The sequence below is a fragment of the Polaromonas sp. P4_H1 genome (assembly GCF_056400945.1).
On record NZ_JBFUKG010000013.1, the window covers coordinates 57,672 to 112,987 of the forward strand.

General features: G+C 63.0%; 58 protein-coding genes, 1 tRNA gene and 1 pseudogene (2 of these 60 cut by a window edge). 29 read left to right on the top strand and 31 right to left on the bottom strand.

All coding sequences use genetic code 11. The features are described from left to right. The 3 genes from AC1DS5_RS17155 to AC1DS5_RS17165 all read left to right on the top strand — a co-directional run. Window positions 1-337, top strand: partial view of a cytochrome c oxidase assembly protein gene (locus AC1DS5_RS17155; protein ID WP_477719459.1) — the 3' portion only. 275 nt of this gene lie to the left of the window's left edge; only the last 337 of its 612 coding nucleotides appear in the window; its start codon lies beyond the left edge, outside the window; it ends in the stop codon at window positions 335-337. Further along, window positions 334-543 carry a DUF2970 domain-containing protein gene (locus AC1DS5_RS17160; RefSeq protein ID WP_477719460.1) on the top strand — a complete coding sequence of 70 codons (210 nt, stop codon included), beginning with the start codon at window positions 334-336 and terminating at the stop codon, window positions 541-543. The genes AC1DS5_RS17155 and AC1DS5_RS17160 overlap by 4 nt, the downstream gene beginning before the upstream one ends. A gap of 76 nt (window positions 544-619) precedes the next feature. Then, on the top strand, window positions 620-1,501 hold the full coding sequence (locus AC1DS5_RS17165) for a cytochrome c oxidase subunit 3 (protein WP_477719461.1): 882 nt from the start codon (window positions 620-622) through the stop codon (window positions 1,499-1,501). A 164-nt stretch (window positions 1,502-1,665) separates the two neighbouring features. Here AC1DS5_RS17165 and AC1DS5_RS17170 read toward each other — a convergent pair whose 3' ends face one another. Next, a complete protein-coding gene (locus AC1DS5_RS17170) occupies window positions 1,666-1,887 on the bottom strand; it encodes a twin transmembrane helix small protein (RefSeq protein ID WP_477719462.1) in 222 nt (73 codons plus the stop codon). Window positions 1,888-1,905: 18 nt separating this feature from the next. Between AC1DS5_RS17170 and AC1DS5_RS17175 the strand changes: the two genes are divergently transcribed. The 5 genes from AC1DS5_RS17175 (at window position 1,906) to AC1DS5_RS17195 (ending at window position 6,250) form a co-directional block, all read left to right on the top strand. Beyond that, window positions 1,906-2,646, top strand: coding sequence for an SURF1 family protein (locus tag AC1DS5_RS17175; RefSeq protein ID WP_477719463.1), 741 nt, complete (start codon window positions 1,906-1,908; stop codon window positions 2,644-2,646). Between the two features lie 104 nt (window positions 2,647-2,750). After that, window positions 2,751-3,383 (top strand): hypothetical protein, encoded by a 633-nt coding sequence (locus AC1DS5_RS17180; RefSeq protein WP_477719544.1) that lies wholly within the window; start codon window positions 2,751-2,753, stop codon window positions 3,381-3,383. Window positions 3,384-3,561: 178 nt separating this feature from the next. After that, window positions 3,562-4,713 carry a COX15/CtaA family protein gene (locus AC1DS5_RS17185; RefSeq protein WP_477719464.1) on the top strand — a complete coding sequence of 384 codons (1,152 nt, stop codon included), beginning with the start codon at window positions 3,562-3,564 and terminating at the stop codon, window positions 4,711-4,713. Continuing rightward, window positions 4,710-5,624, top strand: coding sequence for a heme o synthase (gene cyoE, locus AC1DS5_RS17190; RefSeq protein ID WP_477719465.1), 915 nt, complete (start codon window positions 4,710-4,712; stop codon window positions 5,622-5,624). Before AC1DS5_RS17185 ends, cyoE begins: the two co-directional genes overlap by 4 nt. Beyond that, the gene (locus AC1DS5_RS17195; protein ID WP_477719466.1) at window positions 5,621-6,250 is read left to right on the top strand and encodes an SCO family protein; all 630 of its coding nucleotides are present in this window, start codon (window positions 5,621-5,623) and stop codon (window positions 6,248-6,250) included. Before cyoE ends, AC1DS5_RS17195 begins: the two co-directional genes overlap by 4 nt. A 128-nt stretch (window positions 6,251-6,378) precedes the next feature. Here the strand turns inward: AC1DS5_RS17195 and rpoH are convergent, their stop codons facing one another. Beyond that, the gene (gene rpoH / locus AC1DS5_RS17200) at window positions 6,379-7,320 is read right to left on the bottom strand and encodes an RNA polymerase sigma factor RpoH (protein WP_477719545.1); all 942 of its coding nucleotides are present in this window, start codon (window positions 7,318-7,320) and stop codon (window positions 6,379-6,381) included. A gap of 497 nt (window positions 7,321-7,817) precedes the next feature. Between rpoH and AC1DS5_RS17205 the strand changes: the two genes are divergently transcribed. From AC1DS5_RS17205 to AC1DS5_RS17240, 8 genes are all read left to right on the top strand, one after another. Further along, window positions 7,818-8,792 carry a type IV toxin-antitoxin system AbiEi family antitoxin gene (locus tag AC1DS5_RS17205; protein ID WP_477719467.1) on the top strand — a complete coding sequence of 325 codons (975 nt, stop codon included), beginning with the start codon at window positions 7,818-7,820 and terminating at the stop codon, window positions 8,790-8,792. After that, window positions 8,755-9,615, top strand: coding sequence for a nucleotidyl transferase AbiEii/AbiGii toxin family protein (locus AC1DS5_RS17210; RefSeq protein ID WP_477719468.1), 861 nt, complete (start codon window positions 8,755-8,757; stop codon window positions 9,613-9,615). The genes AC1DS5_RS17205 and AC1DS5_RS17210 overlap by 38 nt, the downstream gene beginning before the upstream one ends. Before the next feature lie 142 nt (window positions 9,616-9,757). Continuing rightward, window positions 9,758-9,964, top strand: a complete 207-nt coding sequence (locus AC1DS5_RS17215) for a hypothetical protein (protein ID WP_477719469.1) — start codon at window positions 9,758-9,760, stop codon at window positions 9,962-9,964. A 217-nt stretch (window positions 9,965-10,181) separates the two neighbouring features. Then, a complete protein-coding gene (locus AC1DS5_RS17220) occupies window positions 10,182-11,255 on the top strand; it encodes an ABC transporter ATP-binding protein (RefSeq protein ID WP_477719470.1) in 1,074 nt (357 codons plus the stop codon). Window positions 11,256-11,314: 59 nt separating this feature from the next. Next, entirely contained in the window at window positions 11,315-12,643 is a 1,329-nt protein-coding gene (locus AC1DS5_RS17225) for an ABC transporter substrate-binding protein (RefSeq protein WP_477719471.1), read from the top strand. A gap of 132 nt (window positions 12,644-12,775) precedes the next feature. Then, entirely contained in the window at window positions 12,776-13,678 is a 903-nt protein-coding gene (locus AC1DS5_RS17230) for a carbohydrate ABC transporter permease (protein ID WP_477719472.1), read from the top strand. Continuing rightward, window positions 13,675-14,550: a carbohydrate ABC transporter permease gene (locus AC1DS5_RS17235; protein ID WP_477719473.1), complete on the top strand. Its 876-nt coding sequence runs from the start codon at window positions 13,675-13,677 to the stop codon at window positions 14,548-14,550. Before AC1DS5_RS17230 ends, AC1DS5_RS17235 begins: the two co-directional genes overlap by 4 nt. A gap of 272 nt (window positions 14,551-14,822) precedes the next feature. Continuing rightward, window positions 14,823-14,954 (top strand): hypothetical protein, encoded by a 132-nt coding sequence (locus tag AC1DS5_RS17240; RefSeq protein WP_477719474.1) that lies wholly within the window; start codon window positions 14,823-14,825, stop codon window positions 14,952-14,954. A gap of 566 nt (window positions 14,955-15,520) precedes the next feature. Here AC1DS5_RS17240 and AC1DS5_RS17245 read toward each other — a convergent pair. From AC1DS5_RS17245 to AC1DS5_RS17295, 11 genes are all read right to left on the bottom strand, one after another. Continuing rightward, window positions 15,521-16,138 (bottom strand): hypothetical protein, encoded by a 618-nt coding sequence (locus AC1DS5_RS17245; protein ID WP_477719475.1) that lies wholly within the window; start codon window positions 16,136-16,138, stop codon window positions 15,521-15,523. After that, the gene (locus tag AC1DS5_RS17250) at window positions 16,135-16,824 is read right to left on the bottom strand and encodes an SCO family protein (protein ID WP_477719476.1); all 690 of its coding nucleotides are present in this window, start codon (window positions 16,822-16,824) and stop codon (window positions 16,135-16,137) included. The genes AC1DS5_RS17245 and AC1DS5_RS17250 overlap by 4 nt, the downstream gene beginning before the upstream one ends. Continuing rightward, a complete protein-coding gene (locus AC1DS5_RS17255; RefSeq protein ID WP_477719477.1) occupies window positions 16,824-17,438 on the bottom strand; it encodes a c-type cytochrome in 615 nt (204 codons plus the stop codon). Before AC1DS5_RS17255 ends, AC1DS5_RS17250 begins: the two co-directional genes overlap by 1 nt. 19 nt (window positions 17,439-17,457) lie before the next feature. Beyond that, window positions 17,458-18,057 carry a cbb3-type cytochrome c oxidase subunit II gene (locus AC1DS5_RS17260; protein ID WP_477719478.1) on the bottom strand — a complete coding sequence of 200 codons (600 nt, stop codon included), beginning with the start codon at window positions 18,055-18,057 and terminating at the stop codon, window positions 17,458-17,460. Next, window positions 18,047-19,690, bottom strand: coding sequence for a cbb3-type cytochrome c oxidase subunit I (locus tag AC1DS5_RS17265; RefSeq protein ID WP_477719479.1), 1,644 nt, complete (start codon window positions 19,688-19,690; stop codon window positions 18,047-18,049). Before AC1DS5_RS17265 ends, AC1DS5_RS17260 begins: the two co-directional genes overlap by 11 nt. Window positions 19,691-20,010: 320 nt before the next feature. Beyond that, a complete protein-coding gene (locus AC1DS5_RS17270; RefSeq protein WP_477719546.1) occupies window positions 20,011-20,781 on the bottom strand; it encodes an ABC transporter ATP-binding protein in 771 nt (256 codons plus the stop codon). A gap of 2 nt (window positions 20,782-20,783) precedes the next feature. Beyond that, a complete protein-coding gene (locus AC1DS5_RS17275) occupies window positions 20,784-21,659 on the bottom strand; it encodes an ABC transporter ATP-binding protein (RefSeq protein WP_477719480.1) in 876 nt (291 codons plus the stop codon). An 11-nt stretch (window positions 21,660-21,670) separates the two neighbouring features. Beyond that, on the bottom strand, window positions 21,671-22,570 hold the full coding sequence (locus AC1DS5_RS17280; protein WP_477719481.1) for an ABC transporter permease: 900 nt from the start codon (window positions 22,568-22,570) through the stop codon (window positions 21,671-21,673). Beyond that, the gene (locus AC1DS5_RS17285) at window positions 22,567-23,598 is read right to left on the bottom strand and encodes an ABC transporter permease (protein WP_477719482.1); all 1,032 of its coding nucleotides are present in this window, start codon (window positions 23,596-23,598) and stop codon (window positions 22,567-22,569) included. The genes AC1DS5_RS17280 and AC1DS5_RS17285 overlap by 4 nt, the downstream gene beginning before the upstream one ends. 42 nt (window positions 23,599-23,640) lie before the next feature. After that, a complete protein-coding gene (locus AC1DS5_RS17290) occupies window positions 23,641-25,248 on the bottom strand; it encodes an ABC transporter substrate-binding protein (RefSeq protein ID WP_477719483.1) in 1,608 nt (535 codons plus the stop codon). A 57-nt stretch (window positions 25,249-25,305) separates the two neighbouring features. Then, on the bottom strand, window positions 25,306-26,460 hold the full coding sequence (locus AC1DS5_RS17295) for a mandelate racemase family protein (protein ID WP_477719484.1): 1,155 nt from the start codon (window positions 26,458-26,460) through the stop codon (window positions 25,306-25,308). Window positions 26,461-26,645: 185 nt separating this feature from the next. On the opposite strand from AC1DS5_RS17295, the gene AC1DS5_RS17300 reads away from it, so the two are divergent. Both AC1DS5_RS17300 and AC1DS5_RS17305 read left to right on the top strand, forming a co-directional pair. After that, window positions 26,646-27,425, top strand: coding sequence for a FadR/GntR family transcriptional regulator (locus AC1DS5_RS17300; RefSeq protein ID WP_477719485.1), 780 nt, complete (start codon window positions 26,646-26,648; stop codon window positions 27,423-27,425). Window positions 27,426-27,660: 235 nt separating this feature from the next. Next, complete coding sequence (locus tag AC1DS5_RS17305; protein WP_477719486.1) at window positions 27,661-28,716, top strand: porin; 1,056 nt, start codon at window positions 27,661-27,663, stop codon at window positions 28,714-28,716. A 44-nt stretch (window positions 28,717-28,760) separates the two neighbouring features. Here AC1DS5_RS17305 and AC1DS5_RS17310 read toward each other — a convergent pair whose 3' ends face one another. From AC1DS5_RS17310 to AC1DS5_RS17345, 8 genes are all read right to left on the bottom strand, one after another. Further along, a complete protein-coding gene (locus AC1DS5_RS17310) occupies window positions 28,761-29,759 on the bottom strand; it encodes a D-2-hydroxyacid dehydrogenase family protein (RefSeq protein WP_477719487.1) in 999 nt (332 codons plus the stop codon). Beyond that, window positions 29,756-31,147, bottom strand: coding sequence for an MmgE/PrpD family protein (locus tag AC1DS5_RS17315; protein WP_477719488.1), 1,392 nt, complete (start codon window positions 31,145-31,147; stop codon window positions 29,756-29,758). The genes AC1DS5_RS17310 and AC1DS5_RS17315 overlap by 4 nt, the downstream gene beginning before the upstream one ends. A 114-nt stretch (window positions 31,148-31,261) precedes the next feature. Beyond that, on the bottom strand, window positions 31,262-32,233 hold the full coding sequence (locus AC1DS5_RS17320; protein ID WP_477719489.1) for a Bug family tripartite tricarboxylate transporter substrate binding protein: 972 nt from the start codon (window positions 32,231-32,233) through the stop codon (window positions 31,262-31,264). 38 nt (window positions 32,234-32,271) lie between these two features. Next, on the bottom strand, window positions 32,272-33,003 hold the full coding sequence (locus tag AC1DS5_RS17325) for a GntR family transcriptional regulator (RefSeq protein ID WP_477719490.1): 732 nt from the start codon (window positions 33,001-33,003) through the stop codon (window positions 32,272-32,274). Between the two features lie 344 nt (window positions 33,004-33,347). After that, window positions 33,348-33,647 (bottom strand): hypothetical protein, encoded by a 300-nt coding sequence (locus AC1DS5_RS17330; RefSeq protein WP_477719491.1) that lies wholly within the window; start codon window positions 33,645-33,647, stop codon window positions 33,348-33,350. Between the two features lie 113 nt (window positions 33,648-33,760). After that, window positions 33,761-34,228, bottom strand: a complete 468-nt coding sequence (locus AC1DS5_RS17335; protein ID WP_477719492.1) for an Mpo1 family 2-hydroxy fatty acid dioxygenase — start codon at window positions 34,226-34,228, stop codon at window positions 33,761-33,763. A gap of 366 nt (window positions 34,229-34,594) precedes the next feature. After that, on the bottom strand, window positions 34,595-34,894 hold the full coding sequence (locus AC1DS5_RS17340; RefSeq protein ID WP_477719493.1) for a hypothetical protein: 300 nt from the start codon (window positions 34,892-34,894) through the stop codon (window positions 34,595-34,597). A gap of 154 nt (window positions 34,895-35,048) precedes the next feature. Then, window positions 35,049-35,456 (bottom strand): hypothetical protein, encoded by a 408-nt coding sequence (locus AC1DS5_RS17345; RefSeq protein WP_477719494.1) that lies wholly within the window; start codon window positions 35,454-35,456, stop codon window positions 35,049-35,051. 364 nt (window positions 35,457-35,820) lie between these two features. Between AC1DS5_RS17345 and AC1DS5_RS17350 the strand changes: the two genes are divergently transcribed. From AC1DS5_RS17350 to AC1DS5_RS17365, 4 genes are all read left to right on the top strand, one after another. Next, on the top strand, window positions 35,821-36,978 hold the full coding sequence (locus tag AC1DS5_RS17350; RefSeq protein WP_477719495.1) for a helix-turn-helix transcriptional regulator: 1,158 nt from the start codon (window positions 35,821-35,823) through the stop codon (window positions 36,976-36,978). Window positions 36,979-37,304: 326 nt separating this feature from the next. Next, entirely contained in the window at window positions 37,305-38,219 is a 915-nt protein-coding gene (locus AC1DS5_RS17355; RefSeq protein WP_477719547.1) for an RNA polymerase sigma-70 factor, read from the top strand. 36 nt (window positions 38,220-38,255) lie between these two features. Next, the gene (locus AC1DS5_RS17360) at window positions 38,256-38,714 is read left to right on the top strand and encodes a carboxymuconolactone decarboxylase family protein (RefSeq protein WP_477719496.1); all 459 of its coding nucleotides are present in this window, start codon (window positions 38,256-38,258) and stop codon (window positions 38,712-38,714) included. Window positions 38,715-38,943: 229 nt separating this feature from the next. Beyond that, window positions 38,944-39,699 (top strand): SDR family oxidoreductase, encoded by a 756-nt coding sequence (locus AC1DS5_RS17365; protein ID WP_477719497.1) that lies wholly within the window; start codon window positions 38,944-38,946, stop codon window positions 39,697-39,699. Window positions 39,700-39,761: 62 nt separating this feature from the next. Here the strand turns inward: AC1DS5_RS17365 and AC1DS5_RS17370 are convergent. The 3 genes and pseudogenes from AC1DS5_RS17370 to ftsY all read right to left on the bottom strand — a co-directional run. Continuing rightward, window positions 39,762-39,896 (bottom strand): annotated as a pseudogene (locus AC1DS5_RS17370) (pseudouridine-5'-phosphate glycosidase); the annotation flags it as partial. 77 nt (window positions 39,897-39,973) lie between these two features. Beyond that, window positions 39,974-40,612, bottom strand: coding sequence for a LysE family translocator (locus AC1DS5_RS17375; RefSeq protein ID WP_477719498.1), 639 nt, complete (start codon window positions 40,610-40,612; stop codon window positions 39,974-39,976). 213 nt (window positions 40,613-40,825) lie between these two features. Continuing rightward, entirely contained in the window at window positions 40,826-41,959 is a 1,134-nt protein-coding gene (gene ftsY / locus AC1DS5_RS17380; protein ID WP_477719499.1) for a signal recognition particle-docking protein FtsY, read from the bottom strand. A gap of 28 nt (window positions 41,960-41,987) precedes the next feature. On the opposite strand from ftsY, the gene AC1DS5_RS17385 reads away from it, so the two are divergent. The 5 genes from AC1DS5_RS17385 to AC1DS5_RS17405 all read left to right on the top strand — a co-directional run bounded on the left by AC1DS5_RS17385 (window position 41,988) and on the right by AC1DS5_RS17405 (window position 46,519). Beyond that, a complete protein-coding gene (locus AC1DS5_RS17385; RefSeq protein ID WP_477719500.1) occupies window positions 41,988-43,493 on the top strand; it encodes a M16 family metallopeptidase in 1,506 nt (501 codons plus the stop codon). Between the two features lie 35 nt (window positions 43,494-43,528). Beyond that, window positions 43,529-44,989, top strand: a complete 1,461-nt coding sequence (locus tag AC1DS5_RS17390) for a M16 family metallopeptidase (protein ID WP_477719501.1) — start codon at window positions 43,529-43,531, stop codon at window positions 44,987-44,989. Then, window positions 44,986-45,639 carry a 16S rRNA (guanine(966)-N(2))-methyltransferase RsmD gene (gene rsmD / locus AC1DS5_RS17395; protein ID WP_477719502.1) on the top strand — a complete coding sequence of 218 codons (654 nt, stop codon included), beginning with the start codon at window positions 44,986-44,988 and terminating at the stop codon, window positions 45,637-45,639. The genes AC1DS5_RS17390 and rsmD overlap by 4 nt, the downstream gene beginning before the upstream one ends. A gap of 89 nt (window positions 45,640-45,728) precedes the next feature. Then, complete coding sequence (gene coaD / locus AC1DS5_RS17400; protein ID WP_477719503.1) at window positions 45,729-46,247, top strand: pantetheine-phosphate adenylyltransferase; 519 nt, start codon at window positions 45,729-45,731, stop codon at window positions 46,245-46,247. 2 nt (window positions 46,248-46,249) lie between these two features. Continuing rightward, window positions 46,250-46,519, top strand: a complete 270-nt coding sequence (locus AC1DS5_RS17405; RefSeq protein ID WP_477719504.1) for a YfhL family 4Fe-4S dicluster ferredoxin — start codon at window positions 46,250-46,252, stop codon at window positions 46,517-46,519. 151 nt (window positions 46,520-46,670) lie between these two features. Here the strand turns inward: AC1DS5_RS17405 and pth are convergent, their stop codons facing one another. The 7 genes from pth to AC1DS5_RS17440 all read right to left on the bottom strand — a co-directional run bounded on the left by pth (window position 46,671) and on the right by AC1DS5_RS17440 (window position 52,999). Beyond that, entirely contained in the window at window positions 46,671-47,285 is a 615-nt protein-coding gene (gene pth / locus AC1DS5_RS17410; protein WP_477719505.1) for an aminoacyl-tRNA hydrolase, read from the bottom strand. A 143-nt stretch (window positions 47,286-47,428) separates the two neighbouring features. Beyond that, window positions 47,429-48,112 carry a 50S ribosomal protein L25/general stress protein Ctc gene (locus AC1DS5_RS17415; protein ID WP_477719506.1) on the bottom strand — a complete coding sequence of 228 codons (684 nt, stop codon included), beginning with the start codon at window positions 48,110-48,112 and terminating at the stop codon, window positions 47,429-47,431. Window positions 48,113-48,208: 96 nt separating this feature from the next. Continuing rightward, a complete protein-coding gene (locus AC1DS5_RS17420; protein ID WP_477719507.1) occupies window positions 48,209-49,183 on the bottom strand; it encodes a ribose-phosphate pyrophosphokinase in 975 nt (324 codons plus the stop codon). 263 nt (window positions 49,184-49,446) lie between these two features. After that, a tRNA-Gln gene (locus AC1DS5_RS17425) sits at window positions 49,447-49,523 on the bottom strand. A 124-nt stretch (window positions 49,524-49,647) separates the two neighbouring features. Then, entirely contained in the window at window positions 49,648-50,574 is a 927-nt protein-coding gene (ispE, locus tag AC1DS5_RS17430) for a 4-(cytidine 5'-diphospho)-2-C-methyl-D-erythritol kinase (protein WP_477719548.1), read from the bottom strand. Window positions 50,575-50,682: 108 nt separating this feature from the next. Beyond that, a complete protein-coding gene (locus AC1DS5_RS17435) occupies window positions 50,683-51,207 on the bottom strand; it encodes a lipoprotein insertase outer membrane protein LolB (RefSeq protein WP_477719508.1) in 525 nt (174 codons plus the stop codon). 16 nt (window positions 51,208-51,223) lie between these two features. Further along, window positions 51,224-52,999, bottom strand: a complete 1,776-nt coding sequence (locus AC1DS5_RS17440; protein ID WP_477719509.1) for a tetratricopeptide repeat protein — start codon at window positions 52,997-52,999, stop codon at window positions 51,224-51,226. A gap of 96 nt (window positions 53,000-53,095) precedes the next feature. On the opposite strand from AC1DS5_RS17440, the gene mutM reads away from it, so the two are divergent. Together mutM and AC1DS5_RS17450 are read left to right on the top strand one after the other, a co-directional pair. Further along, window positions 53,096-53,911: a bifunctional DNA-formamidopyrimidine glycosylase/DNA-(apurinic or apyrimidinic site) lyase gene (gene mutM / locus AC1DS5_RS17445; protein ID WP_477719510.1), complete on the top strand. Its 816-nt coding sequence runs from the start codon at window positions 53,096-53,098 to the stop codon at window positions 53,909-53,911. A gap of 76 nt (window positions 53,912-53,987) precedes the next feature. Beyond that, window positions 53,988-55,316, top strand: the 5' portion of a protein-coding gene (locus tag AC1DS5_RS17450) for a dynamin family protein (protein WP_477719511.1). Its footprint extends 651 nt past the window's final position; only the first 1,329 of its 1,980 coding nucleotides appear in the window; it begins with the start codon at window positions 53,988-53,990; its stop codon lies beyond the right edge, outside the window.

Sequence of the window (55,316 nt, forward strand, 5' to 3'; positions counted from 1 at the left end):
GGTGCACCCTGGTGAATTGACCACGGTGATGTACGAGTTTCAGAATGTGCAGGACCGCACCATGTCGGCCCAGGCCATTCCCAGCTATGCCCCGGCCCAGGCGGCCGCTCATTTCAACAAGCTGGAGTGTTTCTGCTTTAGCCAGTACACGCTGGCGCCCGGCGAGAAGAAGCAGTGGCCTGTGGCTTTCGTGATCGATCCCAAGTTGTCCAGGGACGTCAGCACCATCACGCTGTCGTACACCTTTTTCGAAGTAGGCGGCAAGACGCCCGCTGCGCCCGCTACCTCCGGCGCAGCCACGGCTGCGGCGGTACCCGGCGTGCGGGCTGGTGCATGAGCATGGCCGCCGGTTCTTCGAAAAAATCCATCTGGCGCACGGCCAAAGCGGTCGCGTGGTCTTTTGTGGGCTTGCGGGCGCGCGGTGACTATGAAGAGGACATCAAGAATTTGAGCCCTGTCCACATCATTGTGGTGGGCCTGGTGGGTGTTTTTGTATTTGTGGCGGCCTTGGTGCTGCTGGTGAACTGGGTGGTTGCGCGCTAGGGCCTTGGCGCGCAGCAAGCCTTCACGGTTTTGAATCAGAAAATTATTGGAAATTCGAGAGAACAGGAGTCGAGCGATGTCATCAGCAACCCATGCGGGAACCCCCCACTACTTTGTGCCCAGCCCTTCCCGGCATCCGGTAATGGCGTCCATTGGCCTGTTTTTTGTGATCCTTGGCGCCAGCCAGTGGGTCAATGGCGCAGGTTGGGGCGCCTGGTCGGTAGCCTTCGGCCTGGTGTGGTGGCTTGGCACCCTTTTCCAGTGGTTCCGTGACGCCATTGCCGAAAGTGAAAGCGGTCTGTACGGCCGCAAGATCGACCTGTCATTCCGCTGGAGCATGAGCTGGTTCATTTTTTCCGAAGTGATGTTCTTCGGTGCCTTCTTCACGGCGCTCTGGTGGGCCCGCGCGCATTCCGTGCCGGCCCTCGGCAGCCTGGACAACGCGCTGCTGTGGCCTGACTTCAAGGCTGTCTGGCCCAGCATTGCAGCCGGCGCCACCGCTTCGCCTGCCGACATCATCGAGCCGTTCACCACCATGACGCCGTTCTGGTTGCCCACCATCAACACCGCGCTGCTGCTGAGCTCGGGTGTGACGCTGACCATTGCCCACCACGCCCTGCGTGACAACCTTCGCGGCCGGACCATTGCCTTCATGTGGATGACCGTACTGCTGGGTATCGTGTTCCTGTGTGTCCAGGGCTACGAGTACGCGCACGCCTATTCCGAGTTGAACCTCAAACTCACATCGGGCGTGTATGGCTCCACCTTTTACATGCTGACCGGTTTTCACGGCTTTCACGTGTTTGTCGGCATGCTGATGCTGCTGTTCATCACCCTGCGCCTGCAAAAAGGCCATTTCACCCCCGAGAAGCATTTCGGCTTCGAAGGCGCCGCCTGGTACTGGCACTTTGTGGACGTGGTCTGGCTGGGCCTCTACATCCTCGTTTACTGGCTGTAAGGCGCCACTTTCAGAGGGTGGTGTGCGGGCCCTTCGGGGGCCGCACGGAACGTGAAGTACGTGACGTCCTCTGGCCGGCTGCGGAAGGTGCGGTAGATGCGACAATCACAACCAAGTAAAAACAAAGGCCGCTGAATGCGGCCTTTGTTTTTGAGCGCCAAGTTTTATTTGCCGACCGGTATGCCGGTAGGTTGTATGTAGCCCAGTTTCCACGCGATCAGAATGCACACAAACAGCAAGACCGAAAACCCGACACGGAACGCCAGGGCGCGCGCCATGTTGCTGGTTTTGCGCTTGCCGTCGGTGCCGTCCTTGAGCATGAAAAAGAGCGCGGAGCCAAGGCTGGCGATGATGGCGATAAATGCCAGTGCAACAAGATAAGTCATGACCCGGATTATCTGCCCATGACTTCCGCTTTGCACTCGCCCCGCTTCTGGCTGCTCACGCTGGCGGCGCTGCTGGCGGCGGGGGTGACCTTTTCCCTGGGCCAGTGGCAGTTGCGCCGCGCTGCCCAGAAAGAAGCGCTCCACGCGTCCATTGAAGCAAAAAACAGCCTGCCCCCCCTGGATAACCGGGCATTTGGTGCTGCTAAAGAGATAGCCAATGAAATGCACCGGCGGGTATCGATTCAAGGGACGTGGCTGCCTGCGCATACGATTTACCTGGACAACCGTCCCATGGGTGGCAAAACCGGCTTCTGGGTGCTGACGCCGCTGGCATTGCAAGGCAGCAGCCAGGTGGTGCTGGTGCAGCGTGGCTGGGTGCCGCGCGATTTCACCCGCCGCACGCGGCTGCCGGAAGTCTCGACGCCGGCGGGACTGGTGACCGTGGAGGGCCGCATTGCCCCGCCACCGTCCAAGCTTTACGAGTTCAAGGGCGAGGATGTGGGCCGCATCCGGCAAAATCTGGATCTGGATGCTTTTCGCGCTGAAACCGGTCTGCCGCTGCCCGGTGTCGCGTTGCTGCAGACCGGTGTACCCAGTGAGGGTTTGCTGCGCGAATGGGCGGCACCCAACCTGGGGGTGGAAAAACACTACGGCTACGCTTTCCAGTGGTTTGCGCTGTGCGGGCTGGTGGTCATCCTTTATGTCTGGTTTCAAGTGATTCATCCCTTACGCGCCCAACGCCGCGCCCAACTGCCGTGACAAACGCCGTGACAAACGACAAATCCGAATATTCCTCACCACACGCCGCCACCCCTGCGGCGTCCGCAGCGCAAGACCAGCCGCTGGGCCTGACGGTGCACGCGATGCCGATGCTGGACGCATCGCACGCGCGGGCCCCCGGTACCGTTGCCGGCCGCTGGAAAATGCTGGCGGTGCTGCTGGTGTGCGCCGCTCCGGTGATCGCGTCCTATCTCACCTACTATGTGATCCGGCCTGAGGGTCGCCGCAATTTTGGCGAACTGATCGATCCGCAGCGGCCGCTGCCGCCCATCGCCACGCAGGCCCTGGACGGACAGAAGGGCGAGTTGCCGGCCCTGAAGGACCAGTGGCTGCTGATCACGGTCGCGGGTGGAGCCTGCGACACGCGCTGCGAGAGCAACCTGTATTTCCAGCGGCAGCTGCGCGAATCGCTGGGCAAGGAAAAAGAGCGGCTGGACCGTGTCTGGCTGGTCAACGACGAGGCGGCCGTGCGCGAGGCCCTGCGGCCTGCGCTGGCCGCGTCCACCGTGCTGCGTGTGGCGCCGCAGGAATTGGCGAAGTGGCTGGAACCCGCCGCGGGCCAGCGCCTGCAGGATCATCTTTACCTCGTCGATCCGCTGGGCAACTGGATGATGCGCTTTCCGGCGGACATGGACGTGGCGGCTGCGGCCAAAGCCAAGCGTGACCTGGAACGTTTGCTGCGCGCCTCCGGCAGCTGGGACAAGGAAGGCAGGTGAGTATGGCCCCCACGTTCGCCCACTGCGTGTGGCTCTCTGCCCCCCGAGGGGGCGCTGCGCCTGCGGCCCGGCGGAGCCGGTTCCGCGGCCCCTGCTGGTTTAGAACCTCTGCGATTACTCACGGCGTTTGCTGGCTTAGAACTCTATCGCGCATGGCGATGGCTGGCTCTCTTTAAACATGGCTGCACAAAACCTCTACGACCTGAGTCCGGCCCTGCGCCTGATGATCATGGGGCTGGCCGTGGCGCTCGGCCCGTTGGCCTGGGTCTGGTTGCACCACAAGCATGCACCGGTTACCCGGCGCCTGCGCGTGCTGACACTGGTCACCCTGTTTCTGACCTTCGACCTGGTGATTTTTGGCGCCTTCACCCGGCTGACAGATTCCGGCCTGGGTTGCCCTGATTGGCCGGGCTGCTACGGCAGTGCCAGCCCGGTCGGTGCGCAGGTGCATATCGAGGCCGCGCAGAGCGCCATGCCCACGGGCCCGGTCACGCATTCCAAGGCGTGGATAGAAATGGTTCACCGTTACCTGGCCACGGGCGTGGGCGTGCTGATCCTCACGCTCACCGTCGTCAGCTGGCTGGAACGCGAGCGGGCACACATCTCGCCAGGCTGGCCCACGGTGACATTGCTGTGGGTCTGTCTGCAAGGCGCGTTCGGTGCGCTCACCGTCACGATGAAACTGTTTCCAGCCATCGTCACACTGCACCTGCTCGGCGGCCTGATTTTGCTGGGGCTGCTGCGCGCGCAGTCGGTGCGTTATGCGCAGGCGCAGGGGTCCTCCCTGATCGCCGAGCTGAGCGCGGGCACCCGGCTTTTTGTCTTTGCCGCGTTCGCCTTGCTGTGGCTGCAGATTGCCCTGGGGGGCTGGGTCAGCACCAACTACGCGGTGCTTGCCTGCACCGACTTTCCGAGTTGCCAGAGCTCGCTGTGGCCGGCGATGGATTTCAGCCAGGGCTTTACGCTGTGGCGCGAACTGGGCGCCGGCCATGATGGCGGCAATATCAGCTTTCAGGCACTCACCGCCATCCATTACGTGCACCGTCTGGCCGCCTATGCGGTGTTTGCCGCGCTGATGCTGCTGGCCGCCAGGCTTTACCGCGTGCCCACCCTGCGTCCCGACGCGCGCTGGCTGGGCGGCCTCACCCTGCTGCAGGTGGCCACAGGCCTGAGCAACGTCGTGCTGGGCTGGCCGCTGGTGGCTGCGGTGGCGCACACCGGCGGCGCCGCGGCGCTGGTGGTGGTGCTGACCGGCATCGTTTTTTCCAGCCGCAGCATCCCCAGCCCCGTCCATGCGTCAAAATGGAAAGCTTCGAGATTGTCCGCATGAACCCCAGCAACCCTGCCGCTTCGGCCCCCCATTCCCGCACACCATCCAGGTTCGCCCAGTTCTACGCGCTGACCAAGCCACGCGTGGTGCAGCTCATTGTGTTTTGCGCGCTAATCGGCATGGTGCTGGCCGTCCCCCATGTCCCGACCTGGCCCGAGCTGAGGCTGGCACTGATCGCCTGTGCCGGCATATGGCTGGTGGCGGGGGCGGCTGCGGCCTTCAACTGCCTGGTCGAGCAGCGGATTGACGCCAAAATGCGGCGCACGGCCTGGCGCCCCACGGCCAAGGGCGAACTCAGCAACCCCCTGACCCTGGCCTTCTCCGCAGCCCTGTGCGCTGCGGGCTCGGTGATTCTGTATGTGTGGGTCAATCCGCTCACCATGTGGCTGACTTTTGCCACCTTTGTCGGCTATGCGGTGGTCTACACCGTGATCCTCAAGCCGCTCACACCGCAAAACATCGTGATCGGGGGCGCCTCGGGTGCCATGCCGCCGGTGCTGGGCTGGGCGGCCATGACGGGCACCGTGGGCCCGGAAGCGCTCATCCTCTTCCTGATCATTTTCCTCTGGACCCCCCCGCACTTCTGGGCGCTGGCGCTGTACCGCGTCGAGGACTACCGCAAGTCCGGCCTGCCCATGCTGCCCGTCACGCATGGCAACGAGTTCACGCGGCTGCAGGTGTTTTTGTACACGTTGGTGCTGTTTGCCGCCTGCCTCATGCCCTTTGTTTTCAAGATGAGCGGCTGGCTCTATCTCGTGGTGGCGGTCGTGCTCAGCGTGGGCTTCAGCTGGCATGGCTGGCGCCTGTGGCGCAGCTACTCCGACGCACTGGCGCGCAAGACCTTCCGCTTTTCATTGATCCATCTCTCGGTGTTATTCGCAGCCCTGCTGCTGGACCATTACCTCGTATGAAACCTGTCACCCTGCCACCCAGCCGCCGGCTCGCCCTTCAAACCATCGCCGGTACCGGCTTGCTGGCAATCACGGCAGGCCTCTTGACGGCCTGCGCGCCCGACAAGCCCCAGTTCAAGAGCATTGACCTGACCGGCGCCGACTACGCGCAGGGCTTTGCGCTCGCCGACCATAACGGCCAGGTACGCACGCTGAAAGACTTTGCCGGCAAGGTGGTGGTGGTATTTTTTGGCTACACCCAATGCCCCGATGTGTGCCCGACCTCCATGGCCGAACTGGCCCAGATCAAGCAGCTGCTGGGCCCCGATGGCGACAAGCTGCAGGCCATCTTCATCACGGTGGACCCCGAGCGGGACACGGCCGAATTGCTCAAGGCCTACATGACCAATTTCGACCCGACCTTCCTGGCGCTGCGGCCCACCATGGCCCAGCTGCCCGAAGTCGCCAGGGACTTCAAGGTTTATTACAAAAAGGTCGATGGCAAGACGCCTGCCAGCTACACCATGGACCATTCCGCGGGCAGCTACGTTTTTGACGGCAAGGGCCGCATCCGGCTGTACAACCGCTATGGTGGCGGCCCCGAGGCACTGGCGTCCGATATCCGCCTGCTGCTCAAAAACACCTGATCAGCGCCGCGCAGCGGCCATAAAAAGGCCCGCACCTGATTACGGGGAGCGGGCCTGGTTGCACGTTAGCGTGCCGAGGTGGAACTCAGGGGAGGGCGCACCATGCTTTTGGTGCGCGACTCCCTGGCTCAGGCGTAAGCCGCCAGCACCTTTTTCATTTTCTTCATCGCCGAGACTTCAATCTGGCGAATCCGTTCGGCACTGACCTGGTACTCGTCCGCCAGATCGTGCAGGGTCATGCCGCCTGAGCCATCATCGTTGACCTTGAGCCAGCGCTCTTCCACAATGCGGCGCGAACGCGGATCCAGCTCTTCCAGCGCGGCGCTGATGCCGTCACTGGCCAGGTTGTCACGCTGGCGTGATTCGATCAGGGCGGTCGGTTCCTGCGTGGCATCGGCCAGGTAGGCAATCGGTCCAAAAGCGTCTTCGCCGTCGTCGCTGGGGCTCGGGTCCAACAGTACGTCGCCGCCCGACATGCGCTGCTCCATCTCGATGACTTCCTCGCGCTTGACGTTCAGCGTCTTGGCCATCGAGTCAATCTGGCCTTCGGTCAGCGTGTCGCGGTGCGTCGCCACATCGGCGTCGCCCTTGAAACCCTGTTTCATCGAGCGCAGGTTGAAGAACAGCTTGCGCTGGGCCTTGGTGGTGGCCACCTTGACCATGCGCCAGTTTTTCAGGATGTACTCGTGAATCTCGGCCTTGATCCAGTGCATGGCATAGCTCACCAGCCGCACGTTCTGTTCCGGGTCAAAGCGCTTGACTGCCTTCATCAGGCCGATATTGCCCTCCTGGATCAGGTCGCCATGCGGCAGCCCGTAACCCAGGTACTTGCGGGAAATCGACACCACCAGGCGCAAGTGAGAGAGCACTAACTTACCAGCGGCCTCAAGATCGTTGTGTTCTTTGAGTTTTTTGGCAAATTCCTGCTCCTGCTCCAGGGTGAGCATGGGCAGACGGTTGACCGCCGAAATGTAGGCGTCCAGATTGCCCAGCGGGGGAACCAGCGACCAGGGATTGACGGCAGCCACGGCACCGGCGCGGGGCGCGGAAACCGCAAGGGCGCCCGTCAGGGCCTGGGGGGACAGAGCATGTGACACAGTCGAACTCCTTTTCTAGGACGAAATATTAGCACTCCATTAGAGAGAGTGCTAAGCAATAGGTTCAATGCCGCCGATAGCATAAGGCTAACCCGTGCTAACCCTTGGTTTTCACTCAGTTGTAGGTATGACCCCCCAGCGTCGACTTGGTTCTGGGGGTTTGGTTACCCGTTTGTAAAGGCGGGTCGGCGTTCATTGCCAGGGCCTCGGGTGATGGATTGCGCTGCCTCAGTCAAGCAGGCCGCCGCGCTTCGGGAAGCGGCCCAGTTAGTGGTATTGGGGGTCAACCTGGAGTCGCCCGTTCACTTTTTGTGAACATTTAATTAAATTGAACAAAAGCGGAATTTTGTTTAAAATTCGCTCTCGTTCATAAAATGTGAACGTCTTTAAATTATGAACAAATGGGCGATCCCAAACTTCTAATCGAGCGTGCAACGGCTGAGTTAAGGCGGTTGGGCCTTGACGTGGTCATGGTGGATCCGCCCCAGGATACAACGCGGTTTCTGGCGGATGCATGGCTGCGTATTGGCAAGGGCGGAGAACATATGGACTATGTGGTCGAAGCCAAAAGCAGGCTGACGCCCGCGACCCATGGGGCGGCAACCATGCAACTCCAGCACGCCGCAGCTGCGACCGGGCTCGCCCCTTTGCTGGTGACGGAATACCTCACGCCGCCCATGGCTGAAAAGCTACGTGGGCAAAAGCAGCAGTTTGCGGATACGGCAGGCAATGCCTACCTGGAAGGCCCCGGCCTGCTGGTCTATGTGACAGGATGCAAGTTGCAGGACAGCAATTTGGCCCCCAACGCTGGCAAGGCGTACACCCTGACGGGCTTGAAGGTGATGTTTGCGCTGCTTGGCAACCCTGAGCTTGCCAACGCGCCACACCGTGCCATCGCAGCAGCAGCGGGCGTAGCGCTGGGTGCGATTCCGGCCGTGCTGGCCGACTTGCAGCAGACTGGCCATTTGCTGGTGCTGCCAAAGCACCGGCGCCTCAACGCCACCAAACGGTTGCTTGACGAATGGGCGCTGAACTATGCGCGCAGGCTGCGGGCCAAGACCTTGCAGGCGACCTATCTTGCGAAAGACTTTGACGCCTGGCAACAGTGGCCGCTGGATGCCCAGGCCTTGTGGGGTGGTGAGCCAGCGGCGAATCTGCTGGTTGACTATCTGGTGCCGGGTGTGCTCACGATTTATGCCGACAGGCTTCCGCCAAAACTGCTGGTGGAGCAACGCATGACAATTGTTCGCGGCGCGCAGGCGGGCGACCGTGTGCTTGAGTGGCGAAAACCGTTCTGGGGAAATATGCCAGCCACAACGCGGCCAGACACGGTGCATCCCGTGCTTGTGTATGCCGATTTACTCGCAACAGGCGATGCCCGCTGCATCGAAACCGCACAGCTGGTTTATGACGAACACCTTGCTCGACTTCTCCCTGCGGCCTGAGCTGGCCCTGCACGCCCGGGTGGTGGCTGACGTGGAGCCAGCCGCAGCGGCCATGAGCATTGCGCCGCTCATTGCTGGCGCCTTTGCGCGCGACCTGCATCTGCAATACGGGCACGGCATCAACATACAGCGTCAAACAGAAGATATCGACTTCGCATTGGCCGTGCCGGACTGGGCAGCTTTTGCAGTTTTGCATGAGCGTCTGATCGCAAGCGGCGCATTTGCGGGTTCAACTACGGCGGCGCATCGGCTGCGGCATCACAGCGGCTGGCCGGTCGATCTGGTACCGTTCGGCGGGGTTGAATCCCCTGAACGAAAGATTGCCTGGCCACCACGTCACGAGTTCGCCATGGACGTGTTTGGTTTTCGTGAGGCACTGGCAACTGCGCACGTCGTCTTGTTGCCAGGCAATGTGCGGACGCGAGTGGTGTCGCTTCCCGCGCTCGCCTTGCTCAAAATTGTTTGCTGGCAAGACCGGCACTACGCCTCCCCGCGCAAGGATGCACACGATCTGCAGATGATCCTGCGCCACTACCTGATTGCCGGCAATGAGTCACGACTCTGGGATGAATTTGTTGGCTGGACACAGGACGATGATTTTGACTACGAGCTTGCCGGTCCACCCATGCTGGGCCACGATATTCGCCGCATGCTCGATAAACATGGTCTTGATCAAGTGACCCATGTGCTGCTGCCGCAAACGGACACTGGCAAGCCGGGCCTCTTGCCCAACGAGATGAATTCCACCGACCCGGACCGCGCACTTGCCTGGCTAAATGCGTTGCTGCGCGGCCTGATGGACACAGAGATACCCAAGCCATGAACTCCGCCATCATTGTCCAGAAACCCTGGAACTACTGCAACGTGCTGCGCGACGACGGCATGAGCTATGACGACTAGGTCGAGCAGCTCACTTACCTGCTGTTCCTCACAAGTTTCAGGACCCGGCCAAGCTGCGCCGCCTGGTGGTGGACCTGATCGGTTGTGAAAACTGGTCGGCCAGCCTGGACATTTTCTGGCTCAAGGACGACAGTCTGGTCGACAGCGACAACCTGCCGCCGCCCGACGTGATTGCCCAGAAAATCGTCGATGATCTGGAAGCGGCTCGGGAGGAGTTCAGGTTGATTGCCGGTGGCTTGGGGAGCGATCTTGCGGTGGAGGTCGGTGGTTAGTTTGCTATTATTTTAATAGCTTATTAAGCAGGTTCTGTATGGGGTAGAGTCCTATTTTGCTCTCAGTTCCAGCCCGGCGCGCGTCCTAGTGGTTAGCCCCAATGGTGGGCGCGGCGGGCGATGCTGATACTGACACGGCATTGTGAGTTCGCCGTGTGCGGCGCGGGCACAACACGACAGGGGCGGCTCTTGCCCGGAACCTTCAGGAACGCTGTGTATGGCCGGTGTCACGATCAGGGCAGTCAAGAAGAACTTCGGCGAAGTCCCCATCCTTCATGGCGTGGACATCGAGATCCAGGACGGTTCGTTTACTGTGCTGGTCGGCCCCTCGGGCTGCGGCAAGTCGACGCTGCTGCGCATGATTGCCGGGCTGGAACAAATCAGCGGCGGCGAGATCCGCATTGGCGACAAGCGCGTCAACGACTTACCGCCGAAGGCGCGCGATATCGCGATGGTGTTCCAGAACTACGCGCTGTACCCGCACATGACGGTGCGCGAGAACATGGCGTTCTCGCTCGAACTGGCCAAGCAGGACAAGGCCACGGTCGCCAGCAAGGTCGCACGCGCCGCCGAGATCCTGGCGCTCGGTGCGCTGCTGGATCGCTACCCGCGCCAGCTGTCGGGCGGCCAACGGCAACGCGTCGCGATGGGGCGCGCGATCGTGCGCGATCCGCAGGTGTTCCTGTTCGATGAACCGCTCTCGAATCTCGACGCCAAGCTGCGTGTCGCAATGCGCAGCGAGATCAAGGAACTGCACCTGCGCCTGAAGACCACCTCGATCTACGTCACTCACGACCAGATCGAGGCGATGACGATGGGCGACAAGATTGTCGTGATGCGCGACGGTCGCATCGAGCAGACCGGCAGCCCGTTGGATCTGTATGACCATCCGGCCAACCAGTTCGTCGCCGGCTTCATCGGCTCACCGGCGATGAACTTCCTGCCCGGCACGCTGAAGCGCGCCGGCGGCAGCGCGCGCATCGAGCTGGGTGACGGCACCCAGCTCGACGCACCGCCGCGCTCGGGCGGCGCGGACGGCCAGCCGGTGATCTTCGGCACCCGGCCCGAGCATTTGACGCTCGCTGACGCCGGCGGCATTCCGGCCCATGTGGTCGTGATGGAGCCCACCGGGATGGACACCTTCATCGCCTGCCGACACGGGGGCGTGGACCTCTCGGCGGTGTTCCGCGAGCGACACGACTTCGCACCTGGCAGCACCATCCATCTGCTGCCCGACCCGCAACGCGCGCACCTGTTCGATGCGAGCACCGGCCAGCGCCTCGCAGCCTGACTGCGCTCGATGCCTTTTCCCCGCCTCAACACTCGACTTATCACGGAAGGAGACTCACGATGAACCCGTTCAATCGCAGAAAATTCCTCGAAGGCTCGGCCGGCGTCGCCGCCGCGGCCACGATCGGCACCGGTGCCGCCGTCTGGGCGCCCGCAGTGCATGCGCAGGCGCTCACCTACAAACCCGAGAAGGGTGCCAAGCTGCGCGTGCTGCGCTGGAGTCGCTTCGTGCAGGGCGACATCGACGCCTACATGGTCAACGTCAAGAAGTTCACCGAGAAGACCGGTATCGAGGTGCGGGTCGACAACGAAGGCTGGGAAGATGTGCGGCCCAAGGCCGCCGTGGCCGCAAACACCGGCGCCGGGCCCGACATCATCCTGTCGACCAACGACGACGCGAACCTGTACCCCGAGAAGCTGCTCGACGTGACCGACCTGTGCACCTACCTCGGAAAGAAGTACGGCGGCTGGTATCCGGCCTGCGAGGCCTACCTGCGGCCCGACGGCAAGAAGTGGATCGGCGTGGCACTCGGTGCCGCCGGCGCGATGCTGGTCTACCGCCAGAGCCATGTGAAGGCGGCCGGCTTCGACAGCTTCCCGAAAGACACGACCGCTTTCCTGAGCCTGCTCAAGGCGCTGCACGCCAAGGGCACGCCGGCCGGCATGGCACTCGGCAACGCCACCGGCGACGGCCTGTGGACCAACTGGCTGATCTGGTCGCATGGCGGCAAGCTGGTCGACAAGGACAACAAGGTCGTGATCGACAGCCCCGAAACCATCAAGGCGCTCGAGTACGGGAAGGAGATGTACGCGAACTTCGTTCCCGGCACGCTGTCGTGGCTTGACCCGAACAACAACAAGGCCTTCCTCGACAGCCAGATCAGCCTGACCAACAACGGCATCTCGATCTACTACGCGACCAAGAACGCGACCGACCAGAAGGTCAAGGATCTCAAGGAAGACGTCTACCACGCCCAGTACCCGATCGGCCCGGTGGGGGTGCCGACCGAGTCGCACCTGTTCTTCAACCAGATGATCATGAAGTACACCAAGTACCCGCAGGCCGCAAAGGAGTTCCTGCGCTTCATGATGGAGCAGGAACAGTTCGACCCATGGCTCACGGCGGCCGGCGGCTACATCGCCCCGCCGCTGGCGGCGTACACGAAGTCGGCGATCTGGACCTCGGACCCGAAGCACACTCCGTACCGCGATTGCGTGAAGAACCTGCGCCCGGCAGGCTACGCCGGCAAGCTCGGTTACGCGTCGGCGGGTGCCGCCGCCGACTTCATCGTCGTCAACATGGTGGCCGAAGCAGCGAGCGGATCGAAGACGCCGAAGGAAGCGGCGGAACGGGCGCAGAAGCGCGCCGAACGTTATTACAAAGTCTGATAGTGCCGACACCTTTGGTGCGGCACTATCTCGCTGCGTTTGATCGTCACGCCGCCTGGACGGCGGGCGTGACGTTCAACCTGGCGCCGCGATGCTTGCGCATCGCCGGTCGCGCACGCTGGACTACCACCGATGCTTGAGAAACTTCAGAACAGTCGCAACGCGCTCGGGCTCATCTTCATGTTGCCCGCTGCGGTGCTGCTGCTGCTGTTCCTGACGTATCCGCTCGGGCTGGGCGTGTGGCTCGGATTCACCGACGCCAAGGTCGGCCGGCCTGGCGAGTGGATCGGCATCGAGAACTACGTCTTCCTGGCCACCGACAGCGTCACGCAACTGGCGCTGTTCAATACGCTGTTCTACACAACCATTGCGAGCGTGGCGAAGTTCTTTCTCGGCTTGTGGCTGGCGCTGCTGCTGAACAAGAACATCCGTTTCAAGTCCTTCTTCCGGGCCGTGATCCTGCTGCCCTACATCGTGCCGACGGCTTTGTCGGCGATCGCCTTCTGGTGGTTGTTCGACGCGCAGTTTTCCATCATCAGCTGGGTGCTGGTGAAGATGGGCGTGATCGACAAGTACATCGACTTCCTCGGCAGCCCGTGGAACGCGCGCTTCTCGGTGATCGCGGCCAACGTGTGGCGCGGCGTTCCCTTCGTCGCGATCACGCTGCTGGCGGGCCTGCAGACGATCTCGCCGTCGTACTACGAGGCGTCGGCGATCGACGGCGCCACGCCGTGGCAGCAGTTCCGCCACGTCACGCTGCCGCTGCTGACGCCCATCATCGCGGTGGTGATGACCTTCTCGGTGCTGTTCACCTTCACCGACTTCCAGCTGATCTACGTGATCACGCGCGGCGGCCCGCTCAACGCTACCCACCTGATGGCCACGCTGTCGTTCCAGCGCGCGATCTCGGGCGGCGCGCTCGGCGAGGGCGCGGCGATCTCGATCGCGATGGTGCCGTTCTTGCTGGCCGCCATCATGTTCAGCTACTTCGGCCTGCAGCGCCGCGCGTGGCAACAGGGCGGGGCCGACAAATGAGCCAGGACACGAGCACCGACACGGTCGGGATGAGCTTTCTCGACTCCACGCCGCGCAAGCTGGTCAGGGTCTACCTGCCGCTGTGCATTTTTCTGTTCGTGCTGCTGTTCCCGTTTTACTGGATGGGCATCACCGCGTTCAAGCCCAACAACGAGCTGCTCTCGCGCGACGGCAACCCGTTCTGGATCGTGGCGCCCACGCTCGCACACGTGAAGAAGCTGCTGTTCGACACCGCCTACCCGCAGTGGATGTGGAACACGGTGCTCGTCTCGGTCGTCTCCACCTTTTTCTCGCTCGCCGCGTCGGTGCTGGCCGCCTACGCGATCGAGCGGCTGCGTTTTTCGGGCGCCAGGCATGTGGGGCTGGCCATCTTCCTGGCGTACCTGGTTCCACCGTCGATCCTGTTCATTCCGCTGGCTTCGGTGGTGTTTCAGCTCGGCCTGTTCGATACGCGGCTGGCGCTGATCCTGACCTACCCGACCTTCCTGATCCCGTTCTGCACCTGGCTGCTGATGGGCTACTTCAGGACCATCCCGTTCGAGCTGGAGGAGTGCGCGCTGATCGACGGTGCGACACGCTGGCAGATCCTCGTCAAGATCGTGTTGCCGCTCGCGGTGCCGGGCTTGATCTCGGCCGGCATCTTCGCGTTCACGCTGTCATGGAACGAGTTCATTTACGCGCTGACCTTCGTCTCGTCGAGCGAGATCAAGACGTTGCCGGTAGGCGTGGTCACCGAGCTGGTCGAAGGCGATGTGTACCACTGGGGCTCGCTGATGGCGGGCGCGCTGTTCGGGTCGCTGCCGGTCGCATTCATCTACTCATTCTTCGTCGAGTATTACGTCTCGGGGATGACGGGCTCCGTGAAGGAGTGATCGGTGGGGTCAATGCTTCACCGCAGAGAAACGGAGTTTTCGCCAAGACATGGGAGGTAGCGTACAAGATCTCATTCGAGTTGCAGGCCGCACCAACGGCGTGAGGAATTGCCAAGGCGAGTCCGGCGTGTGGCTCCAGGTGCGGGTGTGTCAGCCCAGGACACATCGTCCGCCGCGACAGACAATCCTACCGGCCACACCCGCAAAACCTGGCTGAGTTTGCACTGCAAGGTGCCAAATACGCGTTTTTGGCGGAAAGGCTGGAGCCCAGCGTGCCCACCCGCCACAGCGCACCGGCTTTTGCGGCGGTGTTTGCACCGGGGTCGGACGACTACGTCTGGCCCCCTAAGGGCGCCGTGCGCGGCACAGGTTTGCCGCCCCTGTACCCCGCGGTGAGGGTGTAAAGAACAAAAATTCCACTGAACTGTGGAAAACGCCGCGTCTCTAACGCCTATGAACCAATCCATCAAAGGCGCGGCGAAACGCCTTACCTTTTCGCTGGTTGTCGTGTCCGCCCTGGGTGGATGCGCGGTTTATGGGCCTGCCGACCCTGGACCCTATGCGTACGGAACGTATGCCACCGGCCAACCCGTTTATGTGGCGCCTCCCGTTTACGCCAATCCCTACCCTTATCCTTACCTCTACCCCTATCCCTACTACTATGACCCTTTGTACATAGGCCCGGCTGTATCCTTCAACTTCGGTTTTAGCTCATGGAGCGGTCATCGCAGTCATGATCGGGGATTTCGGGGTGGGCATGGCGGCTTTCGGGGGAGTCACGGCGGTGGTTCCAGGCGCGGTGACCGGTAATTTCCTGATGCCTCGTGGCTGAAAACGTGGAAGCAATACGGGCCCGGCTGGGCTGGCGGTAGTGGCGTTGGCTGCCGGGATGGTCATCCCCCTGGTTCAGATTTTGGCGCACGAGATAGCGTCCTGTGCTCGCCCCGTAGAACCGGTAGAACCGTAGAAGCTAGTGCACAGCCTTTGGAGAGGCAGGCGTGTGCGGCCGCGTCAGGCGCCAGCTAACCTGCGCCAGCCAGAGCGCCGCCAGGGCACTGGCTACCCAGATCAGGGCTGCGCCGACAAACTGTTGTTCATCCAGCCGATAGGCATTGCACACGCGCGCAGGCGCCTCCTCGTAGAGCGTGCCTGCAATGGCCATCATCGGCAGCGTGTTGCCCAGAAAGAAGCCCTGCACCACGGTGCCCGCAGCCCGCCAGGACAAACGCAGCGCGGCGCCACACAGCAGCAAGGCGGCCAACTTGAGGGCGTCAATACGCGCATCCACCAGCACCAGATCGAGCAGACGCGGCACCATGGCCAGCGCCAGCACCAGCGCGGCAAAAACCAGCCCGGCCATACCGTGCGCGTTGCAGGCATCCAGGCGTTGGCGCCACGTGGGTGAAAGGCCCGCGGCCAGCAGGCCGCCCACCACGATCAGGGCGGGAAACTGCAGCAGCATGTGCGTGGCCATGCCTGACTCCAGCGCGCGCCGGAGCGGTGGCAGCAGCAGGGCAGCCAGCAGCAGCCCGCCAAGGAGGACCTGGTGGCGCGCCAGCCATCGGCCAACGGTGTGCGGCGCGCTCATCCGGTGCTTCCTTCGGCCTTTGCTGTGTGGGCTTGTGTGGCCGCAAGGTGCTGCGCCCAGGCCAGCGCGGTGTCCATGTCGGTGTAGTCAAAGATGCGCACGAGGCGGCCCCTGCCATCGACCACCAGCAGTGCCGCGTTGTGCTCAAAGCCGCCCATGCCATCCGGAATCACCACCACCTGAAAGCGCTCCAGCAAAAGACGCAGCCCCGTTTCATCACGCGCCGTGGCAAAACGCCAGATATGCGGGTCGGCCTGGAGGCGGCCGGCATACGCTGCCAGCGCGGCGGACTGGTCGTGCGCCGGGTCAAAACTGAGGGACAGCAGCTTGACGCCAGCTGGTCCCTTTACGCTCTTTGCGCTCGCCGGGGGGGTGCGTTGGCCTTCCTGGATGTTGGCCTGCAGCTGCTGAAAAGTGCTGCCCAATGCCAGGCAAACCGTCTGGCAGCGGGTGTAGACAAAATCGACGATGGTGACGCCGCCGCCCTCCGAGAGCAGCAACGGCAATGACGTGTCAGCCATGTCGGGCCCGTGCAGCGGGGTGGCGGGCGCGGGCACCGGCGCGAGCGCCACTTCGAGCCGGCGCGCGCCTTCGGCCGTCCAGATTTGAAAATCATGCGTGAGCCAGGCGCCTGCCGCATAAGCGAGCAGTGCGAAAAGCGCGCTCAATACGGTCGTGCGTCCCATCATTGCGCCGGAGGCAAGGCCTTGAGTTCAGCGCCGCTGGCAAAGGGCGCACTGCGGCGCGTGTCCTTGCGTTCGGCGGCGAACTGCTCTGGCGTGATGGCTGCAGCCTTGTTTGACCATTCCGATCGAATGGTGCTGGCAATGGCGGCCAGCTCGGCATCGCTCAGCTGCTTGAACGAAGGCATCATGCCCTTGTAGGTGGTGCCGGCCACCTCGATCTCGCCAGTGATGCCGTGCAGCAGGATGTTGACCACCACGCGCGGCTCTCCCTGCACCCATTCAGAGCCATCCAGCGGCGGAAACACGCCGGGCAGGCCCTTGCCGGTGGCCTGGTGGCAGGACGCGCAGTTGCCCGTGTAAAGCGCCTTGCCGTCTACCGCCTGGCCTGCACCCGGTGCGCCCGGTGCCTTGGCCGTGAGGTCGGCCACGGTGCGCCGGTCACCCAGCTCGGCGTTGCCAAACGGGTCGGAGAAAAATATATACCCGGCACCCAGGAGCACCATCACCAGCGTCACAGCCGCTGCCAGCAGGGGCATGGGTTGCACCTGCTCGGAGGGGTCTCCCGTTTCGCGTTGTTGCGCCGCCGGGTGTTGCCGTGGGTCAGGGGTCACCATGAAAATCTCCTCGGGTGCATCATGGAGCTGCCGGTACTGCCGGTGCCGGCAGGATGGGGTAGGTGTGGTTCAGCGCCTGCAGGTACTTGACCAGGTCCAGGGCCTCCGGCCGGGCCACCACGACCTTGCCAAAGGGCGCGTAGACGGGCGGCAGCGTCACTACCTGGTCGCCTTCCTCGGCCGCATCCTTGACCAGAAACATGTAGGGATACGACGGCATGATGGAGTCGGGCACATAGGCGCGCGGCTGGTACAGGTGGCCCAGATGCCAGTCCTTGCTGGGCTGGCGCGCGCCGATGTTGAAGAGGTCCGGCCCGGTGCGCATGCTGCCCAGCAGGTGCGGCTTGTCATACACATAATCGGCCGGCACCGAGGGGCGGCCCCAGCCGCGCGTGTGGTCGGGCGCCAGATTGCGGTCGCGCGGCTGCTGGCTGTGGCAATACACGCAGCCGTTGGCGATGTACACCTCTCGGCCGCGCAGCTGCTGGTCGGTATAGGGCTTGAGGCCCGCCGGTGGCTTGACGTCGCGTACCTGGATATACGGCATCACGACCAGCGCCGCGGTGGCAACGGCCAGTGCGACCATTGCGCCAGCGGCCAGTTTGACTTCATTTTCCATGCGCGGCCTCCCGGGGTTGCATGAACAGTGCCGCACCGGTCCGGTCAGGGCCGAAACGCAGCGCCATCGCCAGGAAGTGGCCCACAAACACCAGATGTCCCAGGCTCATCACCAGCCCGCCGACGCTTCTGGACTTGAGCCAGGGCAGGGTCACGGCGACCGATTCCCCGAAAGGCCGGGCCGCGTCAAGCATGGCCGTGCCCTGAAGCCAGCCGCCGATCGTCAGGCCAACGAAGTAGATGCTGATGCCCAAGGCGGCCAGCCAGAAGTGCAGCGTGATCAGCCAGGGGTAGGGCCACTCCCACTCCAGCACGCGCGGCATCATGAAGTAAATTGCCCCAAAAAACACCATCGTCACGAAGGCGTACATGCCCAGGTGCGCGTGTGCCACCGTGAAGTGGGTAAAGTGCGTCACCGCGTTGATGCTGCGCAGCGCCTCGAACGAGCCCTGCACGGAAGAGGCCAGGTACATCAGCCCGCCAAACATCATGAAGCGCAGCGTCGGCGAGTAACGCGCCAGGTGCATTTGCCCTTTGAGCGTGCCTTTCATGTTGATGGTGAAAGCCAGTACCGGGATGATCATCATCACGCTTTGCACAATCGACAGCGTGGTCAGCCAGCCGGGCACCGGCCCGCCGATCAAATGGTGGCCGCCCACTTGTCCGTAAAAGAAGGCCAGTGTCCAGAAGCCCAGCAGCGACAGGTTGTAGGACACCACGGGCCGGCCAATGATTTTGGGCAGGAAGTAATAAATGGCCCCCACGGCCACCGGCGTAAACCACAAGCCCAATGCGTTGTGGCCATACCACCAGTTGGTGGTCGCCTGCTGCACGCCGGTGTGCACGCCGGGGAGGTTGGCAACGCCAAACAGCACGGCAATCCACAGCAGGGCCGCCGTGAAGTACCAGACGCTCACATACAGATGCTCGATCCGGCGGTTGACGAGCGTGTAGAGCGCAGGCAGGATCACCAAGGCAAAGCCGACGAAGATGAAGATGTCGATCTGCCACGGAATTTCAAGAAACTCCATGCCGTCAGACCAGCCCACCGCAATCGCGCCAATGCCGGCGGCAATGCCGGTGTTGATCAAAGAGCCGCCCATCATGGCCCAGATGCCGCCATGCAGTCGCGTGCGCAGCATGCGTGGCAGCAGCCACAGAATCACCGCCAGTGCGGCATTGGACGACCAGCCATAGATCACCGCGTTGAGGTGAACCGTGCGAATGCGTCCGAAGGTCAGCCAGGCCTGCTGCACCAGCCAGTCGGGCTCATGCAGCTTGTAGGAGGCGATCAATCCGGCGACCGAGCCCACCAGCAACCACAGGCAGGCAAACGCGATGAACATGAACACGGGGAATGCGCTGGAGCGATCGGCCTCGACGCGGTCGCTGACTTCGCCCTCGGCGGCCGTCGCGAATTCCGCAGCCGGCGGCGCGGCGGCCTGCATGGCGCCGTGCGCCCTGTCGTCGAGGGAGGGGTCGTCGATGCGGCCGATCTCGCCGCGCGCAAAAATCACCGAGGCCGCGCCCGGGTTTTCCACCAGCAGGCCTTTGCGCAGCGACCAGATGAAGGCAAACAAGCCAATGACGGACAACAGGAAAGCGCCCAGCAGGCTCAAAATTGCACTGTCCATCATGGCCTCCGTGTGGTCAGAGGAGGGCGGTTCATCAGGGTTTTGTTAGGCATCGTTTCCTCCTGATCTTTGTGAGGGCGGGCCGTAAAAAGTCTGGCATGCCCGGGGCCTGTCGACCATCGTGCGCCACGCGTCCTCAGTGCCCGTAAAACATGCCCCTGGCCAGCGGCACGATAGCTACCATATGACCGAACACGCTGAAATGCAAGCGCTGCGAACGCGCACCGCACAGCAAGCCGCGCGGCGCGACCGCATGGCGGTGATGAAATGCCCAGGCAGGCTGGGCGCCCGCACTATCCTGATCGTCGCGCCAGGCCGTATCAAGCCGTATCAGCCATGTCCCGGCTGTAGGCCCGGCTCGCATCCACCAGCATCCGGGTGTAAGGGTGTTGCGCCGCGTTGTTGCACAGTGCCTCGGTTGTCAGCGTTTCCACGATGCGGCCCTGCTGCATCACGGCCACCTCGTCGCACAGGTGGGCCACCACACCCAGGTCGTGCGTCACCAGCAGGTAGGTCAGTCCTTCGCGTTCGCGCAGGTCGGCCAGCAGGTTGAGAATTTCAGCCTGCACCGATACATCCAGCGCCGAGGTGGGCTCGTCGAGCAGCAGTACGCGTGGCTCCAGAATCAGGGCGCGCGCAATGGCGACGCGCTGGCGCTGCCCGCCCGACAGCTGGTGGGGATAGCGAAAACGAAAACTGCTGTTGAGCCCCACCTTCCCCAGTATCGCCTCGACGCGTTCGCGTTCCTCCGCCATGCCGCGTGTCAGGCCGTGAATCCGCAAAGGCTCGGCCAGCACGGTGTGAATGGTGTGCCGTGGGTGCAGTGAGCCGTAGGGGTCCTGAAACACCATCTGCACTTCGCGGCAGCGTGCGCGGTCAAGCTTGTGATCCAGCCTGCGGCCCGCAATCTGCAGGCTGCCGCTCCAATGCCTGTACTGGCCGGCCAGGCAGCGCAAAACCGTGGTTTTCCCGGAGCCGGATTCACCCACCAGTCCAAATGCCTGGCCCGCCTTCACCTGCAGGTGCACGTCGCTCAGGACCTTCACCGCGCCCGCTGCGAAAGCAAGGGTGAGTGCGTTGATGTTGATCATGGTCATGCGTTTGCTCCGGAAGTGAGCCAGGCCGGGTCACGCTGCAGCACGGGCAGGCGCGGGCGGCGCTGCTCCAGTCTGGGCAGGGCGCTGAGCAGGCCGCGGGTATAGGGGTGTTCGGCGTGGTCCAGGTCGGCGGCGGCAATGGACTCCACCACGCGTCCGGCATACATCACCAGCACCCGGTCGCAAAAATGGCGCACCAGGTTCAGGTCATGGCTGATGAACACCAGCCCTAACCCGCGCTGGCCGACCAGGTCGTCCAGCACGGCCAGCACCTGCAGCCGTACCGACACGTCCAGTGCCGAGGTGGGTTCGTCGGCAATCAGGATCTCGGGCTCGGTGATCAGCATCATCGCAATCATGATGCGCTGGCCCATGCCGCCCGACACTTCATGCGGGTAAAGATTGAACACGCGTTGCGGTTCGCGGATGCGCACGGCCTCCAGCATGGCCAGGGTGCGTTCACAGGCTTCGGCGCGCGGCACCTTGTTGTGCGCCAGGTAGGCTTCGGCGATCTGCTGGCCGACGCGCACCACCGGGTTCAGCGAGTACTTCGGGTCTTGCATGATCATGGACATGCGCTTGCCGCGGATGGACTGCATGGTCTTGGGGCTGGCGCCCAGCAGGTCGATGCCGTCGAAGGCCAGCTTGCGCGCTTCGATCTGTGCGCTGCGCGGGTGCAGCTTGAGCAGGGCCCGGCCGACCGTGGACTTGCCCGAGCCCGATTCACCCACGATGGCCAGCTTTTCGCGCGACATGGTGAAGGACACGCCACGCACCGCGTGCATGGGGCCGTCGGGCGTGGCGAAGCGGATGTGCAGATCTTCGACCTGCAGCTGGTGCATCAGGGATGCGGAGGGAGAGGCGTTGTGCATGGCGGGTGTCCTCATTCGTTGCGGGGGTCGAGCACATCGCGCAAGCCATCGCCCAACAGGTTGAAGGCCAGGCTCACCAGCATGATGGCGGCACCCGGCATGGCGACGAGCCACCAGCACTCCATCATGTAGCGCCTGCCGGATGAAATCATCGCGCCCCATTCGGGAAGCGGCGGCTGCGCGCCCAGGCCCAGAAAGCCCAGGCCGGCGGCGGTCAGGATCACGCTGGCCATGTTCATGGTCAGGCGCACCACCACGGACGACAGCAGCATAGGCGCGATGTAGCGCACCAGAATGCGGGTGGAAGATGCGCCCTGCAACTGGGCCGCCACTACAAAATCGGCATGGCGCAGGGACAGGGTTTCGGCCCGTGCCAGCCGTGCAATCGGTGGCCATGCAGTCAGCGCAATCGCAATGACCGCGTGGTCCAGCCCCGGCCCCAGGGCCGCCACAAAGGCCAGCGCCAGGACCAGGCTGGGGAAGGAGATGAAGATGTCGGTGATGCGCATGAAGAGGTTGTCGACCCAGCCGCCAAAGTAGCCCGACATGCTGCCCACCGCCAGACCCACCGGACCGACGATCACCGTCACCAGGGCAATGATGTAGAGCGAGATGCGCGAGCCATGCACCAGGCGGCTGAACACGTCGCGGCCGTATTCATCGGTGCCAAACCAGTGGGCGGCGGAAGGGGCTTTGAGCGACTGGGCCAGATTCTGGTCGAGCGGACTGTGCGGGGCGATCCAGGGCGCGAGCAAGGCCACGAGCAGCAGCATCAGCACCACCAGCAGGCCGGCTACCGTCATGGGGTTGTGCAGCAGCCGCAGCAGGCCCTGGCGCAGGCTGTGGTGCAGCGCCTGGGCGGTGGATTGCGGGGTGTCGCTGAACATGGGGGTCAGGGTATGGGAAGTCATCCGCGTGTTCTCGGGTCAAAGACGTGGTACAGGGCATCAGAGAGCAGGTTCAGCGTGACGAAGATGATTCCCACCACCAGCACGCAGCCCATGACGGCGTTCATGTCACCCAGCAGCAGGCTGCTGGTCAGGTATTGGCCAAAGCCTGGCCAGGCAAAGACGGTTTCGATCAATACCGCGCCTTCCAGCAGGCCGCCGTAAGCCAGGGCCACAATCGTCAGCAGCTGGACCAGGATGTTGCGGAAGGCGTGGTGCCAGACCACGCTGCGCTCAGGCAGGCCCTTGACGCGGGCCGTAGTGATGTATTCCTGCGACAGCTGGGCCAGCATGAAGCTGCGTGTCATGCGGCTGATGTAGGCCATCGAGTGCAGGCCCAGAATGCAGGCCGGCAGCGTGACGTGCTTGATGGCGCTGCGAAACACTTCCCATTCGCCGGCCAGCGCCGCGTCGATCAGCAGCAGGCCGCTGCGCGGGGCCACCAGCCCGTCAAACGCCAGGTCGACCCGGCCTGCACCACCGGCCCAGCCCAGCCAGGCGTAAAACACCAGCAAGCCCATCATGCCGAACCAGAACACCGGGGTGGAATAGCCAAACAGGCTGATGACCCGCACCACATGGTCGGCCAGGCGGCCCCGCTGGGTGGCGGCATACACGCCCAGCGGAATACCCAGGCCGGTCCCCAGCAGGATGGCGGCGGTGGCCAGTTCCACCGTGGCGGGCAGCACGCGGGCCAGGTCTTCGGTGACCGTGTGCCCGGTCAGCAAGGCGTTGCCCAGGTTGCCTTGCAGCAGGTCGCGCAGGTAGTAGGCAAACTGCACCGGCAGCGGCCGGTCCAGACCCAGTTGCAAAAACACCTGGTCGTAGGTGGAGCGGTCGGCGTCGGGCCCGACGATGGACAGCACCGGGTCCAGCGGCATCACGCGGCCGATCACAAAGGTCAGCAGCAGCAGGCCCAGCAGGGTCAGCAGCACGCTCAGCAGGCGCTGGCCCAGGGCCCACAGAGCGGGGGTGGTCAAGGGTGAGGACAAGGGAAGTTCTCCATGCAGAGGTAAAACGGTGGCGCTTCGGAATCAGCGTTGCTTGAAGACATCGCGCAGCCGGGTGGTGGCTGATGGATGGCCCTGGTAGTTGCGCACGTCCTTGCGCAGCACCACGGTGTCCACCATTTGCGACACCGGCTGGATGGCGCCTACCTGGGTGTCGTACAGTTTTTGGGCCTCCTGGTAGGTCGCCGTCTGTTTGGTCTCGTCAAGCTGCACCTCGGCTTTTTCGATCAACTGGTTCAATTCCGGGTTGAAGAAAGAAGTGCGCCAGCCCTGGAAGTTGGTGAGCTTGGCGGCATCGCTGTTGTCGGGGTTGTAGGCCAGGGCGCGCAGGCTGGAGTGCGGATGTGGCTCGACCCCACCGCCGCCGCGCCCCACCAGGATTTCGAAATTGCGCTCACGCATGGCACCGTATACCTGGTTGCCGGTGCCCGAGAGCACGCTGGCCTCGATACCGGCTTTGGCCAGGGTGGCCTGCAGGCTGGTGGCGATGTTAATAAAGGGCGGGTCCGCCAGCACGCGAATGGTGGTCTTGAATCCGTTCGGATAGCCCGCTTCTGCCAGCAGCTTTTTCGCGGTGGCCACATCCAGCTTGTAGCCCGGGCTGGGCAGCGTCGCGGCCAGGCCCATCTGCACCGGGCGCTGGTGCGCCACGCCGTAGTTGGGCATCACGGTGGCATTGATGCCGTCGTAGTCAATCAGGTTGCGGATTGCCAGGCGCACGCGTTTGTCGGCAAATTTCGGGTCTTTCATGCTGACGGCCACGTAATACAGTGTGCCGCGCCGCACCGGTTGTACCACCACATCGGCGTTTTTCTTCATGGCCTCGACGTCGGGCACCGACATGCCCGAAGCCACGTCCAGGTCGCCCCGATCCACCATCAGGCGCAGCGACTGCGACTCGGTCATATGCCGCATGATGACGCGCTTGAGCTTGGCCGGGCCGCGCCAATAGCCATCAAAGCGGTTCATCAGCAAGGTGTCTTTGGCGCGCCATTCGGCCAGCGCGAAGGCGCCGGAGCCGGCCGCATGGGTGGTCAGCCAGGCGGCCCCCAGGTCACCGTTTTTATCGTTCTCCAGAACCTTCTTGCGGTCCAGCACCACGGCGCTGACCGAGGTGGCCAGGGTGTAGAGCACCATCTTCGGGTCGGTCGCCTCGGGCAGGTCGATCACGAGCGTCTGGGCATCGGTGGCGCGGATGGCCTTGTCCACATTCTGGGCTGAAAAGCCATAACTTTTCCAGGGCGAAGCCATTGCCAGATTGAGTTTGAGCACCCGCTGCAGCGACCAGGCGGCGTCCTCCGCCGTCAGCACATTGCCCGACTGGAACTTGACCCCCTTGCGCAGCACCAGGCTGATGCTGCGCCCGTCGGGCGATACCTTCCAGCTCTCGGCCAGGCCCGGCAACATCTTGCTGGTGTTCTGCGGGTCCAGCTCAATCAGGTAGTCGTACAGGTTGGCGGCTATTTCCACCACATCGTTGCCCGTGGCGGCTGCCGGGTCGAGTGACAGCAGGTTGTTCATGCTGAACCCGATCACCAGCTGGTCGTCCGGGGTTTTGGCCTGGGCCGCTGCGCCCAGCGCGCACAGTGCCAGGGCTAATGCGCACTTGCGCAGCAGCTTCGAATGTTTCATGGGGTGTCTCCTCAAGGTGGATCGGCAAAGGCTGCGGCGTAATCGCCTTAATAAGCCTTAATAGTTCAGGCGGGTATGGGCTTCGATGTAGGCGAAATTGATATCTTCGCCCAGGCCCGGCAGCTGAGACAGGTGCACGTCGCCGTTGGCATCCATCGGGTCGGCCAGCTTGTTCAGGTAGGCGGGTACCTCGTCATAGTCCAGAAAGGGATGTAGCAGCCCGCGTTCATACCAGCGGCAGTTTTTGATGGCGGCGCATACGGCCAGGTTGGCGGCTCCGTTGCCGTGTACCTCGCAGTTCATGCCAAAAGCCTCGGCCAGGTGCGCCACTTTCAGCGTAGGCGAAATACCGCCAACGCCCGGTACCCCGGCGCGCAGGATGTCGCAGGCCCCGGCCATGACCCAGTCGGCCCGGCTGTGGTGCTTGCCTGACAGGCTTTCCGGCCCGACGATAGGGATGTCGAGCTGGGAAGCCAGCCAGGCATAGGACGCCATGCTCTGCTCGTTCATCATTTCCTCGAACCAGGTGAAGTTGAGTTTCTCCAGCGCGCGGCCAATCGTCAAGGCATCGGTGCGGCTGTAGTTGTGGTAGCCGTCCAGCATCAGCGGAATGTGGGGGCCAACGGCCTCGCGCACGGCAGCGCAGGCCTTGATGTCCATGCCGGGGTCGGGCGCAAAGGATACCGGCGGCATCCAGGTGTGCAGCTTGATGGCCTTGTAGCCGCGTGCCACCAGTTTTTCGGCAAAGCGGGCGTATTCGTCGGGCGTGGACAGTCCGCCTTTCAATTCGTCGCCGCACATGGTGCTGCCGTAGGCGGGCACCTTGTCGCGGTAGCCGCCGATCAGCCGGTACACCGGCTGCCCCAATGCGCGACCGGCCAGATCCCACAGCGCCTGGTCGACGGCAGCCAGCGCACGGTCGGTCAATTGCCCGGCGCTACCGCGCTGCCAGTGCTCCAGCGACTGCCACAGCTGTTCGCGTTGAAACGGGTTCTGTCCCACCACCACCTTGCGTACAAAGGCTTCCAGCACATGGGGACGAATGACTTCGGGCGGCGCAAAGGCATAACCACAATGGCCTTCATCGGTGGTGATGGTGAGCAGGGCCATCTTGCCCAAGCCCTCGGGACCGGGGTGGGAGTGACCGGCACTGTCTGCCGAGCGGTGGGTGGGATAGGTGAATTCGGTGCCGCGCACATTTTCAATTTTCATGGATGTCTTTCTAAATCATCAGTCGTCAGACTTCATTGAATTTTAGATAACACGTCAGACGAGTTGTGTTGGTGTAAACCCTAAATTTAGGCGGATTTTTGTGGGGGTCGTGATTTGACATCAGTCGTCAGGTGGGATGCCAAGCCACTGTATAGTGGATGGCTAGCCATCACTCTCAGGACGCCATGAGCACCCCATTACAAGAGCATCCCGCACGGGCCAAGAGCCAGCCGCAGCGTGTGGTGGATGGCGTTTTTGAGCGCATCCATGGCGGGGCATTGAAGCCTGGTGACCGTGTTCCGCCCGAGCCCGTGCTGATGCGTGAATTCGGGGTGAGTCGGACCGTGGTGCGCGAGGCGATGTCCCGGCTCCAGGCCAGCGGTCTGGTCGAGACGCGGCAGGGTGTGGGTACCTTTGTGCTGGTGTCGCCGACGGTCGAGCCGCTTCTGTCGATCGGTTCGCGCAACGTGCAGGTGCGCCAGAAACTGGCCATGCTCGAACTGCGTATCAGCCTGGAGTCCGAGGCCGCCAGCCTGGCTGCGGTGCGCCGCCGCGACGAGCACCTGGTTGCGATGCGGGCGGCTCTGGATGCGTTCGACGCCCAGCGCCGCGCGGGTGCCAGCACCACCGAATACGACTTCCAGTTCCATGCGCAAATCGCTGCTGCCACGGGCAACGAGTACTTCGAGGAGGTGCTGCGCAGTTTGGGCAACGCGACGATTCCGCGCCACTTGCATGATGCGCAGCAGGAGGCGACTGAGCCGGGCGTCGGCAAACCCGTGCCCGCAGCGCGTTTTGGTGAAGCGCAGCCCATGCTGGAGAGTGGCAAGGCAATCACGCAGCGCGAGCATGAGGCTATCTATGACGCCATTCACCGTGGAGACGCGGCTGCAGCACGCGCCGCGATGTTCATGCACCTGAGCAACAGTCGCGAGCGCCTGCGTAGCACCGTCGCGGCGGACTGAAGGTATTCGCCGGATCGGTTGCATCGACTGTTTTGGTTTTGTTGTGTCTTGGCGCCAGGCTGCCTGCGCGTGACGCGCCACGCGGCGAAAACAGTCGGCGAGTCGCGCTGAAATCATCAGTCAAGGGTTTTTACGGATGTTTTGCGGTCGGTGAATTTGTACCATCTGATCAGTCGTCTGACGACTGACGTTAAATTCATCAAAAATCCCGCTTAACTCTCCAAGGATCCGTTTCATGAAGCAACCCTTACTCGCCGCGCTTATTCTCGGCACTTTCGCCAGTGCGGCCACGGCCCAATCCAGCGTGACCTTGTACGGCATCGTCGACGCTTGGGTGGGCCAAACCAGAAACAAGGTCGGGGCCGCCCCGGCAGGGACCACTGGCGCGATTGAAAGCGGTGGCGCCCAAGCCAGTCGCTGGGGCTTGCGGGGCTCGGAAGATCTTGGTGGTGGCCTTCGCGCCAACTTTGTGCTTGAACAAGCCATCAGCATTGACACTGGCACGATCACCAAGGTGTCGGGTTCCGACATTGGCTTTAACCGCACAGCCTACGTCGGCCTGACGGGCGCGTTCGGCGAGCTGCGTTTGGGCCGCATGCTGGGTGCTTTCGACGCATTGCGTGGCTCCACCAACCATCTCTATGATTCTTCGGGCTTTGCCTCAACCGGGCAGGTCTGGGGTGCCGGGACCACCGCGGCAAACGGCCTGGCCGCCGTCACCGGCAGCGACTACCTGGCCCGCGGAAACAACACCCTGTATTACGCCACGCCGATGCTGGGTGCGTTCAGTGGCTCGGTCAGCCTGAGTGCTGACGAAGGCGCGGCCACGGCCACCAGTGGGCCGCGCACGATGGGTGCACATGTCAAGTACGAAGCGGGCCCTGCCCGCATCGGTTACGCCTACCAGACCGAAAGGTACACAACCGGCAGCAACAAGTTCCATCTGATCGCCGGCAACTATGACTTTGGCCCTGTCAGGTTTGTCGGCGCCCTGCAGCGGCAAACCGACGAACGGATCGCCGGGCATCAAAAATCGAACGAGTGGGAGGTCGGCCTGGACGCGCCCTTCGGCGCTGCGACCGTTGCGGTAGGCTACGCCAGCGCAGTGACCAAAAACGCCGCTGACCGCAAAGTCGTGGATGCCCATGGGCTGAGCCTGATGGGCACCTATGACTTGTCAAAGCGCACACGTTTGTACACCGCGTACCGCAAGCTCAAGGCTGAACGCGCAGATGGCAGCACCACGCTGGACTCTGCACGGCTAGGTGCGGGAATAACGCACCGCTTTTAGGCCCCTGATTTGATTTAATAGTATCCAGGGTGGCGCTGCTGGCCTCAGGCAACGTCACCCATCAATCGGACCAGCGGCTGGCGGTTCAGCCAGGCCTGCAGGCATTCCGTGACCCCGGTTGCAAATCGCTGGTACACCGGCTCCGTGACAAAACCGAGATGGGGCGTGAGCAGCACATTGGGCAGCCGGCGCAGCGCATCGTCCATCGGCAGCGGTTCCACATCAAACACATCCAGCGCGGCAAAGCCGGGCTGCCCCTGCTCAAGCGCCTGGACCAGCGCCGCGGCATCCACCAGCGCCGAGCGCGAGGTGTTGACGAGCAGGCTGCCAGGCTGCATCAGTTTCAGCCGCTGTGCATTCAGCAGGTGGTGCGTCGCCGGCGTTGGCACGAGGTGCAGGCTGACGACTTTGGCACTGCTCAGCAGTTCTTCCAGCGTGACCGCGCTGGCGCCGTGCTGCGCGGCGCGCTCGGGCGTCATGCGCGGGCTCCAGGTGATGACCTTCATGCCCAGCGCCTGGCCGACCTTGGCCACGCGCCCGCCGATTTCTCCCAGGCCGATCAGGCCCAGCGTCTGGCCATGCAGCACGCCCGCCAGGGGCTCGGGCTTGTCCGCGCGCCACTGGCCGCGGCGCAGCAGGGCGGTTTGTTGTTCGAGCTGGCGCGTGGCGGCCAGGATCAGCGACCAGGTCATCTCGCAGGTGCTGTCTTTGGACGGGCCCCATTCGGTGTGGCTGACGGGAATGTCGCGCGCTGCCAGCGCGGCCAGGTCGAGGGTGGTGTTGCGTGTGCCGGTAAACACCAGGTAGCGCAATTTGGGCAGCCTGGCCACCAGCGTGGCGTCAAACGGCGTGCGGTCCCGTACGAGCACCACGGCGTCGGCATCTTTCAGTGCGTTAATCAGGGCCTCGCCGCGCAGCGGCAGGTGGTGCACCATCACATCGGCTTGCGCATCAATCTTGCGCCAGTCGCCAAGCCGGCGCAGTGCCTGCTCGGCATCGCCGACGATGACGATTTTTGGCCTGGCGTGTGCCGGTGCGGTCATCGGCTTTCCGGCGTGGCGAGTGCAATGACGGCGGCCACGCTGGCCTGGGTGCCCAGAGTCCAGCAGGCGTTGATCAGTTCGCTGGTCCGGCCTGCGCCCAGGATCGGGTCAGACAGGTCCTGGAATTTCGCTTCCAGCAGAACGTCCGTCATCGGATTTTGCAGCGAGCCAATCGCGTGCTCGACAAACACATGCACGCGGCGGCCATCCTTGAGTACCGCCGTCACGTCGGCGCTGGCCTCATCAATGGAGTCGTCGACCGTGGCAACCACCTTGCGGCGCAGCGCCACCATGTCGGCGCGGTTGACGATCTCGTCGGAGAACTCCTCTTCAGCCGCGCGGCCAAAAGTCAGCCCGGCGGCACAGCCGTGGTAGACGCTGAACTTGGCCTGCAGGCCGTCGGCGGGTTCTTTTTTGCCGGTGAGTTCCAGCACCAGCGAGTGCACCTTGAGCTCGATACGCTCGATCTGCTCGGCGGTGACGCCTTCTTTGGAAAATCTTTCGCGCAATTGGGCGCAGGCATCAATGCTGGGGTGAATCACGATGCCGCAGGCAAAGGGCTTGTAGCTGTTGAACGAAATCTCGAAACGTTGGCCCAGCTCATGGGTGATCTCGTTCCAGTCGTTCTTGGTCGAGACGGTCTGCATCATGCCGCGCGGCGCCTCAAGGGCCTTGGGGCTGGCAGTGAAGCCCTGGCTGGCCAGCAAGGCAGACATCAGTCCGGCGCGTGCGGCGCCGCCGGGGTGAAAGGGCTTGGTCATGGTGCCAAACTGTTCGCGCATGCCGACGGGCTGCGAGGCCGCAATACCCAGCGCCATCGCGGTCTTCTGCACATCCAGCTTGAGCAGGCGCGCGCAGGCCGCCGCGGCGCCCAGCGTGCCGGTGGAGCCGGTGATGTGCCAGCCGCGGTCGTAATGCTCGGGGTACATGGCGTTGCCGACGCGGCAGGACACGTCTATGCCCAGCACCAGCGCGTCGATCACCTCGCGGCCCGAGCTGCCCGTGTGCTCGGCCAGCGCCAGCACGGCAGAGGCTACCGGGCCGGCGGGGTGGATGATGGTTTTGAGGTGGGTGTCGTCGAAGTCAAAGGTGTGCGAGGTGATGCCGTTGAGCAGCGCTGCGCTGCCCATGTCGACCTTTTCGGTCCGGCCCAGCACGCTCGCCTGCGCGGCGGGCTGCAGCAGCCTCACGGCGGCCAGTGCCGCATCGGCGGCTTCATGGTGGGCCGCACCCACGGCGCAGCCCAGCCAGTTCATGAAGGTGCGGTGCGCTTCGTGGTCCACCGCATCGCTCCATCCGCGTGACGGATGGGTGGCAACGAACTGCGCGAGGATTTGCGTGACGGGAGGAGCGTTGTGGTCGGCGGCGACCTGGGTATTGCGGGCCATAAATCTCTTGGTGCAGGTGTTCCTGCAAATGTTGTTGATGCCGGATGCGGCGGTATGTGGCGGGTCGGCCTGCGCCGCAAAGGAGCGGCACAGACGCACGGAAGGGGCAAGGCGTTAGCTGTCCAGCTGGATGTTCCTCTCCTTGGCGAGCCTGGTCCAGCGGGCAATGTCGATTTGCATGAAAGAGCCGAAAAACTCGGGCGTCATCTGCACCAGCTCAATGGCTTCGGTGGAGAGTTTTACCTTCATCTCGGGTTGTGCCAGCACCTGCGCCAGCGATGTGCTCAGGGTTTTCACGATGGCTTCGGGCATCTTCGCCGGGCCAACCACGCCGTACCACTGGATGGCATCGAAGCCCTTGAAACCCGACTCTTCCAGGGTGGGGACGTCCTTGAGCAAGGGGTGGCGCTTTCTTCCGGTCACGGCAAGCGCCCTCATGCGTTCGCCCTTCAGGTAAGGCAGCGCGGCGGCGAGCCCCGGGAACATGACCTGGGTTTGCCCGCCGATCAGGTCGGTGATGGCCGGTGCGATGCCGCGGTAGGGGATGTGCACCATGAAGGAATTGCTGGCCTGTTTGAAGAGCTCGGCCGTCAGGTGCGTCAGCGAGCCGGGTCCTGCCGAGCCATAGCTCACCTTGCCGGGGTTCTTCTTCAGGTACTCGATGAGTTCCTTGACGTTTTTAACCGGCAGGCTGTTGTTCACCACCAGCACATTGGGGGTGGCGCCAATCATGCCGATGGGCGTGAAGTCCTTGATCGGGTCGTAAGGCAGCTTGCGCGTGGCGGGGCTGGTGCCGTGGGTCGCGACATAACCCTGCATGAGTGTGTAGCCGTCGGGCACGGAGCGTGCCGTGGTCTGGCAGGCAATGACGCCGCCGCCGCCGCCCTGGTTGTCAACGATGAAACTCTGGTTGAGCACCTTGCCCCAGCGCTCGGTGACGGTGCGGCCAACCAGGTCGCTGCCGCCGCCGGCCGCCACCGGAACGATGTAGCGGATGGGTTTGGACGGGTAGGCCGTCTGGGCCAGTGCCAGGCTGGGGGCGTAGATCAGGGCAGGGGCGGCCTGCAATAGGGTGCGTCGTTTCATGGGGGGGCGTCTCCGGGTGGCGATTAAAAATCAGGGGGCTATTTGGTTTTTATTTGGCTAGTTGGTTGGATGGCTTTGGGCGGCTCAGCGTCAACCAGGCGTATGTAGGCATCGCCCACGTGGCGCGCCATCAGCGCCTCGCAGCGCGCGGCATCGGCGTCGCGCAGGGCCTGCACGATCTCGACGTGTTCGGCAATCGAAGCCTGCACGCCCACGTTCTGTGACAGATTTTTCAGGCGCGACAGATGCAGCTTCTGCACGATGCCGCGGTAAGTCTCGGACAGCTGCCGATTGCCGGAAGCTTCCACAATGGCCCAATGAAAACGGAGGTTTTCGGCGTAGTAGCGCTGCACGTCGTGCTGCCCGGCGGCCTCCCGCATGGTGTCGACCGAAGCCGTCAGCAGCGCCAGCAGGTTCTCGCGTTTTTCGGTGGCCAGGCCGGCGGCGCAGCGCCCGGCAAAGCCATCCAGCAGTCCGCGCATCTGGTACAGGTCACGAATTTCAGCCGCATCGAGCTGGCGAACAAAGACGCCCGAGTGTTTGCGCGACACGACCAGCCCCGAGCTTTCCAGCTCGCGCAAGGCCTCGCGCACCGGCACCCGCGATACCTGCAGCCGGCTGGCCACATCGGGCTCATTGATGCGCTGGCCCGGTGCGAGCACACCCTTGAGAATCAGCGCCAGCATGTCGTCGCGCACCAGCTTCGCCAGCGAGGTGTCGCGGACGTCATTGAAGCGGTCGGCAGAAGATTCGGTGAACCAGGGAAGCATGGTGGCAATTAGTTGGATTCATTATATCGTATACGAAAATCAGCCAAGTCAGGAGTTTCCGGCAAATCGTTCTCCTCCGGCTGTTTCATTCGCTGCCTGAAAGCGAGGCAGGGACGGGGAGGGAGATAAGGAGGAGTGGGACAGTCGCCGTGCGGGACTCGGCTTCTGGTGGCATGGCAGCGAGGTGCCGAACGCCGTGAGGACCAGATGCGCAGCCCTTGCCAGGTAATGCCGCGAAAAAACGCCTCGACCCTCCTCAACCCTGAATCTGGGCAGGGGTGGGATGGCGTTGGTGGTGGGCCCTTAAAGCCCTAAAAACCGTAAAGAAGGCCCCGACGCTGCACTCAGGGCAGGCGTCTGTCACCGCGAATTTCACGCGCCTCGACGTCCACTACATCGTCTGCGGGCCTCGCAGCACCGTCGCGGGCAGCACCGCCGGGCCACATGCCCTGCGGAGAAAACCGCTGAAAGCGGCCAAACACCATGGCGGGCGAGGGTTTGCGACCCGTGACCAGCGATTTGAGCAGGCTCAGGGCCACAACGATCAAGGCTGCCAGCAATAGGCTGACGGCGAAGATGGCTGCAAACAGGCCCAGGGCCAGTTTCAGGAAAAAACGCAAAATTTGGCTGACTAGACTGGGCACGCGAAATCCTTTAAACCCGCAAACAGAAAGCATGAGGTGAAGGCGAAGCTGCCGTTTTCAAGTCATGCGCGCAGCGCGGGAGGGGGTAGCACGGTGGGACTGAAACACGGCCCTCACCAGTGTATGCCCAGCTTGCCGAACAGCTTGCTCAGCACAAACAGCGGGCCAACCCAGAGATATTGAATATCCTCGAAAAAAGAGGGTTTTTTCCCTTCTATTTTATGGCCGATAAATTGCAGAACCCAAGCCCCTACGAAGATGGCGATGGAAATCTGCAACACCTGCGTCCCCATGGCCAACACCAGCGCAAGGGTTGCCAGCGACCACAGCACCATGGTAAGGAGAAACACCACCGAAAGCCGCGCGTAATACACCATGCTTGCGGCAATGAAGGCATAAGCCACATAGGGATGCAGCGCAAACAGCATGCCGACGAGGCTCAGCATGATCAAGGGAATGGCGATGAAGTGGATCACCTCGTTGCGCGGATTCTGGTGGCTCTCGCCATAGTGGGCGAGCAACTGGTCTACCCGGCGCGGCTGGGTAGCTGCAGATTCAGCAGGGTTGGTGGTGCTTGTCATGAAGGCGCTCCGGTTGGCAGGTGTTTTCAGACTTTAAACCACGCACCCGTTTGTGCAAGTCGCTGAAGGCACACCGGGCTCAGGTGTTTTTCTCCCGGTGAAGGCAAGCCCGCCCAGTCGCCCGTGCCGCCCGTGAAGTGCTGGGTTGAGCTCATGAAAGCTCATGACGAATGCCATTCAATTTTTGACTTCTTGACGCTGGACAAGCAATGGTTCCCAATCCAGTCGAGCACTACCGCTATTGGACTTATGTAGCCGAGCATCCGTCTCTGCCCGAGTGATCGCAACAACGCTGGAAGTGGGTGCGGGAAACGGGCCACGCAGCCATGCCCGGCCCAGGTGGCTGCCCATTGGCAATGGCGCGCACTACATCCCGTAGGCGGCGATGGACGCTCCGGGCAAGTCGGAGTCGTGCGCGGTGCTGTGTTGATTCACCACCGTGTGATCGAGCCGTTCAAGGAGCAACAGCGTTGCGGCATATATTTTGGTCTCAGCACTGGTCGGGGCAGCTACGGTTGTGCCAACGTCGGTCACGCCTGAACTGCAGGAGGCAACGAACAGTCCGCCGAGAATCACGGCGCCGATCAAGCCGCCAGTTCTCAGCGCGATGGAAGCGATAAGCCGGCGCTGCCGTTCGCCGTCTCCGGCATGGGGTTTCTTCGTCATATGCAGCTCCTGGTAAGAAGTGTCATGGTGAAGCCGTTCGCACCTCGTGAATGCGGTATTGGCATTGCCGCCGCGATGCGCACAGTGCATCCTGGTCAGGTTGAGAGCTTAGGCAATCACCGGAGCCGCCGCGTCATCGGAAGCGATGATGCAGCTACTGCTGTCGCCGGGTGCCGTCCAGGGCTGCCGCTAGCAGCGACTGTGCAGCGCCGACGTCCGCCTTGAGTCTGTCAATCTGACCCTGCACGCGCGATGCGTTGGCACTTAGAGCGGCCTTGTCGCCCTCGTTGCCCGTGGCCTGCATGTCGTCGTTGAGCTTTTTGACACGGGCGGTCAACGCTTCGATTTGCAGACGCCTGCCGTCAATGGTGGTCGCTGCCGCCTTCTCGTTGGCCGCTGCGCTGGACAATGCACCGAACGCCGCGCCGCCCAGCAAGAGCGCCGCGACGAGCGGGCTAGCTGTCAAATACACGCCCAGCACCTTCACCGACGCCACGTTACCGGCGTAGTTGCCACCGATTGTCATGGCCGTGGCAGCAGCCGGGATTGATTTGGTTGTCATATGCAGCTCCTAGGGCGAAGTGTTGCGGTAAAGCCGTTCGCACCTCGTGAATGCGGCATTGGCATTGCCGCGATGCGCACAAGGCGTCCTGGTCAGGTTGTGAGCGTAGGCAATCACCTGAGCCGCCGCGTCATCGGAAGCGATGATTCGGCTGCTTCGGCTGCCGCTATTGCGAGCGGAAATATGACCATGGCGCTGGCGACCTTTTTCTGTTACGGTCAATGCAGCATCAAAAGAAAAGGTGCAGGTTTCTCACGGGCCCGACGGCGCCCGAAAGCCTGCTCTGCACGCAAGCGCGGGCAGCATCCTCACGAAAGGTTCATGGCATGGCTCCTCGACATCCTCGACACAGGAAGGTTTCTCCGTGATCGGCCTGGAGGGGGTTTCCGCTCAGGAGCTATCCGACCTGATAGGTGCAATCTATGACTGTGCGCTCGATCCGCAGCGCTGGCCGGCCACTTGCCGAAAGGTTGCAGATCTCTGCGAAAGCACAGCGGGCGGAATATGCGTTCATGATCTGCGGCATGTGCAAAATGACCAGCTGTTCGTATTCGGATATCAGCCAGAATTCCTGGGCAAGTTGGGAAGTCACTACGCGGAAAGTCCCATGGCCGTTGCGGATGTCGTCTCGAATATCGGCGACGTCAGCGCCCTCTCCATGGAGCGTTACCAGTTGCTCGAAAGCCGGTTCTTTCGAGAGGTGCTAAAGCCGTTTGGACTACTGGACATGATCTGGTTTCCCGCGTTGCGGACCGGAGGGCGCATGGCTTCCATGCATGCCTCCCGGAGCGAGACGGCCCCGCATTTCCAGCAGCGTGATGTCAGTCTGTTCAAGCTTCTTTCTCCGCATGTATGCCGTGCACTCGCCATCTCCGATGTGCTCGATATCAGGGCGCTCAGGTCGGAGATGCTGGAAAAGACGCTGGATGGACTTGTTGCCGGTGTTTTCCTCACGGCGCGCGATGGTCATGTCGTTTATATGAACCAGGCTGCCGAACGCCAGATCAAAACCGGCAATTCGATTCGTCTCGTCAACAATCGGATTTCTCCCACCGATTCTGCGGCTCGCGCTGCACTGTCGAAGGCGATTGAAGAGGCGGCGCGCGACGACGCCGAAATGGGTATGAGCAAACATTCCGTGGCGATTCCAGACAGAGTCGGCGGCGGCTACGTTGCGACCCTTCTGCCGATTGAGAGCGGCCAGCGCCGCGGCATTCTTGCACCGTTTGCGGCATCGGTCGCAGTGTTCACGCAGGATCCCGTTCAGGCGCCACTCATGCCGGGTGAGGCCTTCGCCAGGCTGCACGGGCTCACTGGCGGCGAACTGCGCGTGCTGCTGGCGCTTTCCCAGGGGCTGGGCGGCATGGAGGTGGCCGACATACTCGGCATCGGCGAGTCGACTATTCGCACCCACCTGAAGCACATGTTCTCCAAGACAGGCACGTCCAGGCAGGCCGACCTCCTGCGCCTGCTGCATAACTCGGCGCCGCCGATTCGTACCCTGTCAACGACTGCCCATTGAGTCCAGGGAGTCTGGCCTCAACGGGCTGCACAGTCGACCTGCGGCCCGGCTCAAGGCGTCTACTTGGCCCACCTTTATTGCGTGCTACGCAAAAACAGATACCACGCACCGCGACCCACAACGGGATATGCAGACCCACGTAAAGCAGGTCGCGCAGTGACCGGGCGAGAGGACCGCACCTTGTGCCCGCTGCCGGCGCCGCGAGATGGCTGACCCATGCTGCCATTGCACAGACCGGCAGGAGAGCGTAAAAAAGGGGTCTTTTCGACTCGCACCTGAAATGGCGTCGCTGTCACAAAACGGTGGTGTCAAACGTCTGGGTAGCTATGAACGACGCCACCGACACATTCAACCGCCTCCGCCCTCGCTTGCAGGGTATTGCCTACCGCATGCTGGGCTCCTCGGCCGAGGCCGAAGAAGTCGTCCAGGATGCGTGGCTGCGATGGCACGAGGCCGACCAGGATCGTCTGGACAACACGGAGGCCTGGCTCGTTTCCATCACCACGCGACTGGCCATCGACAGACTGCGCACAGCCAAGGTCCAGCGCGAGCACTATGTCGGCACATGGCTGCCGGAGCCCCTGCTCTCCGATTCCCCCGTCTCGCCGGAGCAGGTGCTGGAGCGAGCCGACGACGTCTCGGTGGCCTTCCTCGCACTGCTGGAGCGCCTTGCTCCCGAGGCCCGTGCGGCCTATTTGCTGCGCGAAGTGTTCGATGCCGACTATGGTGAAGTGGCCGAGGCCCTGGGCAAGACCGAGCCCGCCTGCAGGCAGCTTGTTCACCGCGCCAAGGTGCAGCTACAGGACCAGCGGCCGCGGTACACCGTCCCTCGAGAGACCCAGCTGCGGCTGCTGCGGGGGTTCGCTGATGCCGCCGTGCGCGGCGAGTTCGCCGCGCTCAAAACCATGCTCGCCGACGACGCGCAGCTGATCGGCGATGGCGGCGGCAAGGTGCCCAGCTTTGGGGTGCCGCTGGTGGGCGGGCAGCGCATCGCACAGCTGTATCTCGCCACCAGCCTTCGCTACCCCGGCCTGGTCCGATTCGAAGTGGCTGTGCTCAACGGTCAATGGGGCTTGCTGCGCTTCATCGATGGCGCCCTGGAGTCGGCGCAGACGCTCGAAACGGATGGGGAGCGCATCGTGCGCATTCACGCGCAGCGCAACCCGGACAAGCTCGCCCGCATCGCCCAGGCATTGGGCCGCGATCTCAATGTCACAAGTCAGCCCTCTCAAACGTCTTGAGCATGTGTATCCCAACCATGACTCAAAGGTAAAACCATGAACGAGCCCCGCCTCCACTGGACCGACATCTCTCCCAAGGCCTACCAGGCCATGGCCGGCGTCAGCGCCACCACCGCCAAGTCTTCGCTCGGCCCCGTCCTGATGGAACTCGTGCAGACGCGCGTGTCCCAGCTCAATGGCTGCGCCTTCTGCCTGGACATGCATGCGCGCGATCTGCGCAAGCATGGCGAGACCTGGCAGCGCATCAATAGCCTGTCGACCTGGCGTGAAACCGGCCTGTACAGCCAGCGAGAGCGCGCCGCGCTGAACTGGGCCGAGACCACGACCCGGCTGGTCGAGTACCACGGCAGCCGGGATGCCGACTTCGACGCACTGAAGAGCCAGTTCAGTGACCAGGAGATCGTCGAGCTCTGCTGGACGATCGCACAGATCAACACCTGGAATCGCATGGCCATCGGCATGCAGGTTCCGGTGCTTGAAAAGCCCATCCAATGAGCGCCCACCCTCTGAACGGAAGGACAAACCCATCGACCCGGAGCGATGCTTTGTTCTTCGCTCGCTGAACGACATCCAGTATGCAAGGAACGATGGCTTTCTTCAGCGATGGGCACAGCAGATTTCACCCCGCGCTGTCACAAGCCGTCATCGTCAAACGTCTTGTGTTGTATGGATGGTTGCAGGGCGCCGCCGTCTTTAATTTCCCCCACGTAATGAAGGACTTGACATGAAAGTTGTGATCATCGGAGGCAGTGGCCTCATCGGCAAGAAACTTGCGGCCTTGCTTCAGCAGGCCGGGCATGAAGTGGTGGCGGCATCGCCGTCGTCGGGCGTCAACGCGGTGACGGGAGAAGGACTCTCCCAGGCGCTGGCCGGTGCGGAGGTCGTGGTTGACGTGTCCAACTCGCCGTCGTTCGAAGACGAGGCGGTGATGAATTTCTTCAAGTCGTCGACCCGGAACCTGCTCGCCACCGAACTCGCCGCGGGCGTGCGCCATCATGTGGCGCTGTCGGTTGTGGGATCCGAGCGCGTGCCCGAAAGCGGCTACTTCCGTGCCAAGGTGGCCCAGGAGTCAATCATCAAGGGCTCCACGGTGCCGTACACGATTGTCCGGGCCACCCAATTCTTCGAGTTCCTGGAATCCATTGCCTATGTGAGCACCCAGGACCAGACGGTGCGTGCGTCGTCGGCCCGGTTGCAGCCGATAGCGGCTGATGATGTCGCTGCCGCGCTGGCGAAGGTTGCCACCGAGGCACCGCTGAACGACACCTGTGAAATCGCAGGGCCCCAGTCATTCCGTCTCGACGAGCTGCTGCGACGCACCTTGCAAGCCAGCCAGGACCCGCGAGAAGTCGTCAGGGATGACGACGCGCTGTATTTTGGAACGCGCCTCGATGACAAGTCCTTGACGCCCGGCGCCCATGCGCGGATCGGCACGACCTCGCTGGAAAGCTGGCTGGCAAACAACGCGGCCGCGAAATAGATCGGAGATCGGATTTTCTCGACGAGAAAGCCAGGTTCGCACATGGTGATTCCTGGACCCATCCGAACCTTCTCTGGGTAGGGCATGCCGTGAGCGATGATGGTCGATTCCAGCGCCACGAGCGGTCGGCCGGCGGCCTGTGCAGCCGCCACAGGCGCGCTGCGGATCGGCCAGGAACGGGCATCGTGTTCGTGCAGCGCCGCGACCGGGGGCTTCTCCCAGGCAGGTATCTTCGCGTTCGAACGGCGAGACCGCATCGGCGACGTAGCAATGGCTAGCGCGTGGGACGCGTGCCCATGGCCGTGAGCACACCCAAGGCGATGAAGGATGTACCCGCGAGCCGGTTGCCCCAGACGGCGTGCCGGGCCGCCCGGTGCAGGCGCGGTGCGACGAGGCTTGCGGTCAGCACGTAGATGAGGTCGGTGCAGCCGGCGATACCGATGAAGACCCCACCGAGCGCCAGGGTCTGCATCAGCGGGCTGGCGTGCGCGTCCATGAACTGCGGCAGAAAGGCGGCAAAAAACAAGGTGGTTTTCGGGTTCAATAGCGCCACCATGAAGCCGTCGCGAAAGACACGCCGCAGGGGCTGCACCGGTGCCTGCAACGCCGCATTTGCGATGGCCGGCATCGCCCGCCACATCCGAATGCCGAGGTACACGAGGTAGGCGGCACCGGCCCATTTCACCACGGTGAAGGCGACCGATGAAACAGCGAACAAAGCAGCCAGCCCGAGCGCGGCGCCCACGGCGTTGGAGAGGTTGCCCAGTGCCACGCCCAGCACGGAAGCGAGACCGCAGGAGCGCCCCTGTGCCAGAGTGCGGGCCACGATATAGACGACGGCGGGGCCGGGCGTGAGAGCCAGCACCAGGCTGGCGCCCACGAAAGCCAGGAGCAACGGGGTGTCAGGAAGCATAGGAACTCCAGATTCTTGGAGCAACAAGTGTCGCCGCGCCATCGCTGCTTGTAAAGAATCCTCTGGCCGGGTCACAAGGTCGGACATGCGCGGCAAGAGTGGCTGCTACGGGCCCGTCGGGCCAGCCACTGGTGGTCTGTAAATGGCCGGTTTGATCCGTTTGATCAGCTTGATCCGTTTGATTTTTTAGCTGTCGCTGGCCATGAAATGCCTTTAACTCAGCAGCGCCTGTGCAAACTCCCTGGCGCTGAAGGTTTCCAGGTCTTCCAGCTTTTCACCCACGCCAATAAAGTAAACCGGCACCGGGCGCAGGTCGGGGTGGACCCCCTGGCGCTCCCGGGCCCACAGTGCGATGGCGGCCAGTACACCGCCCTTGGCCGTGCCGTCCAGCTTGGTCACGACCAGGCCGGTGAGCTGCAACGCTTCGTCAAAGGCCTTGACCTGGCTCAAGGCGTTCTGGCCCGTGTTGCCGTCAATCACCAGTAGCACTTCATGCGGCGCGGTGGTGTCAGCTTTTTGCACCACACGCTTGATCTTGCGTAGCTCTTCCATCAGGTGCAGCTGTGTCGGCAGGCGGCCCGCCGTGTCGACTAGCACCACATCCTTGCCGCGCGCCTTGCCGGCGCTCACGGCGTCAAAGCTCACAGCCGCCGGGTCGCCGCCTGCCTGGCTGATGATTTCTACCGTGTTGCGGTCGGCCCAGATGCTGAGCTGCTCGCGCGCCGCCGCACGAAAGGTGTCGGCAGCCGCCAGCAGCACCGAGGCACCTTCAGCGGCCAGGTGACGCGTGAGCTTGCCGATCGAGGTGGTTTTGCCTGCGCCATTGACGCCTGTGACCATGATCACCGTGGGCTGGTATTTCCCGATCACCAGGGCTTGTTCCAGCGGCTTGAGCAGTTGCGCCAGTGCGTCGACCAGCGCGTTTTTAACCGCGACAGGGTGTGTCATGCCGCCATCCTTGACCCGGCGCTTGACTTCGGCGAGCAGGTATTCCGTGGCCTTCACGCCGGCATCGGCCATCAGCAGGGCGGTTTCAAGGTCCTCGTACAGCTCGTCGTCAATGCGGCTGCCGGTAAAAACGGTGGAAATGCTGGAGCCGGTTTTACGCAGGCCCGCCTGAAGCTTGCTGAGCCAGCGCTGGCGCTCCGGCGCCACGGCATCGGGCACAGGAATGGCAATCGGCGTGACCAGCGCGCTGCCAATCAGCCCGCCCGTGCTGCCGGGCTGGTTGAGCGGGGCCGTGGGCAGCGCGGGGGCGGGATCGGCTGGGGTCGCGGTAGCCGCAGGGGATGCCTGGGGCGCAGGCGGTGCGGGGGGAGGGGATTTTTTCTTGAAAAAACTGAACATTGGGTATGCTTGTGAGTCGCACCATTCTATGAAACCCCCCGGGCCAGCCCTTTTGAAGCTTTCAGTACCCCTCCCCCAGCGCATTGTTTCCCTGATTTCCGCGTCTTTCCTGCCCGTTGTACTGGCCGCCTGCGTCAGCACGGCAGCCTGTGCGCAGACGCAAGCCCCGGCTGTGGAGCAATTCACGCTGGCCAACGGCCTGACGGTCATTGTCAAGCCGGACCACCGCGCGCCTACCGTTGCGCACATGCTCTGGGTGCGCGTCGGGTCCATGGACGAAGTGGATGGCACCTCGGGCGTCGCTCATGCGGTGGAGCACATGATGTTCAAGGGCACGGCCACGGTGAAGCCCGGCGAATTTTCCAGGCGGGTGGCGGCGCTGGGCGGGCGTGACAATGCGTTCACCAGCCGCGACGGCACCGGCTACCACCAGCAGATTCCCGCGGAGAAACTTGAAGATGTGATGCGGCTGGAAGCCGACCGTTTTGCCGGCAACCAGTGGCCGGACGACGAGTTCACGCGCGAGATCGAGGTGATCAAGGAGGAACGCCGCCTGCGCACCGAGGAGTCGCCGCGCGCGATGCTGCTGGAGCAGGCGACGGCCATCACCTTCATGGCTTCCCCTTATCGCCGCCCCATCGTGGGGTGGATGAGCGATCTGGACGCCATGACCCCGGCCGATGTGCGTGATTTTTACCGGCGCTGGTATGTGCCGGCCAATGCGGCCGTCGTGGTGGCCGGTGATGTGGAGGTGGCCCAGGTCCGTCGGCTGGCCGAAAAATACTACGGCGGCATTCCGGCGCGCCCGGTGCCCGTGCGCAAACCGCGCGGTGAGCCCGAGCAGGCCGGCATGCGGCGCCTGGACTTCAAGGCCCCCGCGAGCCAGGCCTATGTCAACCTGGTCTTCAAGGTGCCCAAGCTCGAGGCGGCGGATCTGGCGGACCCGGCCGGCGCCGCATTGCCTGCACCGGCGCCCCCGCCTGCGGCCGGCCGGGATGCGCTGGCCCTGACCGTGCTGGCCGCGATTCTGGACGGTTACAGTGGTGCGCGCCTGGATCGGGCGCTCGTGCAGGGCGAAGGGCGCGTGGCCGACAGTGCGGGCGCATCCAATGGCCTGCTGGGCCGCGGGCCGCAGCTGTTCACCCTCGATGGCGTCCCTGCAGAAGGCAAAACCACCGCGCAGGTGGCGGACGCCTTGCGCCAGCAGGTGGCCCTCATTGCGCGCGACGGTGTCAGCGAGGCAGAACTGCAGCGCGTCAAGACCCAGTGGGTTGCCAGCGAAACCTACAAGCTCGACTCGGTGTTCAGCCAGGCGCGCGAGCTCGGCTCCAACTGGATGCAGGGCTTTCCGCTGGATGCCGCAACGCGCCTGATCGCCAGGCTGCGTACCGTCAGCCGTGGTGAAGTGCAGGCCGTGGCAGCCAAATATTTCGGCGACGAGCAACTGACCAGCGCCGTCCTGCTGCCGCAGCCCGTGGACCCGAACTCCCGGCGCCGGCAGCCGCGCGGCCCGGCTGCCGGCACCCGGCATTGAGTCTGGCCACGAACCGAAAAAATACGATTGTTGCCATGATGATTGCCACTCTAAAAACCGCTGCCAGGACCAGGGTCCCCCGCATCCTTTTATCGGGGGCGGCAGGCTTGCTGGCGCTTTGCTGTCAGTCCGGCGTGCTGGCCGCCATTCCCGTCCAGCACTGGACCCAGCCCAGCGGTGCCAGGGTCTACCTGGTGGAAAGCCCGGCCATTGCGATGGTGGATGTGCAGATTGATTTCGACGCCGGCAGCCGGCGCGACCCGCCTGACAAGGCGGGGCTGGCCGGTGTGACGGCGGGCATGCTGGACAAGGGTGTGCGCGGGAATGACACTCGCGCCGCAAGGCCGTCCCAAGGCGCGAGCGCGCCCTCGGGGGGCAGCGGCGCACACGCAGTGGCCAGCGTGGGGGCCTTTGAACCGCCCATGGACGAAAACGCGCTGAGCGAAGCCTGGGCTGATCTGGGCGCGCAATTCGGGGCCGGCGCCAGTTCGGATCGCATGGGATTTTCACTGCGCTCGCTGACCGAGCCCGAGCTGCTGGACAAGGCCGTGGCACTCGCTGCACGCGAAATTGCCGAGCCGTCTTTCCCCGAGGCGATCTGGCAGCGTGAGCGCCAGCGCATGCAGGCGGGGCTCAAGGAGTCCTACACCCGCCCCGCCAGCGTGATTGGCCGCGCCTATGCCCAGGCGGTGTATGGCAGCCACCCCTACGGCTACCAGGTGACGGAAGCCAGTCTGGCCAGCATCAGCGTGGCTGACATGCGGGCGGCCCACGCGGCCGGCGTGGTGGCCTGCCGCGCGCGCATCAGCATGGTGGGCGCCGTCACGCGGGCGCAGGCGGATGCCATCGCCGCGCGGCTGCTCGCGCGCCTGCCGCAAGTGCCCTGCGCCAGCCTGCCGCCTGCACTGGTTGTGGCCGAAGTGGCGCCGCTGGCCGAGGCGCAGGAGAAGCGCATTCCCTTCGATTCGGCACAGGCCCATGTTCTGATCGGCCAGCCCGGCTTCAAGCGGGCCGACCCGGACTATTTCGCGCTGACCGTGGGGAATTACATCCTGGGCGGTGGCGGCTTCGTGTCGCGCCTGTCCAGCGAGGTGCGGGAAAAGCGCGGCCTGACCTACGGGGTCTCCAGCTACTTCTCGCCCGGCCTGCATGCCGGCAGTTTCACCGTGGGCCTGCAAACCCGGCCCGATCAGGCCGCGCAGGCCGTGCAAATCGTGCGCCAGGTGGTGAATGACTTCGTGGCCAACGGGCCTACCGAGGCCGAACTTCAGGCCGCCAAGGCCAATCTGATCGGCGGCTTCGCGCTGCGCATTGACAGCAACCGCAAACTGCTCGACAACATTGCCAGCATCGCCTGGAACAACCTTCCGCTCGATTACCTGGATACCTGGACGCAGCAGGTCGACAAGGTGACGGTGGCCGACATCAAGGCGGCTTTTGCCCGCAAATTACAACCCGAAAAGATGATTACCGTGATTCTGGGAGCCGCGCCATGAAATACACCGCACTGGCAACTGAAAAGAAAACTGAAAAGAAAACTGAAAAAAAGCCCGCCAGGTCGGGCAAGGTGGTAGCGCGCAAAGCCAAACCTCCTGGCGAAATTCGCATCATTGGTGGGCAGTACAAACGCACCAAACTTCCGGTGCCCGACAAGCCCGGCCTGCGTCCCACCCCCGATCGCGTGCGCGAAACCCTGTTTAACTGGCTGGGCCAGGACCTGACCGGCTGGCGCTGCGTTGATGTGTTTGCCGGCACCGGCGTACTGGGATTTGAAGCGGCCTCGCGAGGCGCGACAGATGTGCTGCTGTGCGAGCAGGACCTCGGGCTGGTGTTGCGGCTCAAGGCCCTGCAAACGCAATTGCAGGCCGGCATGGTGCGGATCGAGCGAGGCGACGGCGTGGGCCTGCTGCGGCGGCTGCCCGCGGCCAGCATGCAGCTGGTGCTGCTGGACCCGCCGTTTGAGTCCGAACTGTTTGAGCCCGCGCTGAAAGCCGCCGTGCAGGTGTTGGGGCCTACCGGCCTTGTCTACCTGGAGGCACCCCGGCACTGGCTCGATGAGGAACTGCAGCCGCTGGGCCTGCGGGTACACCGCAGCGGCAAGGCGGGTGCGGTGCATTTCCATTTGCTGGTGCGCATCGACAGTTGAGGCGCCGGCTGGCCGCCAGGGCAGGGCGGCTGCGGCCCTGTTCGGCTTGGGGTTACCCGCGCCCGAGGCCGGCGGGGCATAATTCCCCCATGCCCGCCACCCCGCCGCCAACGCCACGCATTGCTGTTTATTCCGGCACGTTTGACCCTTTCACGCTCGGCCATGACGACGTGGTGCGCCGTGCCGGCAAGCTGTTTGACCGGCTCATCATTGCGGTCGCGGCGGCCCACCACAAGAAGACCCTGTTCTCGCTGCAGGACCGTGTGGAGCAGGTACAGGCGGCCACCCGCGACATCGTCGGCGTGAGGGTGCTGGCCTTTGAGGGGCTGATCATGGATTTTTGCGTTGCGCACAGCGCCTGCGCCGTGGTGCGGGGCGTTCGCAACGTGACGGATTTTGATTACGAAGCGCAAATGGGCGCCATGAACCGCAAGCTCCAGCCGCAGGTGGAAACCGTCTTTTTGCTGCCCGATGCGGCGCTGCAATGCATCAGCAGCACGCTGGTGCGCGAGATCAGCAAGCTGGGCGGTGATGTCCGCCAGATGGTGAGTCCGGCGGTGGCAGCGGCGCTGGGTGCTGCGCATGCGGCTGGATCGAAAGGAGGCTGAACATGGCCTTGATGATTACCGACGAGTGCATCAACTGCGACGTGTGCGAGCCTGAATGTCCCAACCAGGCGATTTACCTGGGCAAGGAAATCTACGAAATCGACCCGCACAAATGCACGGAATGCGTTGGTCATTTTGACGAACCACAGTGCGTGCAGGTCTGCCCGGTGGCCTGCATCCCGGTCAATCCGCAGCATGTTGAAACCCGGGAAACGCTTTGGCAAAAGTACCAGCGCCTGCAGGCCGTCATTCCGGTAGTGGTGGCCCGGTAGTTCAGGCGATTGCCGGGCAGCGCGGGAAAGCGCGCCGGATCATCAGCAAAACCTGCCTTGAGCGGTTAAAACGCGGCCGTTATCAGGAATCAGCTATTAGGTATCAGCTATCAAAATAATAGCTACTTCCCCGTGATGCTCAGCGTGACGCTCAGTCTTCCGGGTCAGTCTTGCGCGGTGGCTTGGGCCGTGGTGGCTGGCTGGTGTGAATCAGCATGGTGGCTTTTTCCATCTCGCCTGCCAGCAGGGCTGGCACGGCTTTGAGGGCGCGGTCAATGCATTCTTCAATGGACACGCGGTGTTCCTGCGATGGTTTTTTCAGCACCCAGTTGATGACCTCGGCCTTCACGCCCGGGTGCCCCACCCCGATGCGCAGGCGCCAGTAGTCGTCGGTGCCGAGCTGGGCATGAATGTCGCGCAGGCCGTTATGGCCCGCGTGGCTGCCGCCAAACTTGAGCTTGACCTGCCCGGGCACGATGTCGAGTTCGTCGTGCGCCACCAGCACCTCTTCGGGCGAGATCTTGAAAAACCGGGCCAGCGCGGCCACGGATTTGCCCGAGACGTTCATGAAGGTCAGGGGCTTGAGCAGCCACACGGTTTTCCCGTTCAGGGTGGTGCGCGCGACCTGGCCGTGGTAACTCTTGTCCAGGCTGAGCGGCGCCTTCAATTCGCGCGAGAGCGCGTCTATCCACCAGAAGCCGGCATTGTGGCGCGTAGCCTCGTATTCGGCGCCCGGGTTGCCCAGGCCAACAAAGAGTTTGATCATGCTGTGTGTAAGGGGAGAAAGCGGTGCGGCCCGCAACCGGGATTATCGGTGCAGCAGAGCGTGGCCCTCAAGAAAAACGGCCCTTGGCCTCCGGGGAGGACAAGGGCCGCTGACCTTTTCAGGCCAATACCGCTGGCTGGGAATTACTTCTTGGCAGCAGGTTTGGCGCCAGCCTTGGCTTCTTTGGCGGCAGCAGCCTTGGCTGCTTTAGGGTCCACAGGCACGGCAGCCGCCGCTGCGGCAGCGGCATCAGCCTCGGCCTCTTCCGAGACGGCAGACACGGACACCAGCACCGGGTTGTCCTGGCCGCCTTTGGCGACGAACTTCACGCCTTTGGGCAGCGTGATGTCCTTGACGTGCAGCGAGGTGCCTTTTTTCAGGCCGCTCAGATTGATGTCGATGAATTCCGGCAGATCCTTGGGCAGGCAAGAGATGCTCAGCTCGGTCAGCACGTGGTTGACCAGGCAGTTCTCGACCTTGACAGCCGGGGACTCTTCTTCGCCGCTGTAGTGCAGTGGCACTTTCATGGTCAGGCGGGTCCTCGCGTCAACGCGCTGGAAGTCGATGTGCAGGACCTGTTGCTTGAACGGGTGCATTTGCAGATCGCGCAGCAAAACCTTCTCGGTCTTGTCGCCCATTTCCATCTCGAGGACGGAGGCGTGGAAAGCTTCTTTCTTGATGGCGTGCCACAGTGCGTTGTGATCGAGTTCGATCAGCGACGGTTCACCGGTGCCACCGTAAACAATACCGGGCGTGCGGCCGGTGATGCGGAGACGGCGGCTCGCACCCGTGCCCTGCTTTGCGCGCTCAAAAGCGACGAATTTCATAATCTTCTCCATTAAAGGGCAGGCCGCGACCAGCTCACCCCGACATAAAAAGGCTGCCCAACCCCAAGGGTTGCGCAGCCACCTTTTTGTTTCGGATCAGAACAGGTTGTCCTGGTCCGAAAACAAACTCATGACCGACTCTCCCCTGGCAATGCGCTGGATCGTCTCGGCGATCAGCGGCGCCACGGAGAGCTGGCGAATCTTTTTGCAGCCTTGCGCGTTCTGGCTCAATGGAATGGTGTTGGTGATCACCACCTCATCCAGCGCGTCACCCTGGGTGATACGTCCAATGGCCGGGCCCGAAAAAATCGGGTGCGTGCAATACGCGTAAACCTTTTTGGCGCCACGCTCCTTGAGCACCTCGGCGGCCTTGACCAGCGTGCCGGCCGTGTCGATCATGTCGTCCATGATCACGCAGTTGCGGCCTTCGATATCGCCGATCACGTGCATCACTTCCGACACGTTGGCCTTGGGACGGCGCTTGTCGATGATGGCCATGTCGCAGCCGAGCTGCTTGGCCAGCGCACGGGCGCGCACCACGCCGCCCACGTCAGGCGAGACCACCATCAGGTCGGCGTAATTCTTCTGGCGCAAATCACCCAGCAGCACCGGCGAGGCATAAATGTTGTCCACCGGAATATCGAAAAAGCCCTGGATCTGGTCGGCATGCAGGTCCATCGTCAGGACGCGCGACACGCCCACGGCCTGCAGCATGTTGGCCACCACTTTGGCAGTGATCGGCACGCGCGCCGAACGCGGGCGGCGATCCTGCCGGGCATAGCCGAAATAAGGAATCACTGCGGCGATGCGCTCGGCCGACGCCCGTTTGAGCGCATCGACCATGATGAGCAGTTCCATCAGGTTGTCGTTGGTCGGCGCACAGGTCGACTGCACCACAAACACGTCACGGGCCCGCACGTTTTGCTGGATTTCAACGGTGACTTCACCGTCGGAAAAACGCCCCACATGGGCAGCGCCCAGTGAAATGCCCAGGTGCTGGGCGATCTCGGAGGCCATGCTGGGGTTGGCATTGCCGGTGAAAACCATGAAGTCGGGATGGTGCGTTTGCATGTGAGGCCCAGCTGAAATCGAACTTGAAGAGGACTTGAACGCGGCGGAAATTTTTATCGAATCAACTTGCGCACGGCAACAATACGCACCGGGGAAACACGTTGCTACAGGAACTTGGCAGTGAGCACCGGTTGCCTGTGTCTCCAAAAACACACAGACCCGCCAAGCGGGCCTGTAGTCAAGCGGAACCTAAGGGGTTCCGTCAGTCATGCAGACCCGCACCGGGCGGATCTGCGACCCGCCTTCATGGCAGATCAGAAATTTGGCAGGGGTGGAAGGATTCGAACCTGCGAATGCCGGAATCAAAATCCGGTGCCTTAACCAGCTTGGCGACACCCCTACACAGGACAACTGTTGCCTTTGAAGCGTAGTCTGAAACCAGACAACGCAACTTGCCAACAACCGACCTATAACCTGTTGACTCATGGTCGCTTGAAAACACATTCCCAAGAGCGGTTATTTTATTACCAACCGGCCAGGGGATGCGCTTGCAAATTGCTGCACTTGCGAATTTTCCAGTCGCCAGGGTGTCCCGGCAAATCTGTCAGATCTACATCGTGCGGCAGTAGCGCAAACACAGCACTTCCCGAGCCGGTCATTCGTCCCTCAAGGTGTTGCGCTGACAGCCAATCGAGTGATTGGCCAATCGGCGGACACAGTGCCTGGGCAACCGGCTGCAAGTCGTTGCGACCAAATCCGAAGACCTGACCTTCTGCATTTGCAGCAAAGCCTTGGATTGTAGCAGTTTCTGTATCGCGTTTGAGTTCCGGTGCACTGAAAATAGCGGGCGTGGAGAGCCCGGCTGAAGGCTTGACCACCACAAACCGCGCCGCCGGCAGTGCGATGGGGGTGATTTTCTCGCCAATCCCTTCGACCCAGGCGTGTCCGCCCGAGAGGAAAAAAGGCACGTCCGCGCCCAGCGACAGGGCCAGCGCGCGCAACTCCGTGGCAGGCAACGTCACACCCCAGAGGCGTTGCAGCGCCAGCAGGCAACTCGCCGCGTCGGACGAGCCGCCTCCCATGCCCGCCTGCGAGGGTATGCGTTTTTCCAGGCCAATGTGAACCCCCAGGGAGGTGCCGCAAGCTACCTGCAGGGCCCTGGCCGCCCGTACGACCAGATCTTCGGCGGGCAGCGGTTCGGGTGTGCTGCCGGGATGGCCCGGATCGCCCAGGTCGGCGCGGCTGATCTGGCCATCTGTGCGCAACTCAAAGTGCAGGGTGTCGCACCAGTCGATCAGCATGAAGGCCGACTGCAGCAGGTGGTAGCCATCGGCCCGCCGGCCCGTGATGTGCAAAAACAGGTTGAGCTTGGCGGGGGCGGGAACGTCGTAAATGGCTTTGAGCGGGCGCGCGTAAGCCGAAGAACGGGAGGCACTGGCGGGGCGTGTCACGTCTGAAAAATCCGTTTGATCCATTAAGCCGTTTGATCCGTTTGATCCGTGAATCCGTTGGCAATCCGCTGGCAATTCGTTAGCGCTGAGCAGACCCGGCGCCGGACCTTATTGATCCAGCACGACACGAAGGTCGGCCGGTGGTGTGGGCTGGGCTCTTTTGGCCGAAATGCGGCCCTCGCTGTGGCGGGACAAATCGGCAGACCAGCCGTTGACGCTGGCGTGGTCCCCCTGCAACCAGCCAAACAGCGCAGCCAGCGGCAAGGCCGCGCCCGTGGCCTGCTCCGTCAGGGCATCGATCGATGGATAGTGTTGCAGCTTCTCGTTGCCTGAATCCAGGATGGCTTCACCGGGTGACCAGCGCAGTACACCGAGGACATTGCCCAGCGGACTGATGAGTGTCAGCTCGCCACGCTCCGGCTGGCCCTTGAGCTCGAAACTGGCCGAAAAAGACTGTGCGGGTTCGCTGTGCACCTGCAGGCTGAGACGGCCGGCCCAGAAACCGTTTTTGGAGTCACTTATGCCTTTTGTTCCCGGAGGATGAGCGCATCCTGCTATCAAAAAAGTAGCGGAAAAAGTAGCAATCAGGCAGCCTGAAAAAAGGGCTGAACGCAGGCGGGTGAGGAGCAACAAGGGCAGGGATCCGGGGTTACAGCTTCACACGCAGGCGCTTGAGGGTTTCCTGCAGGGTCTCGTTGTCGGGGTTCAGCAGCAAGCCTTCCTTCCAGATTGCCGTCGCCCGTTCGCGCTGGCCCATGCTCCACAGGACCTCCCCGTAGTGCGCGGCAATTTCCGCGTCGGGTTTGGCCTTGTAGGCAGCCTCGAAAATGCGAAGCGCTTCGGTCTTGTTGCCCATGCGGTATTCAACCCAACCCAGGCTGTCCTTGATGAAGGGATCGGACGGCGCGAACCCGAGCGCTTTCTGGATCAGTTCGCGGGCTTCCGGCAGGCGAACGCCGCGCTCTGCCAGCGAATAACCGAGCGCGTTGTAAGCGTGGTGGTAATCGGGCTTGAGCTGGATGACCTTGCGCAGCAGGCGCTCCATCTCGCCCAGCGATGCAAGTTTCTCGGCCATCATGGCCTGGTCGTACAGCAGTTCAGGTTCATCGGGCGTCTTGGTCAGGGCCTGCGCCAGCACATCATGGGCAAGCCGGTATTGCTTGAGGTCGCGAAGCAGTCCGACTTCGGCATTGAGTTTGAGCCGTGCATCGGCGGGGTTGCGTTCCGGCAGCTGGCGGATCAGCTGCCGGCCCTCTTCGAGCTTGCCCTGGCTTGCCAGAATGGAGGCGCGGCGGGTTTGCGCCGCCGTCAGTTCAGAGGCATCCTCGATTTTGTTCAGCCAGTTTTCTGCGGCCGCGAAGTCCTTGCGTTTTTCAGCCACTTGCGACAGCGAGAGATAGGCTTGGGCCAGGCCGCGATTGCGGTCAGCCTCCGCGGCCTGCTGCTCCGCCAGTGCGACATAGCGTTGCAGTGAGGCCTGCGCCTGCGCGAGCTGGTTGTCCTGCAGTTGCAAAGAGCCCAGCACCAGCCAGCTTTCCGGGAAGTCGGGTTTTTCACGGGTCACCACCTGCAACTGGGTCGCCGCTTCTGCATAGCGCTGTGCATCCAGCAGGGCCCGCGCATACGCCATGCGGAATTCGGGCAGGGCCTTGGCGTTGCCTTCAAGGTATTTCTTGACCAGGTCTTCCGCCTCGGCCAGTTTGGGGTCCATCAGTTCCAGCGCCAACATGGCCGGGCCTTCAGCACGAGCGTCGGCGGCCTGGCCGCGTTTGGCCGCGTCGAGTGCGCCGTTGCTGTCGTCTGCGGCCAGCCGCATGCGGCCCACGGTGGCCCAGGCGGCGCCGGCGGTGGCGGGATTGTTCAGGTAGGTCTCCAGGCCCTCCTGCACCACGGTGCTGGACAGTGTTTTGTCAGTGACGCGGGCATAGGCGCGCGGCACTACGGCCAGGACCGCATTGCGCTCGGCCTCCGGCGCCAGGCCGATCTCGGTTTTCAGGGGGGCTGCTGTTTCGGCAATGCGGTTCAGTGCGATCAGGATTTGCAGCACATAGCGGTTGGCTTCGCGCGAGGCAGGCTGGGCCTGCTTCCAGGCCTGCGCGGCCTGCAGCGCGGCGTCGCCGGAGCGCGACTGCAGGGCAATTTCGGTAGCTCTCTGGTAGAGCAGGGCCTCTCCCGTTTTGCGGGCTGCGTCCAGCATCAGCGCGAAACCCGCGGCGGGCTCTCCATCCTGCGTGGTGATTTCACCCACAAGCAGCTGGTAAAACAGTGCGCTATCGAGCGGTGAGGAGGGCGGCGCTGCGTCCTGCGCTGCTTTGGCTTCGGCGAGCCCGGAAGGTGCGGCGGGCGCGGGCGCTTGGGTCTGCGCCAGCACCAAGGGGGCGGCGAGGTAGAGGCAGCCGAGGACACGGCTAAGTCTTTTCTTCATCAACCCATGATAATTGAAGCTCCGCGGATGCGTTTTCCCTCTTGTCCTCAGGGTCTGTCCCGCGGGTTGATGTTTGTTACCGCCTGACTGTGAGCCATGCCTGAACTGCCCGAAGTTGAAGTCACCCGCCTGAGTTTTGCAGACCGCATTGCGGGCGCCCGCATCGAGGCGGTATCCATGGGAAAACCGCTGCGCTGGCCGCTGGGCTGCAGTGCGCAGCGTCTCGTGGGCCTGCAGGTGCTGGCTGTGCGCCGCCGCGGCAAGTATCTCCTGGTCGACCTGAGCGATGGGTTGCTGCTGATTCACCTTGGCATGTCCGGCAGCGTGAGCTTTGGCTCGGGCCTTTCCTTGCCTGGCAAGCATGATCACTTTGACATGGTGACCAGCCTTGGAACCTTGCGCCTGAACGACCCGCGCCGTTTCGGCGCCGTGGTGTATGCCGGAGACGAGCACGACGCCGTGGCCCACAAGCTCCTGGGCCGGCTGGGTGTCGAGCCGCTCAGTGACGCGTTCGACGCGGCGGTGTTCCATCAGGCGCTCAAGCCCAGGCAGACCGCCATCAAGCAGGTCTTGTTGGGCGGCGAGGCCGTGGTGGGGGTGGGCAATATTTACGCATCGGAGGTGCTGTTTCTGGCCGGTATCCGGCCTACCACCAAGGCGTCCCGCATCAGCAAACCGCGTGCAGCGTTGCTTCACCGCGCCATTCGGCAGGTATTGACACAGGCCGTTACAAAAGGGGGAAGTACCCTCAGGGACTTTTCCAACGCCCAGGGCGAGGCGGGTCATTTTCAGCTTGACGCCATGGTGTACGACCGTGCCGGCATGCCCTGCAAGGTGTGCGGATCGCCCATCAAAAGTATTCGGCAGGGCCAGCGATCGACTTTTTATTGCGCCAGTTGCCAGAAACCGTGAGCGTTCCACAGAGGAAGCCCATGGTTGTTTCGGGTGGGCGATGCTATATTGACCGCTCACATCCACACAGTTGACTATGTCTTTTAACGAAAAATTTGATCAGCACGGCGTATGGCGACGCGGATTTGCCCTGCGACTGAAGCTGCTTGCCGAGTGGATGAAAGACCATGACCTGCTCGACGCCGCGGTGGAAGAGCGGTTGCACAGGCTGGAGTCGCAGGTGCGCTCCGACAAGGTCATGGTGGCCTTTGTGGCGGAGTTTTCGCGTGGCAAATCCGAGCTGATCAATGCCATCTTCTTTGCCGGCTATGGCCGCCGCATCATGCCGGCGAGCGCCGGCCGCACCACCATGTGCCCGACCGAGCTGGGCTATGACGCGGATGTGCCGCCCTGCCTGCGCCTGTTGCCGATCGAGACGCGCCTGCAGACCCAGGCGCTGATGGAATGGCGGATGGTGCCCGAAAAGTGGACGCGCGTTGACCTGGACGTGAACGACCCGGCCCAGCTGGCGCAGGCGCTCGAGAAGGTCGCCGAAGTCCGGCATGTCACCCAGGAAGAGGCCCGCCTGCTCGGGTTCTGGAACGACAGCACCCCCGAAGACAACCCCCTGGTAGGCGCCGATGGCCTGATCGAGGTGCCGAAGTGGCGTCATGCACTGATCAACATTGCGCATCCCCTGCTCAAGCAGGGCCTGGTCATCCTCGATACGCCGGGCTTGAATGCAATTGGCGCCGAGCCTGAGCTGACCGTCAGCCTGATTCCCCAGGCGCATGCGGTGGTGTTCATCCTCGCCGCCGATACGGGTGTGACCAAATCCGACCTTTCCATCTGGCGCGAACACCTCATCACCGAGGGCGATGCCAGCGACGCACGCCTAGTAGTGCTGAACAAGATCGACACCATGTGGGACGCCTTGAGCACACCCGAGCAGGTGCAGGCGCAAATTGACCGGCAAAGGGTGACATCGGCCGAAATCCTGGGACTGCCCGAGTCGCAGGTCATTCCCGTTTCTGCGCAAAAGGGACTGCTTGCCAAAGTGACGGGCGACAAGGCGCTGTTGCAGGCCAGCCGTTTGCCGGTGCTTGAGCTTGCGCTGGCGCAGGGTGTGATGGGTCAGCGCCAGAAGATCCTGCGCACGGCAGTGGCCGGCGGCATTGGCGAGCTGAGAGTCGAGGCGGGGCGCGCCATGCATATTCGCCGGCGTGATCTGGCCGAGCAGATGATTGAGCTGCGCGGCCTGAGGGGTAAAAACATCTCGGTGATCAAGCACATGCGCACGCGCATCGAGCAGGAGCAGGGCGAGTTTGACACCAGCGGCGCCAAAATACATGCGGTGCGGTCCGTGCACCTTAAATTGCTTCGGGATATGTTCAACCTGCTCAGCACGCCGACGCTGAAGGCCGAG

Coding starts and splice junctions, on each gene's coding strand:
- AC1DS5_RS17160 (WP_477719460.1), top strand. CDS start 334: ATGAGCATGGCCGCCGGTTCTTCGAAAAAATCCATCTGGCGCACGGCC.
- AC1DS5_RS17165 (WP_477719461.1), top strand. CDS start 620: ATGTCATCAGCAACCCATGCGGGAACCCCCCACTACTTTGTGCCCAGC.
- AC1DS5_RS17170 (WP_477719462.1), bottom strand. CDS start 1,887: ATGACTTATCTTGTTGCACTGGCATTTATCGCCATCATCGCCAGCCTT.
- AC1DS5_RS17175 (WP_477719463.1), top strand. CDS start 1,906: ATGACTTCCGCTTTGCACTCGCCCCGCTTCTGGCTGCTCACGCTGGCG.
- AC1DS5_RS17180 (WP_477719544.1), top strand. CDS start 2,751: ATGCCGATGCTGGACGCATCGCACGCGCGGGCCCCCGGTACCGTTGCC.
- AC1DS5_RS17185 (WP_477719464.1), top strand. CDS start 3,562: ATGGCTGCACAAAACCTCTACGACCTGAGTCCGGCCCTGCGCCTGATG.
- cyoE (WP_477719465.1), top strand. CDS start 4,710: ATGAACCCCAGCAACCCTGCCGCTTCGGCCCCCCATTCCCGCACACCA.
- AC1DS5_RS17195 (WP_477719466.1), top strand. CDS start 5,621: ATGAAACCTGTCACCCTGCCACCCAGCCGCCGGCTCGCCCTTCAAACC.
- AC1DS5_RS17205 (WP_477719467.1), top strand. CDS start 7,818: ATGGTGGATCCGCCCCAGGATACAACGCGGTTTCTGGCGGATGCATGG.
- AC1DS5_RS17210 (WP_477719468.1), top strand. CDS start 8,755: ATGACGAACACCTTGCTCGACTTCTCCCTGCGGCCTGAGCTGGCCCTG.
- AC1DS5_RS17220 (WP_477719470.1), top strand. CDS start 10,182: ATGGCCGGTGTCACGATCAGGGCAGTCAAGAAGAACTTCGGCGAAGTC.
- AC1DS5_RS17225 (WP_477719471.1), top strand. CDS start 11,315: ATGAACCCGTTCAATCGCAGAAAATTCCTCGAAGGCTCGGCCGGCGTC.
- AC1DS5_RS17230 (WP_477719472.1), top strand. CDS start 12,776: ATGCTTGAGAAACTTCAGAACAGTCGCAACGCGCTCGGGCTCATCTTC.
- AC1DS5_RS17235 (WP_477719473.1), top strand. CDS start 13,675: ATGAGCCAGGACACGAGCACCGACACGGTCGGGATGAGCTTTCTCGAC.
- AC1DS5_RS17245 (WP_477719475.1), bottom strand. CDS start 16,138: ATGAGCGCGCCGCACACCGTTGGCCGATGGCTGGCGCGCCACCAGGTC.
- AC1DS5_RS17250 (WP_477719476.1), bottom strand. CDS start 16,824: ATGGGACGCACGACCGTATTGAGCGCGCTTTTCGCACTGCTCGCTTAT.
- AC1DS5_RS17255 (WP_477719477.1), bottom strand. CDS start 17,438: ATGGTGACCCCTGACCCACGGCAACACCCGGCGGCGCAACAACGCGAA.
- AC1DS5_RS17260 (WP_477719478.1), bottom strand. CDS start 18,057: ATGGAAAATGAAGTCAAACTGGCCGCTGGCGCAATGGTCGCACTGGCC.
- AC1DS5_RS17265 (WP_477719479.1), bottom strand. CDS start 19,690: ATGGACAGTGCAATTTTGAGCCTGCTGGGCGCTTTCCTGTTGTCCGTC.
- AC1DS5_RS17270 (WP_477719546.1), bottom strand. CDS start 20,781: ATGATCAACATCAACGCACTCACCCTTGCTTTCGCAGCGGGCGCGGTG.
- AC1DS5_RS17275 (WP_477719480.1), bottom strand. CDS start 21,659: ATGCACAACGCCTCTCCCTCCGCATCCCTGATGCACCAGCTGCAGGTC.
- AC1DS5_RS17280 (WP_477719481.1), bottom strand. CDS start 22,570: ATGACTTCCCATACCCTGACCCCCATGTTCAGCGACACCCCGCAATCC.
- AC1DS5_RS17290 (WP_477719483.1), bottom strand. CDS start 25,248: ATGAAACATTCGAAGCTGCTGCGCAAGTGCGCATTAGCCCTGGCACTG.
- AC1DS5_RS17295 (WP_477719484.1), bottom strand. CDS start 26,460: ATGAAAATTGAAAATGTGCGCGGCACCGAATTCACCTATCCCACCCAC.
- AC1DS5_RS17300 (WP_477719485.1), top strand. CDS start 26,646: ATGAGCACCCCATTACAAGAGCATCCCGCACGGGCCAAGAGCCAGCCG.
- AC1DS5_RS17305 (WP_477719486.1), top strand. CDS start 27,661: ATGAAGCAACCCTTACTCGCCGCGCTTATTCTCGGCACTTTCGCCAGT.
- AC1DS5_RS17310 (WP_477719487.1), bottom strand. CDS start 29,759: ATGACCGCACCGGCACACGCCAGGCCAAAAATCGTCATCGTCGGCGAT.
- AC1DS5_RS17315 (WP_477719488.1), bottom strand. CDS start 31,147: ATGGCCCGCAATACCCAGGTCGCCGCCGACCACAACGCTCCTCCCGTC.
- AC1DS5_RS17320 (WP_477719489.1), bottom strand. CDS start 32,233: ATGAAACGACGCACCCTATTGCAGGCCGCCCCTGCCCTGATCTACGCC.
- AC1DS5_RS17325 (WP_477719490.1), bottom strand. CDS start 33,003: ATGCTTCCCTGGTTCACCGAATCTTCTGCCGACCGCTTCAATGACGTC.
- AC1DS5_RS17335 (WP_477719492.1), bottom strand. CDS start 34,228: ATGACAAGCACCACCAACCCTGCTGAATCTGCAGCTACCCAGCCGCGC.
- AC1DS5_RS17340 (WP_477719493.1), bottom strand. CDS start 34,894: ATGACGAAGAAACCCCATGCCGGAGACGGCGAACGGCAGCGCCGGCTT.
- AC1DS5_RS17345 (WP_477719494.1), bottom strand. CDS start 35,456: ATGACAACCAAATCAATCCCGGCTGCTGCCACGGCCATGACAATCGGT.
- AC1DS5_RS17355 (WP_477719547.1), top strand. CDS start 37,305: ATGAACGACGCCACCGACACATTCAACCGCCTCCGCCCTCGCTTGCAG.
- AC1DS5_RS17360 (WP_477719496.1), top strand. CDS start 38,256: ATGAACGAGCCCCGCCTCCACTGGACCGACATCTCTCCCAAGGCCTAC.
- AC1DS5_RS17365 (WP_477719497.1), top strand. CDS start 38,944: ATGAAAGTTGTGATCATCGGAGGCAGTGGCCTCATCGGCAAGAAACTT.
- AC1DS5_RS17375 (WP_477719498.1), bottom strand. CDS start 40,612: ATGCTTCCTGACACCCCGTTGCTCCTGGCTTTCGTGGGCGCCAGCCTG.
- ftsY (WP_477719499.1), bottom strand. CDS start 41,959: ATGTTCAGTTTTTTCAAGAAAAAATCCCCTCCCCCCGCACCGCCTGCG.
- AC1DS5_RS17385 (WP_477719500.1), top strand. CDS start 41,988: ATGAAACCCCCCGGGCCAGCCCTTTTGAAGCTTTCAGTACCCCTCCCC.
- AC1DS5_RS17390 (WP_477719501.1), top strand. CDS start 43,529: ATGATGATTGCCACTCTAAAAACCGCTGCCAGGACCAGGGTCCCCCGC.
- rsmD (WP_477719502.1), top strand. CDS start 44,986: ATGAAATACACCGCACTGGCAACTGAAAAGAAAACTGAAAAGAAAACT.
- coaD (WP_477719503.1), top strand. CDS start 45,729: ATGCCCGCCACCCCGCCGCCAACGCCACGCATTGCTGTTTATTCCGGC.
- AC1DS5_RS17405 (WP_477719504.1), top strand. CDS start 46,250: ATGGCCTTGATGATTACCGACGAGTGCATCAACTGCGACGTGTGCGAG.
- pth (WP_477719505.1), bottom strand. CDS start 47,285: ATGATCAAACTCTTTGTTGGCCTGGGCAACCCGGGCGCCGAATACGAG.
- AC1DS5_RS17415 (WP_477719506.1), bottom strand. CDS start 48,112: ATGAAATTCGTCGCTTTTGAGCGCGCAAAGCAGGGCACGGGTGCGAGC.
- AC1DS5_RS17420 (WP_477719507.1), bottom strand. CDS start 49,183: ATGCAAACGCACCATCCCGACTTCATGGTTTTCACCGGCAATGCCAAC.
- AC1DS5_RS17440 (WP_477719509.1), bottom strand. CDS start 52,999: ATGAAGAAAAGACTTAGCCGTGTCCTCGGCTGCCTCTACCTCGCCGCC.
- mutM (WP_477719510.1), top strand. CDS start 53,096: ATGCCTGAACTGCCCGAAGTTGAAGTCACCCGCCTGAGTTTTGCAGAC.